Source organism: Peribacillus sp. RS7, from assembly GCF_041956845.1.
GTDB lineage: Bacteria > Bacillota > Bacilli > Bacillales > DSM-1321 > Peribacillus.
Window position 1 is genome coordinate 288,358 of the sequence record NZ_CP168135.1, and the last position, 57,671, is coordinate 346,028.

Annotated in this window: 51 protein-coding genes, 1 pseudogene and 2 riboswitches (1 of these 54 running past the window's edge); of the genes and pseudogenes, 17 read left to right on the top strand and 35 right to left on the bottom strand. The window is 35.3% G+C overall.

Annotation, left to right across the window (positions count from 1 at the left end; translation table 11 throughout):
• The first annotated feature begins 319 nt into the window (after positions 1-319).
• On the top strand, positions 320-1,291 hold the full coding sequence (locus ACDZ29_RS01585) for a nuclease-related domain-containing protein (RefSeq protein ID WP_375089590.1): 972 nt from the start codon (positions 320-322) through the stop codon (positions 1,289-1,291).
• Positions 1,292-1,529: 238 nt separating this feature from the next.
• Complete coding sequence (locus ACDZ29_RS01590; RefSeq protein WP_375089592.1) at positions 1,530-2,801, top strand: replication-associated recombination protein A; 1,272 nt, start codon at positions 1,530-1,532, stop codon at positions 2,799-2,801.
• 493 nt (positions 2,802-3,294) lie between these two features.
• Here ACDZ29_RS01590 and ACDZ29_RS01595 read toward each other — a convergent pair whose 3' ends face one another.
• The 4 genes from ACDZ29_RS01595 to ACDZ29_RS01610 form a co-directional block, all read right to left on the bottom strand.
• Positions 3,295-3,900, bottom strand: coding sequence for a hypothetical protein (locus tag ACDZ29_RS01595; RefSeq protein ID WP_375089594.1), 606 nt, complete (start codon positions 3,898-3,900; stop codon positions 3,295-3,297).
• A gap of 238 nt (positions 3,901-4,138) precedes the next feature.
• Positions 4,139-4,831, bottom strand: a complete 693-nt coding sequence (locus ACDZ29_RS01600; protein WP_375089596.1) for an ABC transporter ATP-binding protein — start codon at positions 4,829-4,831, stop codon at positions 4,139-4,141.
• Positions 4,828-5,205: a GntR family transcriptional regulator gene (locus ACDZ29_RS01605; protein WP_375089598.1), complete on the bottom strand. Its 378-nt coding sequence runs from the start codon at positions 5,203-5,205 to the stop codon at positions 4,828-4,830. Before ACDZ29_RS01605 ends, ACDZ29_RS01600 begins: the two co-directional genes overlap by 4 nt.
• 3 nt (positions 5,206-5,208) lie before the next feature.
• The gene (locus tag ACDZ29_RS01610; RefSeq protein WP_375089599.1) at positions 5,209-5,997 is read right to left on the bottom strand and encodes a hypothetical protein; all 789 of its coding nucleotides are present in this window, start codon (positions 5,995-5,997) and stop codon (positions 5,209-5,211) included.
• Between the two features lie 154 nt (positions 5,998-6,151).
• Here ACDZ29_RS01610 and ACDZ29_RS01615 point away from each other — a divergent pair, with 154 nt between their 5' ends.
• A complete protein-coding gene (locus tag ACDZ29_RS01615; RefSeq protein ID WP_289315569.1) occupies positions 6,152-7,081 on the top strand; it encodes a LytR family transcriptional regulator in 930 nt (309 codons plus the stop codon).
• Between the two features lie 467 nt (positions 7,082-7,548).
• Here ACDZ29_RS01615 and ACDZ29_RS01620 read toward each other — a convergent pair whose 3' ends face one another.
• The 6 genes and pseudogenes from ACDZ29_RS01620 to ACDZ29_RS01645 all read right to left on the bottom strand — a co-directional run.
• Positions 7,549-7,812: a hypothetical protein gene (locus tag ACDZ29_RS01620; RefSeq protein WP_375089601.1), complete on the bottom strand. Its 264-nt coding sequence runs from the start codon at positions 7,810-7,812 to the stop codon at positions 7,549-7,551.
• 190 nt (positions 7,813-8,002) lie between these two features.
• The gene (locus ACDZ29_RS01625; protein WP_375089602.1) at positions 8,003-8,485 is read right to left on the bottom strand and encodes a VanZ family protein; all 483 of its coding nucleotides are present in this window, start codon (positions 8,483-8,485) and stop codon (positions 8,003-8,005) included.
• Positions 8,482-8,613 (bottom strand): hypothetical protein, encoded by a 132-nt coding sequence (locus tag ACDZ29_RS01630; protein ID WP_286201242.1) that lies wholly within the window; start codon positions 8,611-8,613, stop codon positions 8,482-8,484. The genes ACDZ29_RS01625 and ACDZ29_RS01630 overlap by 4 nt, the downstream gene beginning before the upstream one ends.
• A gap of 268 nt (positions 8,614-8,881) precedes the next feature.
• Positions 8,882-9,019, bottom strand: a complete 138-nt coding sequence (locus ACDZ29_RS01635; protein WP_375089604.1) for a hypothetical protein — start codon at positions 9,017-9,019, stop codon at positions 8,882-8,884.
• A 536-nt stretch (positions 9,020-9,555) separates the two neighbouring features.
• Positions 9,556-9,660 (bottom strand): anti-repressor SinI family protein, encoded by a 105-nt coding sequence (locus ACDZ29_RS01640; protein ID WP_082162823.1) that lies wholly within the window; start codon positions 9,658-9,660, stop codon positions 9,556-9,558.
• An 18-nt stretch (positions 9,661-9,678) separates the two neighbouring features.
• Positions 9,679-9,762: riboswitch (cyclic di-GMP riboswitch) on the bottom strand.
• 432 nt (positions 9,763-10,194) lie between these two features.
• Positions 10,195-10,530, bottom strand: a pseudogene (locus ACDZ29_RS01645) (ATP-binding cassette domain-containing protein); the annotation flags it as partial.
• 783 nt (positions 10,531-11,313) lie between these two features.
• Here ACDZ29_RS01645 and purF point away from each other — a divergent pair.
• Entirely contained in the window at positions 11,314-12,684 is a 1,371-nt protein-coding gene (gene purF / locus ACDZ29_RS01650) for an amidophosphoribosyltransferase (protein WP_375089606.1), read from the top strand.
• A 172-nt stretch (positions 12,685-12,856) separates the two neighbouring features.
• Here the strand turns inward: purF and ACDZ29_RS01655 are convergent, their stop codons facing one another.
• Positions 12,857-12,949 carry a hypothetical protein gene (locus ACDZ29_RS01655; RefSeq protein ID WP_375089608.1) on the bottom strand — a complete coding sequence of 31 codons (93 nt, stop codon included), beginning with the start codon at positions 12,947-12,949 and terminating at the stop codon, positions 12,857-12,859.
• Between the two features lie 58 nt (positions 12,950-13,007).
• Positions 13,008-13,089, bottom strand: a riboswitch (cyclic di-GMP riboswitch).
• Between the two features lie 978 nt (positions 13,090-14,067).
• On the opposite strand from ACDZ29_RS01655, the gene ACDZ29_RS01660 reads away from it, so the two are divergent.
• The 10 genes from ACDZ29_RS01660 to ACDZ29_RS01705 all read left to right on the top strand — a co-directional run bounded on the left by ACDZ29_RS01660 (position 14,068) and on the right by ACDZ29_RS01705 (position 24,511).
• Positions 14,068-15,243: an acyltransferase family protein gene (locus tag ACDZ29_RS01660; RefSeq protein ID WP_375089609.1), complete on the top strand. Its 1,176-nt coding sequence runs from the start codon at positions 14,068-14,070 to the stop codon at positions 15,241-15,243.
• A 76-nt stretch (positions 15,244-15,319) separates the two neighbouring features.
• Complete coding sequence (locus ACDZ29_RS01665; RefSeq protein ID WP_375089610.1) at positions 15,320-16,063, top strand: YveK family protein; 744 nt, start codon at positions 15,320-15,322, stop codon at positions 16,061-16,063.
• A complete protein-coding gene (locus tag ACDZ29_RS01670; RefSeq protein ID WP_375089611.1) occupies positions 16,053-16,676 on the top strand; it encodes a CpsD/CapB family tyrosine-protein kinase in 624 nt (207 codons plus the stop codon). Before ACDZ29_RS01665 ends, ACDZ29_RS01670 begins: the two co-directional genes overlap by 11 nt.
• Positions 16,677-16,780: 104 nt before the next feature.
• Positions 16,781-17,332 (top strand): sugar transferase, encoded by a 552-nt coding sequence (locus ACDZ29_RS01675; protein ID WP_375089613.1) that lies wholly within the window; start codon positions 16,781-16,783, stop codon positions 17,330-17,332.
• Positions 17,333-17,354: 22 nt separating this feature from the next.
• On the top strand, positions 17,355-18,347 hold the full coding sequence (locus ACDZ29_RS01680) for an NAD-dependent epimerase/dehydratase family protein (protein WP_375089614.1): 993 nt from the start codon (positions 17,355-17,357) through the stop codon (positions 18,345-18,347).
• Positions 18,348-18,364: 17 nt separating this feature from the next.
• Positions 18,365-19,831, top strand: coding sequence for an oligosaccharide flippase family protein (locus tag ACDZ29_RS01685; protein WP_375089615.1), 1,467 nt, complete (start codon positions 18,365-18,367; stop codon positions 19,829-19,831).
• The gene (locus ACDZ29_RS01690; protein ID WP_375089616.1) at positions 19,812-21,032 is read left to right on the top strand and encodes an O-antigen ligase family protein; all 1,221 of its coding nucleotides are present in this window, start codon (positions 19,812-19,814) and stop codon (positions 21,030-21,032) included. Before ACDZ29_RS01685 ends, ACDZ29_RS01690 begins: the two co-directional genes overlap by 20 nt.
• Positions 21,010-21,813, top strand: coding sequence for a glycosyltransferase family 2 protein (locus ACDZ29_RS01695; protein ID WP_375089617.1), 804 nt, complete (start codon positions 21,010-21,012; stop codon positions 21,811-21,813). The genes ACDZ29_RS01690 and ACDZ29_RS01695 overlap by 23 nt, the downstream gene beginning before the upstream one ends.
• A 5-nt stretch (positions 21,814-21,818) precedes the next feature.
• Entirely contained in the window at positions 21,819-22,865 is a 1,047-nt protein-coding gene (locus ACDZ29_RS01700) for a glycosyltransferase family 4 protein (RefSeq protein ID WP_375089618.1), read from the top strand.
• Between the two features lie 104 nt (positions 22,866-22,969).
• A complete protein-coding gene (locus ACDZ29_RS01705; protein ID WP_375089619.1) occupies positions 22,970-24,511 on the top strand; it encodes a hypothetical protein in 1,542 nt (513 codons plus the stop codon).
• A gap of 192 nt (positions 24,512-24,703) precedes the next feature.
• Here ACDZ29_RS01705 and ACDZ29_RS01710 read toward each other — a convergent pair whose 3' ends face one another.
• The 16 genes from ACDZ29_RS01710 to ACDZ29_RS01785 all read right to left on the bottom strand — a co-directional run bounded on the left by ACDZ29_RS01710 (position 24,704) and on the right by ACDZ29_RS01785 (position 44,423).
• Complete coding sequence (locus tag ACDZ29_RS01710) at positions 24,704-25,627, bottom strand: hypothetical protein (protein WP_375089621.1); 924 nt, start codon at positions 25,625-25,627, stop codon at positions 24,704-24,706.
• Between the two features lie 335 nt (positions 25,628-25,962).
• On the bottom strand, positions 25,963-27,105 hold the full coding sequence (wecB, locus tag ACDZ29_RS01715) for a non-hydrolyzing UDP-N-acetylglucosamine 2-epimerase (RefSeq protein ID WP_375089622.1): 1,143 nt from the start codon (positions 27,103-27,105) through the stop codon (positions 25,963-25,965).
• A 528-nt stretch (positions 27,106-27,633) separates the two neighbouring features.
• Entirely contained in the window at positions 27,634-28,374 is a 741-nt protein-coding gene (locus ACDZ29_RS01720; protein WP_375089624.1) for a WecB/TagA/CpsF family glycosyltransferase, read from the bottom strand.
• Entirely contained in the window at positions 28,371-30,302 is a 1,932-nt protein-coding gene (locus tag ACDZ29_RS01725) for an alginate lyase family protein (RefSeq protein ID WP_375089625.1), read from the bottom strand. Before ACDZ29_RS01725 ends, ACDZ29_RS01720 begins: the two co-directional genes overlap by 4 nt.
• Positions 30,289-31,632, bottom strand: coding sequence for a phenylacetate--CoA ligase family protein (locus ACDZ29_RS01730; RefSeq protein WP_375089627.1), 1,344 nt, complete (start codon positions 31,630-31,632; stop codon positions 30,289-30,291). Before ACDZ29_RS01730 ends, ACDZ29_RS01725 begins: the two co-directional genes overlap by 14 nt.
• Positions 31,633-31,653: 21 nt before the next feature.
• The gene (locus tag ACDZ29_RS01735; RefSeq protein ID WP_375089628.1) at positions 31,654-32,712 is read right to left on the bottom strand and encodes a glycosyltransferase family 4 protein; all 1,059 of its coding nucleotides are present in this window, start codon (positions 32,710-32,712) and stop codon (positions 31,654-31,656) included.
• 308 nt (positions 32,713-33,020) lie between these two features.
• The gene (locus ACDZ29_RS01740; RefSeq protein WP_375089629.1) at positions 33,021-34,709 is read right to left on the bottom strand and encodes a glycosyl hydrolase family 28-related protein; all 1,689 of its coding nucleotides are present in this window, start codon (positions 34,707-34,709) and stop codon (positions 33,021-33,023) included.
• 213 nt (positions 34,710-34,922) lie between these two features.
• Positions 34,923-36,194 (bottom strand): lipopolysaccharide biosynthesis protein, encoded by a 1,272-nt coding sequence (locus ACDZ29_RS01745; RefSeq protein ID WP_375089630.1) that lies wholly within the window; start codon positions 36,192-36,194, stop codon positions 34,923-34,925.
• A gap of 151 nt (positions 36,195-36,345) precedes the next feature.
• Positions 36,346-36,777, bottom strand: coding sequence for a hypothetical protein (locus ACDZ29_RS01750; protein ID WP_375089631.1), 432 nt, complete (start codon positions 36,775-36,777; stop codon positions 36,346-36,348).
• A gap of 910 nt (positions 36,778-37,687) precedes the next feature.
• Complete coding sequence (locus tag ACDZ29_RS01755; protein WP_375089632.1) at positions 37,688-38,773, bottom strand: glycosyltransferase family 4 protein; 1,086 nt, start codon at positions 38,771-38,773, stop codon at positions 37,688-37,690.
• Positions 38,774-39,140: 367 nt separating this feature from the next.
• Positions 39,141-40,406, bottom strand: coding sequence for a UDP-N-acetyl-D-mannosamine dehydrogenase (gene wecC / locus ACDZ29_RS01760; RefSeq protein ID WP_375089633.1), 1,266 nt, complete (start codon positions 40,404-40,406; stop codon positions 39,141-39,143).
• Between the two features lie 20 nt (positions 40,407-40,426).
• Complete coding sequence (locus ACDZ29_RS01765; RefSeq protein ID WP_375089634.1) at positions 40,427-41,107, bottom strand: sugar transferase; 681 nt, start codon at positions 41,105-41,107, stop codon at positions 40,427-40,429.
• A 28-nt stretch (positions 41,108-41,135) separates the two neighbouring features.
• The gene (gene galU, locus ACDZ29_RS01770; RefSeq protein WP_375089635.1) at positions 41,136-42,011 is read right to left on the bottom strand and encodes a UTP--glucose-1-phosphate uridylyltransferase GalU; all 876 of its coding nucleotides are present in this window, start codon (positions 42,009-42,011) and stop codon (positions 41,136-41,138) included.
• Between the two features lie 108 nt (positions 42,012-42,119).
• Positions 42,120-42,884: a tyrosine-protein phosphatase gene (locus ACDZ29_RS01775; RefSeq protein ID WP_375089636.1), complete on the bottom strand. Its 765-nt coding sequence runs from the start codon at positions 42,882-42,884 to the stop codon at positions 42,120-42,122.
• A gap of 142 nt (positions 42,885-43,026) precedes the next feature.
• Positions 43,027-43,704, bottom strand: coding sequence for a CpsD/CapB family tyrosine-protein kinase (locus ACDZ29_RS01780; RefSeq protein ID WP_375089637.1), 678 nt, complete (start codon positions 43,702-43,704; stop codon positions 43,027-43,029).
• A 38-nt stretch (positions 43,705-43,742) separates the two neighbouring features.
• Positions 43,743-44,423 carry a YveK family protein gene (locus ACDZ29_RS01785; RefSeq protein ID WP_375089638.1) on the bottom strand — a complete coding sequence of 227 codons (681 nt, stop codon included), beginning with the start codon at positions 44,421-44,423 and terminating at the stop codon, positions 43,743-43,745.
• 478 nt (positions 44,424-44,901) lie between these two features.
• Between ACDZ29_RS01785 and ACDZ29_RS01790 the strand changes: the two genes are divergently transcribed.
• Positions 44,902-45,201, top strand: coding sequence for a helix-turn-helix domain-containing protein (locus ACDZ29_RS01790; protein ID WP_375089640.1), 300 nt, complete (start codon positions 44,902-44,904; stop codon positions 45,199-45,201).
• Between the two features lie 198 nt (positions 45,202-45,399).
• Here ACDZ29_RS01790 and ACDZ29_RS01795 read toward each other — a convergent pair whose 3' ends face one another.
• Positions 45,400-45,792: an SGNH/GDSL hydrolase family protein gene (locus tag ACDZ29_RS01795; protein WP_375089641.1), complete on the bottom strand. Its 393-nt coding sequence runs from the start codon at positions 45,790-45,792 to the stop codon at positions 45,400-45,402.
• Between the two features lie 486 nt (positions 45,793-46,278).
• On the opposite strand from ACDZ29_RS01795, the gene ACDZ29_RS01800 reads away from it, so the two are divergent.
• Positions 46,279-46,470 (top strand): hypothetical protein, encoded by a 192-nt coding sequence (locus ACDZ29_RS01800; protein WP_137023242.1) that lies wholly within the window; start codon positions 46,279-46,281, stop codon positions 46,468-46,470.
• A gap of 498 nt (positions 46,471-46,968) precedes the next feature.
• On the opposite strand, the gene ACDZ29_RS01805 is transcribed toward ACDZ29_RS01800, so the two are convergent.
• The 3 genes from ACDZ29_RS01805 to ACDZ29_RS01815 are packed head-to-tail and all read right to left on the bottom strand — an operon-like array spanning position 46,969 to position 51,667.
• On the bottom strand, positions 46,969-48,891 hold the full coding sequence (locus ACDZ29_RS01805) for a fructose-specific PTS transporter subunit EIIC (protein WP_375089643.1): 1,923 nt from the start codon (positions 48,889-48,891) through the stop codon (positions 46,969-46,971).
• 14 nt (positions 48,892-48,905) lie between these two features.
• A complete protein-coding gene (locus ACDZ29_RS01810; protein ID WP_375089645.1) occupies positions 48,906-49,784 on the bottom strand; it encodes a ketose-bisphosphate aldolase in 879 nt (292 codons plus the stop codon).
• Between the two features lie 17 nt (positions 49,785-49,801).
• Positions 49,802-51,667, bottom strand: a complete 1,866-nt coding sequence (locus ACDZ29_RS01815; protein ID WP_375089647.1) for a BglG family transcription antiterminator — start codon at positions 51,665-51,667, stop codon at positions 49,802-49,804.
• A gap of 851 nt (positions 51,668-52,518) precedes the next feature.
• Here ACDZ29_RS01815 and ACDZ29_RS01820 point away from each other — a divergent pair.
• Positions 52,519-52,905 (top strand): helix-turn-helix transcriptional regulator, encoded by a 387-nt coding sequence (locus ACDZ29_RS01820; protein WP_375089649.1) that lies wholly within the window; start codon positions 52,519-52,521, stop codon positions 52,903-52,905.
• Between the two features lie 137 nt (positions 52,906-53,042).
• On the opposite strand, the gene ACDZ29_RS01825 is transcribed toward ACDZ29_RS01820, so the two are convergent.
• The 4 genes from ACDZ29_RS01825 to ACDZ29_RS01840 all read right to left on the bottom strand — a co-directional run.
• The gene (locus tag ACDZ29_RS01825) at positions 53,043-54,926 is read right to left on the bottom strand and encodes a S8 family serine peptidase (RefSeq protein WP_375089651.1); all 1,884 of its coding nucleotides are present in this window, start codon (positions 54,924-54,926) and stop codon (positions 53,043-53,045) included.
• Between the two features lie 809 nt (positions 54,927-55,735).
• On the bottom strand, positions 55,736-56,443 hold the full coding sequence (locus tag ACDZ29_RS01830) for an ABC transporter ATP-binding protein (RefSeq protein ID WP_063232914.1): 708 nt from the start codon (positions 56,441-56,443) through the stop codon (positions 55,736-55,738).
• On the bottom strand, positions 56,443-57,222 hold the full coding sequence (locus tag ACDZ29_RS01835) for an ABC transporter ATP-binding protein (protein ID WP_289315529.1): 780 nt from the start codon (positions 57,220-57,222) through the stop codon (positions 56,443-56,445). Before ACDZ29_RS01835 ends, ACDZ29_RS01830 begins: the two co-directional genes overlap by 1 nt.
• On the bottom strand, positions 57,197-57,671 hold the end of the coding sequence (locus ACDZ29_RS01840; RefSeq protein WP_289315528.1) for a branched-chain amino acid ABC transporter permease. It continues 488 nt past the right edge of the window; the window shows 475 of its 963 coding nt (coding positions 489-963); the start codon falls outside the window, past its right edge — the gene reads right to left on this strand; its stop codon occupies positions 57,197-57,199. Before ACDZ29_RS01840 ends, ACDZ29_RS01835 begins: the two co-directional genes overlap by 26 nt.

The following is a 57,671-nucleotide window of genomic DNA, read 5'->3' on the forward strand; positions in this document are numbered from 1 at the left end:
GTCAGGACGGATTATTCGTACGTACGGACGGATTGTGGGGATAGATCGAATCTTTCGCTCGGACGGCCAGATTATTGTGAGGATAGGTCGAATCTTTCGCTCGGACGGCCGGATTATTGTGTGGATAGGTCGATTTTTTCGCTTGGACGGCTGGATTATTGGGCGCTAGGTCAAATTTTTCGCTTGAACGGCCGGATTATTGGGTGCTAGGTCGATTTATATAAAAGTTCGTTCCATGCCACATTTATTTTCACTAAAATACAGGAAATCACTTTATTAACCGAGAATACTTCACTTAAATCTATAAGGAGTGGTTATCATGATCATTAAAAACTGCAAGATGCCTTTAAAGATAGACATGCTCGAAGCCCTGATGAGACGCTTACCTCCTGGACATGCGAAGCAACCGGCAATAATTGCAGATATCAAGAAAATCAAGGCAGGATACAACGGTGAATACAGAGTCTTCCAATCTCTTAAAGCACTTCCTGAAAAGGAGTATCTACTCTTTCATGACCTCCGTCTAATCGGATCACCTTTTCCCTTCCAAATGGACATCCTCATTCTCACATCCTCTTTCCTTTTAATCCTTGAAGTCAAAAACATGGCTGGTGAAATCTTTTTCGACGATGCCTTCAATCAACTTATCCGTACTAATAAAGATGGAAATACCGAAGCTTTTGATGATCCCATATTGCAAGTGAGCCGGCAGCGCCAGCACTTGTTAGACTGGTTAAAAACAAAAAGAACAAACAACCTTCCAGTTGAAACCCTCGTTGTCAGTGCCAATACTTCAACGATCATTCGGGCCGTGAATAAGGATATTAATAGAAAAGTAATAAGAAAGGATCGTATTCTTCTTAAAATTGAAGAATTAAATTACAAGTATGGCGAAGCGGTCCTTTCTACTAGAGCAATGAAACGGTTATCGAATCTATTGCTCGATGGACACATCCCTTATATTCCTAAACCGCTAGAGAATTACAGAATTCCGATTACCGCCCTCCAAACCGGATTATTCTGCCACAAGTGTTCTGCATTTACCATGGAGCGGAAATCAAAAAAGTGGATTTGCCGTACCTGTTTGGATATTTCCCTTGATGCTCACATTTCGGCACTTTATGATTATCTATACCTCGTTAAACCTACCATTACAAACAGCGAATTTCGAAACTTCGTCCAACTCCAATCCCCATCCAGTGCAAAAAAACTATTACTTTCACTGAAACTGAATCATTCCGGCCATACTAGAGGCAGAGTTTATCTATTAGATTCTCTCTTAGAAGGATAGGCCGGATTATTCTGCTGGTAGGTCGCATTAATTCTTTTTAGGTCGGATTATTCCCCCGGTAGGTCGATATATCCCTTGGTAGGACGAATTAGCGTGCTCGTAGGTCGATTTATCGAACTATAGCACAAATTAAATCCCCAAACGGACTACTATATTAGGAATTCGCCCTCTTTTACAGCATAATCAGCGCATTTCCCCCATCAGTTGTGATACCTTATATAAAAAGGAGAGGTGCGCAATGAATATTAAACCGCTTGCTTTCCGGATGCGGCCTCGGTCGATTGATGAGATCATCGGGCAGGAGCATCTGGTCGGTGAAGGAAAAATTATCGCAAGGATGGTGAAAGCCAAGCAGCTTTCTTCCATGATTTTGTATGGTCCGCCGGGAATTGGCAAGACATCGATTGCAAGTGCGATTGCCGGAAGCACGAAGTTTGCTTTCCGGACGCTGAACGCGGTGACCAATAATAAAAAGGATATGGAAATCGTGGCAGCCGAGGCTAAGATGTCCGGGAAAGTGATTCTGCTGCTTGATGAGGTTCATCGACTCGATAAGGCGAAGCAGGATTTCCTATTGCCTTATCTTGAAAACGGGATGATCACCTTGATCGGTGCAACGACCAGCAATCCCTATCATGCAATCAATCCGGCCATCAGAAGCCGGTGCCAGATTTTCGAGCTCAAATCATTGGAAACCAATGATATAACCAAAGCTCTGGAACGGGCACTACATGATGAAGAACGGGGGCTTGGTGCGTATAAAACCGATGTCAGCCTTGATGCCCTTACCCATTTCGCGACTGCTTCCAACGGAGATGTCCGCAGTGCCCTTAACGCTCTTGAACTCGCCGTCATTTCCACCGAAACCGATGAGTCCGGAACGATTCATATAGATCTACAAATTGCCGAGGAATGCATGCAGAAAAAAAGCTTCTCACATGACAAGGACGGAGATGCCCATTATGATGTTCTGTCGGCTTTCCAAAAATCAATTCGCGGAAGTGATGTGAATGCAGCCCTTCATTATATGGGGCGATTGGTCGAAGCCGGTGATCTTGTCAGCATTGCCCGCCGCATGGTGGTCATTGCCTACGAAGACATAGGTCTTGCCAATCCCCAGGCTGGTCCCAGGGCACTCGCTGCCGTCGAAGCCGCTGAACGACTTGGGTTTCCTGAAGCCCGGATTCCACTTGCCAACTCAGTGGTCGAGTTATGCCTATCACCGAAATCAAATACGGCCATTGTCGCAATTGATGCAGCTCTGTCCGACATTCGCAGCGGCCATAGTGGAGATGTACCAGATCATCTCAAGGATGCCCATTACAAAGGCGCCACTGACCTCGGACGCGGTATCGGCTACCTTTATCCGCATGACTACGAGAATGGCTGGGTGAAGCAGCAATACTTACCGGACAAACTGCGCAGCAAAAAATATTACAAACCTAAAAAGAGTGGAAAATTTGAACAAGCCCTTGCCTCGGTCTATGAAAATATCGAGAAAAAGAAATAACTCCGGATCACTTCAGACCCGGAGTTTTTTTATTGTGGGTTATGAAAACTTTTAATATTCCTCAGATTGACAAAGACCGCCTCCCCATAAGCATTCATCAACCGTATTACTCATTCCAATATTCTGCGGATGCATAACTAAATTGAGCACGACCAGTTTATTGGTTTGTATGTACACCTGTCAGCCAAACGCTCCGGCTAGACTTCTTAGTTAGAAACCGGAACGCTTAGGCTAAATTCCCTTTGAATCGCCTTGCTTGGCCAATTTTCCCCGGAAATTAGTCCGCATCAAGGGCAAAAAACAACATTTCAATATTTGATTCCGATAACTTTTACAGCATTTAATCTTAGCTTATTGCAGACTGCAATCCGCGCACTTTTAGCCGCAGAAAAATTAGGTTTCCTCGTATCCAGTAATGTCAATTACGATTGCTAGCGGCATGTCCACTTTCATAAGAAGGCACAACAACTTTTTGGTTGCTGTACCTGTGTAGTCAATCTTCTTCTTTATAGATACCCTTCGATGCTTTAATCATATTTTCCAGCCACATTTTCTTAAATATATTCACACGACGGGGACTGCCATTCTCTTCACCCTCAGCTGAATTTTCTATAGAATCATTATCTTCTGCGGTGAGTTCATTTGTACCAATTTCGTCGGAAAGGATTTCGTCGGAAAGGATTTCATTCGAATTGCCTTCATCTGCTAAAATTTCCGTTGAGCTACTTTCATCTGATGACGAGCTTTCTGTTGAACTACTTTCATCTGATGATGAGCTTTCTGTTGAACTACTTTCATCTGATGATGAGCTTTCTGTTGAACTACTTTCATCTGATGAACTTTCCGTTGAACTACTTTCGTACGACGGGCTTTCCGTTGTACTATTTTCCTCTGTAGAGATCTCAATTGAATCACTCTCATACGATGAGCTTTCCGTTGAATCACTCTCGTACGATGAGCTCTCTGTTGAATCACTCTCGTATGATGAGCTTTCCGTTGAATCACTCTCGTACGATGAGCTTTCCGTTGAATCACTCTCGTACGATGAGCTTTCCGTTGAATTACTTTCATACGATGAACTTTCAGTTGAATATTCCATTTATTTTTTAACCTCCAATATTTATTTAATCTTTAGGGATATCCGTACTGCATATATATGCGCCTTCTTTCTAATAGGGACTTTGCTTATCACCCATTTTAAGGTAAAACTACATTCTCTTATAAATATTTGGCGATTCAATTTTACCTGGTCAATTTAATTAGATTCAAAGTTTTTTCTCCTTGCAAACAAAAAAATAGCCTCGGAATCGAAGCTACTTTACATTTTTCCCTTCATACTAGCTATGATGTCCCTTTAGCCAACCGACCACCGATTTCCCACTACTTTCGCGAAGCTCCTCGACATTTTCCTTGGAAATGATCTCGCCATCCTTAATCAGAATGACTTCATCAAGGATGTTCTCGATTTCCTCAATTTCATGAGTCGCCATAATTACCATTTGCCTTTCAAAATCGATAGAAGACAGCAAGCACCGTACAATCGACTCCCTGACCATAACGTCCAACCCTGAGAATGGTTCATCCAATAATACGACCGGTGCCTCACGAGAAAGGGCTAGCACTAATTTAAACCTTCCCCGATTACCTTTCGACATCGTACGGACCTTCTTCCGGTCATCCAATTTCATGAATGCCAGCATTTCAATTGCCTTATCCCGATTAAAATCAGCAAATTGCGATGCATGAAATTCAATATACTGACCTGCCGTAAAATTGGGATAGAAAAAATCAAGCTCTGTCAGATAAGAAACAACAGAAGCTGTCCTCCTGCTTACCGGCATCCCAGCGACCGTCACCTCACCATGATCCGGTTTCGCGAGACCCGCAATCAGTTTGAGCAATGTTGACTTACCGCTACCATTGGCTCCCAACACCCCATAAATCTTCCCCACTTCAAATGTGAGTGATACACCATCAAGGGCAGCAATGCTTCCATACATTTTCGTTACATCATGCAGCTCAACTGTCATTCCGCATCCCCCTGCTTCTTCAGAAATTGCTGTACCGCTGTCAGCATTTCTTCTCTCGACAAGCCAATTTCTTTCATGTTCTCAACGAATGTCTCAATAACTTCCGTTTGAATCCGGGTACGCAGTGAAGCAATCAGCGCCGGATCATTTTTAACGAATGTACCTTGCCCCCTTCTCGTCTCCACAATTCCATCCCTCTCAATCTCGCTATAAGTACGCTGTATCGTATTCGGATTGACACCCATTTCGACAGCCATTTCGCGGACCGATGGCAATTTATCCCCACTCTTTATTTCACCCCGTACAATTGAATAACAAATTCGATCCGAAACCTGTAAATAAATCGGCTTTGATGCATGAAAATCCTCTGACATCCTTTACACCTCAATCTTTCGGTCAAGCAGCCAACATGAAGCAAGGAACAATATCACTAATCCAATAACATCCAACCCGCTTGTCAAAAGTGAAATATTTCCCCCGCCTTCTATATAAAACTCCAACTTGGCTTGAGACAAGCTAAACGACGAACCGCTAAAAGCCGGTACAGCCCATATATCATCCAGGTTCCGATATACCATTGTATGACCAACCCAATTTTTCAACAAAACCATTCCTATAAACAGAAGAGACACTAACAGCCAACGAATATTTTTAATAAGTTGAATCCTTGCGAGTGCATGATACACTACCCATAAAAACATCATAAGCACAGCTATGACAATACTAACCGCCGTCATAGCCCCTCCTAACTGTAACAGGCTACCTAATTCCGTAATATTCCCCACCTGAAAGTCTTGCTGAAAATAACTAGTCGGAACCTTAAAAGCCACAAAAACTAAACAGCTGGCAAATAAAATGGAAACCACTTGAAACAGCACACTTGACACTAATTTACTTCCAAGCAAAATCGCTGCAGACTGGGGATTGTGAATCCACAATTGCGTCTTCCCCTCGTAATTCAAACATCCAAAAATCAAAGAGAACATAATAAATGGCTGTAAGAACAAGATCACCCATGTACACATATAAAAAAGACCTGCAACTTCCAAAAACTTGGATGCTAAAAAAGAAATGAACACAAAGCCAACTTGCGCAACCAACAACCACAGAAGCGTGGCTTTCCCGATCAACCACTCCTTTTGCACTAAACCTTTAAATGAAATCAACTTCCCAACCCCTTCAGAATTGTTCTAGTTACATAGTACACAGTTACACCAAAATATGTCAAAGGTATTATAAAATAGTAAAATATACTATTATTTTATATTGAAATTAAATATAATGGATGAAGTGGTTACAAATTGAGGAAGGAAGTAAAATATGAGACATGAAAAAAAGAAGAAAAAGAAACGGACATGGCTGAAGGTAGTTGGTATAATTGTCCTACTTTTTATATTAGCAGGCGGAGCCTTTGCCTACTCCGTATGGAATTCACTGACAAAAACCGTTGACACGATGCATACACCAATAGACCGTACCACGGATAAACGAACGAAAGACCTTGCACTATCAGATCAGGAGCCATTCTCGATGCTCATGCTCGGTGTCGATGAACGTGATGGCGACAAAGGCCGTTCAGATACTATGATCGTCTTGACAGTCAATCCACAAAAGAAATCGGTAAAAATGCTAAGCATTCCGCGTGATACACGGACAGAGATTGTCGGTCATGGGACACAGGATAAAATTAACCATGCATTTGCTTTCGGCGGCGCGAAAATGTCCATGGATACCGTTGAGAATTTCCTGGATATCCCGATCGACTATTATATGAAGATCAATATGGAAGGATTTAAGGATATCGTAGACGCAGTCGGCGGCGTAACTGTCCAAAACGATTTGGACTTCACCTATGAAGGCGTCCATTTTGCAAAGGGAAGCATTAATCTAAATGGGGAAGATGCACTTAAATATTCGCGAATGAGATATGAAGATCCGAATGGTGATTATGGCCGTCAATCCAGACAACGTTCCATCATCGAGGCTGTCATCAAGGAAGGCGCTAGCCTTTCATCATTGACGAAATACGATGATGTATTCGCTGCATTAAGTAAAAATATCCAGACGAATTTGACGTTTGATGACATGATGGACATCCAAAAGAACTACAGGGACGCAAGCAAAAGCATAACCCAAGCAACCATTCCAGGAAATGGAACGAAAATCGACGGAGTCTACTATAATATTGTGTCGGATGAACAAAAAGAAAAGGTTCAATCCGAATTAAAAGAACAATTATCCATCAAATAAGAAAAAATGAAAGAGCTGTCCGGACCCGCATCCTGACAGCTTTTTCATTTTCCCCGTCCAATATTCTGACAAAAAACGAACACCAATTGTAGAGATTTGTTGGAATTTTTGTTGTTTATTAGGCATGAAAAGACGGTATAATCTAATATGAGCTGAAAATTCCATCTTCCCCTTGCCCCTTTAAATCACTTGACCTATTATTCTATGGACCCGGAATTCCATCAACCACCATTCATCAACTATAATAAATAATCCTAAACAAAAGGAGCGGATTTACATGAAAATCAAAGCAGGCAGCTGGGCTATGCTAAGCACACAGGACAAAATGTTTATTCTTAAAGCCATCAGTGATCGTTCAAGAATGAAATATGTTTCATGAGAAGTAGATCTTATCATCGCTACACGAGAGCATCGCCTCTCCCTTTTCAATAAAACGAACTTGAGCCTGAAAAAGGAGAGGAATCTATTCAAACTGATGATCCCATAATAAACGCCATTCGCCTTATTCTTTCACGGCATGTAAACATCCCAAAGCGAGAATTGAAGACCTGTGTAACTGGAATTTCATAGGCCGTTTTATGCTGCCTCCCATCCTTATCCAGCCTCCAGTTCTTCACTTTCTTAAATTGGCCTACATCATACTGAAAGGTCTCCACTTCCATATGCTGGCGCTGGACCGATTTTGCATCTGCAGGTTCGGAAAACCGAAACTTCACTTCAAAACTTAACAAATCCCCGGACTTCAAAAAAAATGATACAAGCTCGCCGATACTCCTATTGGAATCTTACTTTGTCTCCTCACCCTCATCACCCTCACAGGTTATCATTCATTTATATATATATATAGGGGAAAACCATAAAAAAGAAGCATGTTGTTAGACATGCTCCTTAAGTATATGTATCTGAAATGATTTCTTAGATTCATTGACGCCTTCTCCATCGATAAAAGAAAAGAAAACAGAAGATTCCCAGCAAACCGCCAAACGTGTCCAGCATGACATCCTGCCACAAGGGAGTTCGGCCACCGGTTAGTTTTTGATGCAGTTCGTCTGCACTCGCATAAAAAAGGACACATAAAAGAGCGCCTGAAAACGAAAGAACAGGATTCTTTACAAAACGGCGCCAAACACGATACGTCAATAATCCAAACACAAAAAAGATAAAAAGATGGGCACCCTTCCGAAGGAAAAACTCCAGAAAGCCATTTACCCCAGCTGTTTGGGCACTCACCTCAACCCCACCATAAATGAATGAAATGCCACTTAGCTTATCATACCAATATGGCGTATTGAACTGCGCTAAAAAAGGGGTAATGCTTTGCTCCTCATACGTCTGCGAGGAAAAAAAGAAGATGACCATTGCCCATGAAATGAGCAAAATGGGGAATATGTATCTACGGATCATATACTATCAGGTTGTTCAATGATCCCGCTTAATTTCTCCTTAATCTCTTCCACAAGTTCATTTACAGAAACATCTTGTCCAGACTCACCCTTGGCAAAAGTGTCTTTTAAAATATCAAAAAAATCCATTAGAAATTTCCACTCCAATATATAATTGAGCCACCATTTCATACTGTTGTCCTAATCCTTTTTTCAAAAATAAGGAATATAGCTCATTTATTTGATAATCACATATATAGTAGGGATTGGCAAGCGGAATCTAATAAAATATCAGAAAAATAACTAAAAATTAACATTCCCTTAATATTCAAAGTAGGAAGGAATACTATTAGTCAATATGTGTGGATAAAAGAAAACAAAAAAAGGACCGATTCCTCAGCCCCTTCGATACCCCGAATTATGATCGTCCCATAAAATAAGTCATTAATGAAATTAAAACTAACGTAATGGTAATATAAGTCCCAATAAAAATTTTCTTGCTTCTCTGTTTCTTTTCATAAACTTCCTCGAACGTAATGAATTTGTTTTTTGTCATCAAATATCTCCTTTTACTTTGATAGCAGCTATCTGACATCGCCTACCGCGAAGTCCCTTAGCTTGATCTTTATAGTGTAGTATCGGCACATAACCAATGATATTTAGGTAATATTAACTATTTTTTTATAGGCTATATTTCTTAAATCTGTATAAGGTTAAGTCAACTTGAAAACACATTATGTACATTTAGTAAATTCAATGACCATTATGGTAAATCCTGCCTAGCCATTTAAATAATCTGAATTTATTAAGCGCTTACTTTATAAAATTCATTATTAATTTTATCCAACCGAAAAATGACAACCATAACGGTACACTGAATAAAGTTCCCCATATTAATCCCTTCATAAAAGCATTAAGTCCATCCATAATAAAAATCCCTCTCAATTAGGTTGCCTTTTTATTATTGTCCCCATGTTCTTTATTCTGGATACCTTTTAAGGTAATTTCCGAAAATGAAAATAAAAAAAGAAGACTGTATAACAGCCTTCCCTAACGTTAGTTTATAATCCCGTAATATCTACTTTTTCCAGTTCATTTTCCCTTGATGAACTCTCGCACATCTTCAATAGATAATCCTAGATTTTTAGCCTCTAAAATTAGATAAACCCATTCTTCCCGTTCATTGTTAGCTTCCATGATAAATCCCACCCAACTTGTGGTAACACAGCCGTCTTAGCATTTAGCCTTAGACCTGTAATTTTGCGTCCCTACTTTTCAATAGGTTTGCCTTTCTCAAAAAAATATTTCACATTAATTATTCTCAAAGATTAATAAATCTCTTGAATTCCCTGTTTCGATGGTGCTATATAAACCATCATGTCCTAAAAAAATTTCCCCTTAATTAAAACTATATTAATGTTAATTATACTTAAATAAGTAATAATAGCTCATAATACTATTCGTTTTTTTCTGTCATTTTTCAACATCTTTCATCAAAAAGTGACATTTCAATGTAAAAACGCTGGTATAATGCGCTTTCTTTACAATTCTTTATTAAAAATAGATTTATAATAACTATAATAAGCTCGAATTTACTATTCCACAAAAATAATATTTCGAAATAAGTGGGCTAAGTGATTCAGTTTTAATTTATTTTCCTTAAGAAAAAAAGCCAGCATTACAAACCATAATATGCCTGTAACCTGACTGTTCGTGAACTCTAGTAAATATTTACACACTTGATTCCCTTTGGATACCTAATAAATTGCTAAACATCCCTTTTTTTTCATTCGCCAACTGGTTATATTCACCGACCTGAATGATTTCTCCCTGATCCATGACCAACACTTGATCGGCATTGCGAATCGTCGATAATCGATGAGCTATGACGATCATTTTTCCTTTTAATCTTTCAATAGCGGTTTGAATCTTCGCTTCGTTCTCCGTATCCAAAGCACTTGTTGCTTCATCCAAAACCAGGATGGCCGGTTTGCGTAAAATCGCTCTGTCTAGTACCAGACGCTGCCTTTCTCCTCCCGATAGTCGGACACCTCGATCTCCGATAATTTCTTATCTTATAAAATTGATCTAACCGAGAAATAACAACCACAACGGAAAGCTTAAAAGCGTTCCCCACAGTATTCCCACAACAAGAACTTCTGAAAATAAAGATCTTCTTTGTAGTCTTAGGACTCTTAGCTCCTTTGACTACCCATTTAGACAAAAGGAGAGCTTCCTGCATACTTCCTCATTCACCTTCTTAACACAAAAAAAGGACTGATTTCTCAGCCCTTACATCCGTTATGATTTACCAAGAAAAAAAGTCAATAAAGAAATCAAAATTAAAATAATAGTAATATAAGACCCAATAAAAATTTTCTTACTTCTTTCTTTCTTTTCATAAGCTTCCTCGAACGTAATAAATTTGTTTTTTGTCATCAAATATTCTCCTTATATTTTGATGGCAGCTATCTGACAACGCTTTCAGCGAAGTCCCTTTGCTTGATCTTCATATTAAAGTATCGACCAAACGGCAAAAATATTAACTGTATTATTCACTATTTTATACTGAGCAAGATTTTATAAATTAATATCAGTTCTTTACTATATAGTTTACTATAAATCATACAAAATACATTAATTCAATATATTCCATTATACCCAAAAGTCTTTTATACCAAGATATTAATTCAATAATGCAAAGCAAATATCCCTAACTGTTGCATAGAACTATTTTTAGAGCTGCAATTTGATTAATCCCTATCCATTTACTGATTAGTAAATAAAAAGGATAGAAATTCACCTTTTGCCAAAAATAACAAAAAGGATATCAACGGGAGGAAGAGAAAAATGGATTCAGAAATGCAGGAGAAGTGCGGGGTATTTGGAGTGTTTAATCACTCCAAAGCAGCCGAATTAACTTATTATGGACTTCATGCACTTCAACACCGTGGTCAGGAGAGTGCAGGAATTGTGGCTAGTGATGGGAAATCATTCAGGAATCACAGGGGAATGGGATTAGTTACCCAAGTATTTTCACGGGACATCCTTGATGGATTAAGCGGAAATATGGCCATTGGTCATGTACGATATTCAACTTCTGGTGAAAGTTTATTGCAAAACGCACAACCTCTCGTTTTTAAATATAGCGAGGGGGACCTGGCTGTTGCTCATAATGGCAACCTCGTAAATGCAAGGATAGAACGGGATGTGTTACAACAGCAGGGAAGCATATTTCAAACAACAACTGATACTGAAATTATTGCTCACTTAATAGCTCGTTCAAGTAAAAAGCATTTCGCAGAAAGCGCACCTGATATTCTTAAACGTCTCGACGGTTCATTTGCCTTGATTATAATGACTGAAAAACAAATGCTAATTGCCCTGGATCGTCATGGGTTACGTCCGCTTAGCCTTGGAAAAATTGGTGAATCAATCATCGCCTCCTCAGAAACATGCGCTTTAAATGCGGTTGATGCTAAGTTCTGGCGGGAAGTTGAACCAGGTGAATGGCTTCTTATAGATGAAAATGGAATTCAAACTGGAAGATTTGCGGAAAAAGGTAAGGTTTCCCTTTGTTCCTTTGAATTTGTCTATTTTGCCCGTCCAGATAGCGTTATTCAAGGAAGAAGTGTCTTAACAATCCGGAAGGAATTAGGTGGAATTCTGTCAAGAGAACATCCGACACAAGCTGATGTTGTCGTTGCAGTTCCCGAATCAAGCGTCCCTGCCGCCATTGGTTTTTCTCAACAATCAGGAATTCCATATGAAATGGGGATTATTAAAAACCCTTATGCTGGTCGTTCATTTATTGAGCCCACGCAAGAATTGCGCGACTTAGCTGTTCGACTGAAATTAAGCGCTGTGCAAGAAATTTTGGAAGGAAAAAGGGTGGTATTAGTCGATGATTCGATTGTTAGGGGAACGACAAGCAAGCGCATTGTCCAATTGATTAGGCAAGCAGGTGCCAAGGAAGTCCATGTAAGAATTAGTTCACCTATGGTTAGAAACCCTTGTTTTTATGGAGTGGATATGCCAACTAAGGAAGAACTATTTGCCAACAAACACGAACACGAACGAGCTATGGGAAAGGTTATCGGGGCAGATTCATTAGCCTTTTTAAGCACCGATGGGTTATTAGAGGCAGTAGATGTAGATCTTGGAGAAACTAGCAACCGCTGTATAGCCTGTTTTAGTGGTGCTTACCCAACTAATATTTGAAATGATACAGCTTAAGTATGATAAAAATGGCAGGCATCACACAAATGAATAATTTTGTTGATAACATCGCTACATCCACAAGCTTTTAAGTTATAACAAAAGTGAACAGTAGAATCCAGTTCAAAAAAAAGCTGATTGACAGCCATCAAAAGTATATATATTTTTTGTTTTTCTAATTCTTGTGGAGCTGATTAATCAAGTTCTGTTCGTTCTGAATAAAATCTCTCACTTCTTGAATGGAAAAACCTAAACTTTTTGCTTCCAAAATTAAATTAACCCATTCTGCATCAATTTTTTCTGCATATCTTCTTTTTTACCCTATTTGTGGTAACACAGCCGTCTGAGCATAGCCTTAGACCTGTAATTTTGCGTCCCTACTTTTCAATAGGTTTGCGTTTCTCAAGAATATTTAAGATTATGATTTTCCAATTTAGTTTCATGGCACAAAATATGCGATTCTAACTTTTTATGAAGTCGACATACCCCACGACATTTTTTGCTAAGTATTTAATACTATATTCATGTTAATTATACTTAAAAATCTTTCGATTAATTAAAATACTTTTTGTTAATTTCCGTCATCATTCTACAATATTCTTCAAAAAAAAAAAAACAACTAATTATTAGGAAATAATTGATTACTTTAACTTTCTTCGACGTTTATTAAAAACTTTCATAAAAATACTTCCTTCTTCTGTTTTAAAAAACTTAACTCCAACTAATTTTAAAGGTGTCCATATTTCTCTCATTTGGTATAAAGGCATTAAAAATCATCCTTTCTTCTATAACTCATTAATTGAGCTTTTGCTTTTAATAGGTATATATATAAATAGTAGAATTTATTATTTTACATTTTTTGTACTTTATTTTATATCCTGCGATAGAATTTACAGGTTACTTCATAATCCTTAACGAACAAGCCGTTCTTTATAAAGAAAAATTAAATTGAACTTACCATCTCTACATTATTATGTCAATTGGCTTCATTATTAAAACTATTTGCATATCTAGTAATTTGTTTCCCTCATTACAGGAATAATAAACATCCCCTGTATGTCTAATCCTTAACTTGCTAGCTGATCCCCAAACTGCCATATCTAAAGTAAATTTAGGTTAGTAAGAATAGGTTTTATCCATTGGCCAAAGGCCTGAAATCTCTTATTCTAGGGCATGATGTGTTCCTACTTTCAACTATTCTCCTTTTTATTAATTGCCAGTAGCTTTTATTCGACCATTAAACATTTCAAAAACGAGCTTGAAAATTAGGATATGATGGCTAACTTAATATTTTTTTGTCTATTTCTGTTTGTTTTAAAGAACTAACTATACTTTATTGAGAACAAGTGCTATATTATAAAAAAAACGGTTTATATGGAGGAGGATATGACTAGATATGAGGAATTCGACTCATTAAGGGGTTTAGCCGCTCTCATTGTATTAATCGGGCATTATTTGATGGTATATCCTTCATATGCTAATTATCAGTATGATTCAAACAGCTCCTACTTGATTTATTTGTTCAAGGAAACTCCTCTACGCCTTTTTTTCAGTAGTGGAAATGAGTCTGTCATTCTATTCTTTGTATTGAGTGGTTTTGTTTTGTATTTATCAGTTAATAGTGCTAAATTCCACTATTCTACATACTTAATAAAACGAGTGTTTCGAATTTATATACCATACCTAGTAGCAATAAGCGTGGCTATATTGGCTAAAATGTTTTTAAGCCATATTGATTTGCCCTTTATCACCAACTGGTTTAGTAAATCTTGGACAGGCCTGGATACTCCTTCCTTATTAATAGAACATCTTTTGTTTATTGGGCAGTACAATACAGACGCCTATAACAATGTTATATGGTCCCTTGTACATGAGATGAGAATTTCGATTATATTTCCTGTACTGATTTTTTTGTTTGTACGAAAAAAGCTTAAATACTCTTTATTATGGCTTTTTGTTTTAATTTTTTCATCGACTTTTTGTTTATATTTAGTTGGTTCCAGTGTGGATATAACCAACATTCTTCTAAGTTTCCACTATAGTACTCTTTTTTTAATGGGAGCTATATTGGCGAAATATCGACATGAACTTTTTGCGTATACTTTGAAAATGAAAAAACCTGTAAAAATCGTATTGTTGTTGGGGGCAATTATCTGTTTTATGTACGAAGGCATCATTGGCGAGGTGGATTTTTTAAACAATTATATTTTCAGGGATTATGTGGTCTCGTGCGGTGTTTGCATGTTTATCATCATGAGCGTATGTTCTCAAAAGGTTTCAACCGTCTTAAGGTCTAGATTGCTGACTCTTCTCGGGAACATTTCATATAGCCTTTATTTGTATCATCTCATATCCTTATTCTCATTGATGCACTTATTCTATAACAAGCTGCCTACCGGTTTAATATTGATTTTTTCCTTTTTCTTTTCATTTTTACTCTCTACAGTATCCTATCAATTCGTGGAAAAACCATGCATGAGGCTCGGATCGTATTTCACGAGAAACAAACAAAAAACAGTAATAACCAAAGATCCGATAGCTCTAAAACGCAAAATAGGATAATTGCTTACTATTCTATAAAAATTCTCAGCAAGTTTAGAACATATTCTTACTATCTCTAAAAAAAGTGGTGAAATCGATGAATGAAAAGTTAAAAATAAAAGATTTTATACGAATCTTAAAGAAGCGAATATTTATCATTATTCTTTCTACACTTTGTATTACTGGTTTCATTATTTTTTCGTCCATGTACCTTATGAAACCAACTTATCAGTATTCCACTCAAGTTCTGGCAGGATCTTTAAGCATGGATGAAAAGGAAGCTTCCATAAACAAAGTTCAAGAAAACAGACAGCTTGCCCTTTCATATATGGACATCATTAAAAGTCCGCAGATCATGATAGGGGTTAAAGAGGAATTGAACCTTAAGGCTTCAAGCTATGACTTACTTAAGCAAGTTTCCATTACAAATAGAGATAATTCCCAAATCATCACGATTACCGTCAAGGATTCGAATCCTGAATCTGCTAAGGACATTGCCCAGACTGTCGCGAGGCATTCGATATCTAATTTTAAAGACCTTACAAACGTTAAACAGATTAGTATTCTCAATGATAATAAAATGGGACAAGCAGAACTTCTTTTCCCAAAACCGAAATTCATCATAGCCATTTCAATCGTAATAGGCTTTTTCGCTGGAATAGGCTTAGCCCTTCTTAGAGAACATTTTGATGATTCGACCTACTCCGATAGAGAGCTTGAACTTCTTGGAATTCCATTATTAGGAAGGCTGGATTTGAATACCAAAAGATTAAACAGAAAACGTAAAATAACTTATAAAACCTTACCTTCCACAAAACGGGGTGAATATAGTGAGCATTAAATTTTCAAGGAAACAATCCTTTTACCTAAATGAAATCAATAAAGAGCAATTTTATTCGATATGTAACAATATCGAGTCCAACCTACATAATGACGATTCAATATTAATGATTACATCCATATCACATTCACAGAATATTGCCAATGCTACCGCGTACTTAGCACTTGCCTTTTCTGAGCAGCGTAAACGAGTGCTGGTTGTGGATGCTAATCTGCGTCAACCTTCGCTTCATCAGGTGTTTAATATCGATAATTCATTCGGTTTGACCAATTTGCTTTTAAATGAGAAGCCCAATTTTAACGAACATGCTATACATATAAAGGGTCATCTATTCTGTATACCTACAAGCGAAGTCATTTATGAACCTGCAACATTATTAACATTAGAGACCCTTCCCACTCTGATTGAAGAGTGGAAAAAGAATTTTGACCTCATTTTATTTCATACATCAGACAGTTTAAATAAACCTGATGCAAATATCGTTGCTAAATATTGTGATGGCATAATTTTAGCGATACAAGAGGGAAGAGATAAGTTAGAGAAAATTGCAGGTGTGAAAATGCAATTTGAACGGGCAAATCTTGAAATTTCAGGATCAATGATCATTTCTTAATTCAGGGAGGATAACCAGTGGATTCGAAAGTCAGAGTCGATAGGCAGGAAGAAATCCTGACAAAACCACTATCGTCATCATCTAATTTTACTATAAAGCGCGCTATGGATTTAATCATCTCGTTTTTTATGCTGATACTTACAGCACCTATTTTACTATTATTCTGCATTCTTATCCCTATTGATTCAACTGGCTCCCCTTTTTTTTATCAACAAAGACTAGGCCTGGATGGGAAGCCTTTCAATATGATTAAACTGCGTTCCATGGGCATTGATGCTGAAAAAAGTGGTCCTCGATGGGCAAGTGAAAATGATTCTAGGGTGACCGGAATAGGAGCCTTTATGCGAAAAACACGCATTGATGAAATCCCTCAGCTTATTAATGTTTTAAAAGGAGATATGTCGCTCATCGGGCCAAGACCTGAAAGAGAATATTTCTATAAAGAATTCGAAAAGTTTATACCTGACTTTAAAAACCGTTTATATGTGAAACCTGGAATAACAGGTTGGGCACAAGTAAATGGGGGGTATGATTTAACACCAAAAGAAAAGCTGGATTTTGACCTATATTATATTCAACACCGCTCATTTGCTATGGAAATCAAGATTTTGTTCCGAACATTGACCATTGTCTTTACTGGTAGTGGAGCTAGATAATCTAATAAAGGGGTAGTGAAATATGAATAAAGTACTAGTAACTGGGGGCTTTGGATTTATTGGCTCTCATATTGTAGATACATTAAACCGTAATAATTATGAAGTGGCTATATATGATAACCTCTCTACCGGCTCTATCGGGAATGTCCAAGCCAAAGTCACTCCCTTCTTTGGAAATGTTGAAGATGAGGTCCAGCTTGAAAATGCGATAGAGACCTTTAGGCCTGACTATGTCATTCATCAAGCTGCCCAAGTTAGTGTACAACAATCCATTTCGGATATTACGAATGATGCACGGATCAATATCATGGGAACCATAAACATCGCTAAGCTTTCTCACAAATATGCCGTAAAAAAGATCGTGTTTGCCTCATCAGCAGCTGTATATGGAGATGCCGATGTAATGCCAATAACCTTATCACATCTTACTTCTCCATTATCACCATATGGTGCATCCAAAAAAACGGCCGAGGATTATCTAAAGCTTGCTAAAGAATTATACGACTTAAATTATGTGAACCTTCGATACAGTAATGTATATGGACCAAGACAGACAGCAAGCGGTGAAGGCGGTGTTATATCGATTTTCACTAATCTTGTGATTAATAATCAGCGGCCCGTTATTTATGGAGACGGCACTCAAACGAGAGATTTCATCTATGTAAAGGATGTAGCCGATGCCAATCTGAAAGCGTTGGAATCTGAAGGAAGCGGCACCTTCAATGTCTCATCAACCACCAGTACAAGCATCAATCAATTACTCTCGATTATTCAATCCTTTGGCAGCCATGATTTAGCTCCTATTTATCAGCCAGCTAAAAACGGGGACATCAAAGAAAGCTTGCTCTGTAATAAAACGACCATTCAAACATTGGGTTGGCACCCCGTTCATACACTTGAAAGCGGTCTTGCAAGCACATATGAATATTATTTAAATCAAAATCATCCTTCTTTAACCACAACGACACATCATTCACCTGCACCACTACTCAAGCCAACGACTTTATCGTCATAAAATCGGGAGCGAAAAAAGTGAATACAAAGAAGAACTCTATTTTAAAAAATATTGTCCATTTATTTTACAGTACAATTCTATCTAACGTTCTTAATGCGGCCACTCTCATTCTATTAGCTAATTATTTTAACTCAAAGAACTATGGGATTTTAAGTGTGGCACTAGCACTTGCCATGGTCATGAACTTTTTTACGGACCTTGGGGTAAGTAATACTTTTCTAAGGGAAGGAACGAAAAAGGAACACTTAGGGAGAACGTTTTCTTCTTATATAAAGATTCGGATTGTTTGCTCCCTTTTAACCTTTTTTGTTTTTTTTGCTGGCATACGCATTCTTTATCAAGAACAACAAATTCTTTATATGATATATAGCCTAATGATCCCGATGGTCATTGGCCTGGCGATGCAAAGTATTGGGATAACCTATTTTCAATTAATTGAAAGGATGCAATTCATCGCGTCGATAAAAATCTTCTCATCTTTTGCGTTAATACTTTCCACCACGGTGAGTATGGGCTTAAAAGTGGATGTTCATTTAGCAGCCTTTTTATATGGATTTTCTTATTTAGCCGGTGGATTTTACAGCCTTTTTTTACTGCTGAAAAAAGCGGAAATAAAATGGAAATCTCCTTTCGAAAAACAATTATTAACGAATCTCAGTCCGTTTTTAATCAGTGGGTTATTTATCATGTTAACCCCTCAATTGGGCCCATTGGTGCTAGAAAAAACACTGCCTTTAGCTCTGGTCGGTCTCTTTGCAGTAGCCTATCGGATTCCTTCTGCTTTATACCAAATACCAGGGGTCATCGCAGGCGCTTTTTTTCCGCTTTTATTTAAGCGATACAACCGAGGTGAGATTGCAGAACACACCAGATTGAATATCCTGCAAATGAAAATCATGTCCTATATCGGTATGTGCATGACTATAACCTTATTCTACTTGGCTACTTATCTCGTCACCATTTTATTCGGAGCCGAGTGGGAATCTGCGGTTCAGCCTTTAAAAATATTGGCCTTTATAATCGTTCTGCAAGGCTTTAACATTGCCATTGCTGACGGTCTCACGACAAGGGGATTACAGAACCGGCGTACAATTGTCCAGTTTATTACCATCACCATCGGATTGGTGTCCTTCTATTTTCTGAGCGTCAACTATGCAGTGGCTGGTTCAGCTTTTGCCGTCCTAACCATGGAAATTGTCTCATTCATTGGCTATGTCGCTGCCAACCCAGAAAAAAGAACGGTATTCTTCAAGGTCATCCTGCCGTATGGTACCTTCTTTTCCATTAGTTTCATCCTAATGCATAACTTATTATCCAAGTATCCTTTTATAGCGATGATTTCTACCATCATTTTCGTCACTGCTCTAATTTTGCTGCTCGATAAGAGCATCAAGCAATTAATCGTTGGCTTCATAAAAAAGAAAAATGACACCAAACATTTACAAGATAGGAGACAAAAAGAGAATGGAAAGATTGCTAATTAATAAAAACACCTCTATGTGGTCAGTCTTTCTCTTGTTATTTTTTATTACGCTCAGTAAATATAATATCTCCATCGGTTTTTCATTAAAAATTTACATGATTTTTCTAGCCATTTTCTTTTGCATTCATTTTCGGGATTTTTATTTCCATACCCTTTATCATTATGAAATTCTATTGCTTTTATTTTATTTTACCTATTGTCTGAGCGGCGCTTTTTCTCAATATCCTGAATCGAGCATTCGGGTCATCCTAGGAGTGATACTCGTACTTGGCTGTTATTTCATCATGAGATATGTACTGGAGCTAACAACGTTAAGTGTCATTGAGAATTCGATTGCAAATGTCGGGATCATCTTTAACGTTAGCAGCCTATTATTATATTTCATTGGGATACAGGTGACAGGAAGATTCCCGACTGGTGTCGAGATTACTTCATATGGATTATTATTGGACCGGGATTATCCAAGATTAATTGGTTTGCTTGATGACCCAAACATCTTCATTTTTTTCAACACATTATTTTTTTCCTTTTACTTAACCAATTTAAAGGGATTCAAGCATTCGATTGGATTCACCCTATGTATGATTACTTCCCTTCTTACTTTTTCAAGAGGCGGTATTTTAGCGCTCGTATTGGTGGTCTTTTTGTACATGCTGTTAGCTAATTTCTCTAAAAAAATCAAAATGATGACTGTTTCCTTATTATGTCTAACTGTAATCTATGTTGCTGGGTCTATTATCAAAATAGATTTCAATGAAATCATCACGAGCCGCATTACTGACTTTTCAACCGATGGGGGCAGCGGCAGGTTTGAATTATGGGGGCAAGCGATCAACTACTTTATGTCAAATCCCCTTTTTGGCATAGGTGCTTTTAACTTTTCCGATTATTACGCATTTGAGCATAATGAAAAACTATATGTTCACAATACGTATCTGGAGGTTTTAGTAGAGTCTGGAATCATTGGTTTCCTTTTTTACCTTTCCTTTTTATTGATGCTTTTCATCACCTTATTCAAGACTAAATTACATAAAGAAAAACCCTTCATTGTGCTTACTCTTTTTGCTTTCTTAATACAGATGATGTCCCTTTCCCTTATGATTAATGAAGCATTTTTTTCCTTTTTAGCACTAGCTTTAAAATATATTTCCGTATATGAAAGAAAAGAGGTGGAATGTAATGATCTACAGCAAAAAGGATGACAGACCTTTAGTTTCCGTAATAACTCCCTCGTATAACAGTTCGTCTTTTATTACAGAAACCATAAAAACTGTCCAAGATCAAACCTACTTTAACTGGGAGATGATCATTGTTGACGATCAATCAAAGGATGACTCGGTTTATGTCATTAAATCTTATGCAGATAAGGATTCAAGGATTAGACTTATCCCCTTATCTAAGAATGTCGGGGCTGCCCGTGCTAGGAATATAGCAATTAAAGAAGCACATGGAGATTATATTGCATTTCTTGATAGTGATGATCTATGGCTCCCAACTAAACTGGAAGAACAAGTCACATTTATGCAAAAGGGAAATCTTGCTTTCTCTTTCACCTCCTATTCTTTAATAGATGAAGAAGGAAAATCTCTTGATGTTGAAGTAAAGGCACCTAAAGCGGTGGATTATAAGCATCTGATTGGAAATACTAGGATTGGCTGTTTAACCGTGATGCTGGATAAGCTGCAAATCAAGCATATCGAAATGCCCGATATTCAGCCTGAGGATACTGCATTATGGCTGTTACTGTTACGACAAGGATATAAAGCGCATGGCTTACCGAAAGTCTTATCCAAATATCGTATTGTTAGTAACTCTACTTCAAGGAATAAATTTAAAGCTGCTTACCGATATTGGAAGCTGTTACGAAACCAGGAAAAGTTAAACTTTATTAAAGCTAACTTTTATTTTAGCAAATACGCCTATAACGCTTACAACAAAAACAGAGGTTCACAGCCTGCCTCTTTACTAAATGGAGGGAAATAAGAAATATGAACAATGTCCTGCTACTTACAGATAAACTCATAACAGGCGGAGCTGAGATGTATTTTTGCAAATTGGAAAACCATCTTCAGGATGAAAACATGACGTTTTACTCTGCTGCTGCGACGGGTGAATTGTACAAGCAAATCCATAACAAACAACAATTCATTCCTTTAAGCTTAAAAAATCACCTCGCCAATCTTAAAATACTAACTAAACAAGTTAGCTTAAAAAGCATTGATGTCATTCATGCCAATAGTTTACGAATGCTGCTATATTCGATAGCCATTAAGAAACTGACCAGAAGAAATATCAAACTGGTGTATACCAAGCATAATGTAACGATTCTAGAAAAAAAGGTGCCCTTTCTATTTAAAAGGGTGCTGAACAAGCATGTTGAGGAAATCATTGCTGTCAGTAATTTTGAAAGAGATAACTTACTTCAACTGGGTGTTAGGAAGAGGCTTATTAGGACGATTTACAATGGCGTGGATGTGGAGCACTTTTCTTTTAAACAACTAAGGCCTAAAGAAACATTCAATGTGGGAATTTTAGCCCGTTTATCAAAAGAAAAAAATCATGAACTTTTCTTGAAAATTGTAAATGAGTTAAAGGCTGTACCTAATGTGATGTTTTATATTGCAGGAGATGGACCGGAGCGAGAATTTGTAGAAAAAATGATTAAAGACTTAAAGTTACACCATAAAGTGAAGCTCCTAGGCAATGCCTCCAATCCGTATGAGTTTATATGCAATATGGACTTACTTCTATTAACATCACTTAGGGAAGTCTTTCCAATGGTCGTGCTGGAAGCAATGGCAGCAGGTACGCCAATTATGTCAGTGGATGTAGGCGGCATTAAAGAAGCCGTTGTGGACCATGAAACCGGGATTCTCATTTCACATCATTCAGAACAAGAATTTGCAAATCAAATTAAATCCCTTCAAGATAATGAGGATTTAAGACAACGCTTGGGCAGCAAAGCAAGACAAAAAGTAGAAGAATCCTTCTCCCTCTCGAATATGATTCATTCTACACTGAAAACCTATCAATGAACAAAAAACAAACGATGACCTCGTTTGTTTTTGTTTTTTATACCTATACATACTTTTTGGACAGGCATATGCTATATAACATCACCATAAAAGGAGTGTTATAAATGGCAGACCCACTCAACCTCCCTGAGGATTGCCAGAATAGGGATGTTGCTAATATTGATTGTTTTGGCGCTAATCCGAATCTAGCGGATAATTCACCAGCCATTCAAGCAGCGATTGATTATTGTGTAGATAATAACTACTCTAAAGTCATCATTACAGGGAAGAAACAATATACCCTCTCCTCCCCCATTGTCATTAAGCAAAATGTCCATCTTGAAATTGATCCGACGGTAACATTAATAGTTAAAGGTAATTTCCAGGTTTTTGAGCTACAAAAGGATGCTTCCCTCTCCGGTGGGACGATTGAAGTAGTCGATAATAGCTTCAATTCATCCGTCATTTTTCTTTCCGGGGCACAGCAAATAGAAATTCATAATCATACAGCTATATCCAATATCAACATTATTAACCGTACAACAACGTATCAAGGCATAGCCATCCATTTATACTGTAACAAAGCATGGGATTTCATCAGTTTCTTTAAGGCAAGCTCCCTCCAAATCACAAACTTCCATACAGCACTCTATTTAAAAACCGAAAAACTTTTAAATGTAGATACCCCATGTTGGATTAATGCCAACTCCTTCGAGTCCATTTTTATAGATGGCTGCCAGTACGGTATCGAGATTGTGGGAAACAGTGATTTGCCTTACGAAATTTCCGGCAACACCTTTACTGGAATTCAAGTTCAAAGCCGAGAACAAACGAAAAAAGTCATTCGATGCTCAGGTGCTTATAATATATTTGAAGGCATCATATGGGATACCTACCGTATGGATGATCCCCCGCTCGTCGTTGAATTCTCTTCGACTTCCCATCACAACTACCTAAGCTCGAATCAGGTATCCACGTCCATCCTTGATCGCGGCCAATACAATCGATGCACATCTCCTCATGAAGAATCGCTCCAAGTATATCCACCTCTTGCCTTAGGAAAAGCCCACCTGGTCGGGAATCAAGACGATATCTTAGTAAATGCAAACGTCCGCTACGCTGTACGTCAGCTTTCCGGAAAGGCTCCTTATGGAGGAAATATCAATAACTGTTTCAATTTACTCGATGAGCAAAGTGTAAATTACCTCGATGTTCCCAGTTCCCAACCGGTTGTGATTGAATTGGATTTTACCAAACAGCCTATTAAAATGCTAAATTGCTTTGGTATTTATTTTGGATGGAATGAAAGTCCCAGTCGCGTATTGATTGAATATCAACAAAGCTTAAATGGACCTTGGACAGTTGCAAAAAACCTCCCATTTAATGCCGGTAACACTGTTATCTCAGAAGCAAGAGCAGAAACGCTGTATAAAATTAAACTGACGTTAAGCGGGTATACACAAGAGCACAAACGATTCCGAATTAATCGGATCTTCGCAAGATCATCCTTACAGCAAGGTGCAGCTTGGTTGCCGACTACAGGCGGAACATTATATGGGGATTTAGAACTTCAAAAAGGGAAAGCTGTGACAATGGCTTCACCAAACGGAACAAGGTGGAAAGTGAGTATTAATGATCAAGGGCAAATTATTACTTCAAAGCTATGACTATTAAATACTAAAAAAACTGGCATATATACTCGATATCCAAAGCGGAAAGGATAATTCCCCATAGATAAGGATCAATAGTACCAGTTAATTAATAGTCAGTAATGTTATCTCCAATTTACATTACAGGGTGAGTGCATATCTATTAGCTAATCACCCTTTTATAATTAATTTAAACCCTTTCGCTTTTATTTATTGATTCAAGATATTAACCTGACCTCTGTCAGTGATTCGACTCATAGGCAAGGATGGAATATCAATGGTGGTACCCAGGCTATTATCCTTAAGTTCAATAACATCGTTTTGAAGTGTGATTTTATCCAAATCCCAAACCATACCCTCAAACTTATTGTATTGCCCAGTTACCTTCAAAATGCTCTTTGTTTTGCCTGAGGGCTGTATCTGTAAATTGGTAAATTGATTACCACTAACCTCATTCGGTATGGTAGAGTTACTATCTATGTAAATCATATTCACACAATCTTCTAAAGATAGATTCAAAAAACGATTAGCATTGATCCAGGCCTTACCAGAAGATGGTTCTTCAGCTATTAGCTTTACGCCAGTCTTCATTCCTGCAACCTTGACATTTTCAAAGTTCACGAAAGAAATCTCATGTTCTTTACCCCCAGCATATAAAGATATCCCTGTACCCTGGTTACTCTCAGACCAGTTAATAATATTGACATCCTTCACTTGCGTTTTGTTCCAGGTATTATAATATTTATATTTACCATCTAAGTAAATGACCTCTGAATTAAATTCAGCATCATTTATCGCTACATAAGCACCTTCAATGGAAGCATTCTGCTCAAGCTCAAGCACCCTGAAGTTCCCCTCAACAATGAACTTCGTTCCGTATCCGAATTGCAGCTTAACACCTTTCCTAACGATGATCGGTGATGAAATCGTATATTCCCTATTATCAAGCATAACCGTTTTTAATTTATTGGTTTTTGCTTTATCAATCGCAGCCTGAATCTTCGCAGAATCATTAGCCCCTTTAAAATCTTCAACGTATATCTTTTCTTTATGGTTCGATAGAGAATGTATCTGCTGAAAAATGAAGAAAACAATAAGCACTATGCATATAGATAAACCGATTATTTTTTTCATGAAACACATCCCTTTTTTCATTTTTTATTTAGTGTTGTTCAGAATACTAATTGATGGTGCTGTCAATGAGTTCAGTTACGGGAGACTAAGTTTCCTTCTGAGTATATTATACTCTTGTTGCCGTTCTGCCTTTAAAAGGGACAGCTAAATTTTGTTTAAATTTTATCAAATTATGACTGAAATGTTTGTGGATTTCAATATAGTAGGAAGTGTAGGTTATCACGAGGTATATATAATAATGTAAGAATCCCCTAATCCAAGTTAAAAAAAGACAAAGAGCTTTCCAAAACTCTCTGTCTCTATAATTAGTAAGTTCCTATATATAAAATCAATCATTACTGAAATTCAGATGGAGCTTTATCGACTTTACCAAAACGATATAAGATTTCTTGAACAATTCGAGTAGAAGCCTTTCCATCTCCATAAGGGTTTGCTGCTTTAGCCATGGCATTATATTGTTCTTCATTATTTAATAACTCATGTGCTGTATGAAAAATAATATCTTCATCAGTTCCTACCAGTCTTAAGGTTCCTGCTTTTACTCCCTCTGGTCTTTCCGTTGTATCTCTAAGTACAAGGACTGGAACCCCCAAAGACGGTGCCTCCTCTTGAACACCACCAGAATCTGTTAAAATAAGATGGGAACGTGACGCAAAGTTATGGAAATCGATAACCCCTAATGGTTCTATAAGATGGATTCTATCATCGTTACCTAGTATTTCATCAGCAATTTCTCTAACAGCTGGGTTAAGATGAACAGGATAAACGACCTGTATATCACTATTTTCTGCTAAAAGTCGTTGTATTGCCTTAAACATATTTCTCATAGGCTCTCCAAGATTTTCTCGCCTGTGAGCAGTCAACAATATCATTTTGTCAGAGCCTATTTTATCTATAAGATCATGATTATAGGAATCTGTTACGGTCGTTTTTAAAGCATCAATAGCTGTATTACCTGTTATAACAATTGATTCTTGCTTTTTATTTTCTTGTATAAGATTTTCTTTGGATTGAACTGTTGGGGAAAAATGCAAATCCGCTATAACTCCAGTTAATTGCCTATTTACTTCTTCAGGGAATGGAGAGTACTTATTCCATGTTCTTAACCCTGCCTCAACATGTCCTACTGAAATTTGATTATAAAAGGCAGAAAGGCTTGCAACAAATGTTGTGGAAGTATCACCGTGAACTAGAACTAAATCTGGTTGTACTTCTTTCATAATATTATCTAACCCTGATAATGCATTTATAGTAACTCCTGTCAAAGACTGACGGTCTTTCATAATATCCAAGTCATAATCCGGATTAATTTGAAAAACCTCTAAAACCTGATCTAACATTTCTCTATGTTGAGCTGTAACAGTAACTATAGAATCAATCAAATCTGGATGTTTTTCTAACTCTAAAACTAAGGGTGCCATTTTAATTGCTTCGGGTCTAGTGCCAAAAATCGTCATTATTTTTATTTTTTTATTCATACCATTAACTCCTCTTAATATGATTAGGTCTCTTATTTTAAAAACATGGACTTTATAAAATGGGGTTTGGTGACTCCATTTTTCTTTAATTTGTAAAATTTAAAAGAGGAAGTCGTTGCTAAACAAACTTATCTTTTCATTTCCATAAAAAACCAACAGAATCTTAATCTGAGAAATTTCTAGTATAGATGCATGAATACCAGGCAAATCTTATGTAAATTTATTATAAAAAAACTAACTAACTTTTCTTCACGTCTATCTTTTAACTATTGCATAATGAATTATATTCAAAAATGTTTCTTTAGATTGACTCACCGCAATTTGATAAATTTATGAGCATTACATTAAGAGTTAATAAAGTCCAAAAACACATAATTTTTATCTTTCATATGAATACATTGAATATGATCAGCTATTACCAATACACCACATATCCCAACATGAAAGATAAGGATTTTGATTGAAGATATGAGTTAAAGTATTTTTTAAAAAAACCGAAGAAAATTCGGTTAGTTTTTCGATTACTGTTTAATTGACCTTTTTAAATTTCTCTTTAAGTACAATATATATAAATTTTGAATTTCCTACTAAGTATCTTTTCCACATTCTTTTTGGCTCTTGAATAAATCGATAAAACCATTCTAAGCCAATTTTCTGCATATATTTAGGTGCTCTTGATGTAACTCCTGCAACTACGTCAAAGCTACCTCCAACACCCATCTGAAAAGGGACACCAAGCTCCTTGAAATATTTTGATAAAAAGTACTCTTTTTGAGGTGAGCTAAATGCTACAAATAGAATATCAGCATGTGCCTCTCTAATATTATTTACTATTTCTATTTCTTCTTTTTGATTAAAATAACCATTTCTAAATCCTGCAATCTTTACATCAGGATATAAGGATTCATAATGCCTAACAACCTTTTTTACTACCTCTTCTTTTGCTCCTAAAAAGTATATACTATAGCCTTTTTTATTAGATAATTTTATTAACTCTTCCATTAAATCAATTCCAGCAACTCGTTCAGGTAACGGCTTTTTTAAGAAACGAGATGCCCATACAATTGACTGCCCATCTGCGTTAATAATTGGACATTCACTAACTATTTTTTTTAGATTAATATTTTCATCCATTAAAACAACTTTTCCAGCGTTAATCACAACATGTTGTACTGGTTTTCTTTTTTTGATAATTTTGTTTACCTCTACAACAGTTTCATCGATCGTCAAGGACGCCACTTCACAATCAAAAATATTTACAGTTTTCAATTTTTTTCACTCCGTATTTTCTTATAACCATCATAAGTATATTTTTTATTTTTCAGAATGAACGAATTACCATTTATTGAAAGAGTTTCAGGAGAGATAACTGTATATACTATCGAATTTTCACTAAATTCAAAAGGAATCTTTATACCTTCCCCTTTATTTTTTTTCATAAATCCTTTAGAAATCCATTTTTCTGTTTTCTCATATGGTTGAGAGCTATAGATATATATGCCAAGCGGATCCTTTAAATAAATACTATTTTCATCAATAAAATTCACATCAAGGTTTAAATCAAAAATATAATTCAAATCACTTTTTCCGTTAAATGAATCAGCTATTATTATTATTCCTTCTTTTTTTATATACGTTATCGCACGGCTATGTATATATGGGGAATAACCATCATGTTCTCCAATCATATATATTAATTTCTCTGTCTCACCTGAATCCACTAATTTCACCTTAGCTTTTTTTGACCACAAAAATGGCCCACTCATTTCCGATTGATCCTTATTGTCATATGTTAATGTATTATGTAAAGCCGTCTTTCTAAAATAATTCCTCCAGGATGCCTCAGTATTATAAATGTACGTGCCAGGGTCGATAAAAATTGGTTGCTGTTTGTATTTATATACTATAGATAAAGCATCAGCATGGCCATGCGCTGCAATTGAACCAAAACCTAAAGGTCCGCTATCAAAAACAAGGTGATGTTGATTATGATTAAAAGTATAATATCCACCCTGATTAAAACCATAAAATGTTTTAAAATTGTACTTTACTAAATTCGTTAATGATAATTCCTTGAACATTAATACTTCTGGGTATGTCTGTTTAAAATCTTCAAACTCAACACTATAATATCCAGAAGCTAATTGTAATACATATTTATAATAATTTTTTTTATTACCATCGACATTTAATATCTTTGCATCATCACTATCTCCGAATTCAATAATTTCTCCACCTTGTTTAAGATAAGCAATAAACTCTGACATCTTAAATATATAATCTTCATGTATTGTTTTATGTCCAATACTTTTTATAAAAAGGTTATACTGCAGTAGCATTTCCAATACGAATGCATGATAATGAACTGCTTGCTCTTTATTTACTCCATCTGAATGTACCTGTAGGGGGATTTGTTCATTTAAAACAGCATACCCTTCCTCATACCAAGTTTGTTGAAAAATAGGTTTAAGAAAATAACCTATAATTGAAGAAATCGCTACTTCTAAAATCAAATGATTATTAGCCGAAGAATATAAAGAAAGGTTTTCTCTTACATACTGGATTGAATTCTTAACACCAATTAACAAATCATAGAGAAATTCTTTATCTTCTATACTATTTAAAATTTGATAAGCTAGAAGCCATTGATAAGCACGAATTGCAATCTCCATTGATGACGACCAGTTAACACCTTTTAAGAATGGATTCTCTTCTACCCAATTATAAAAGTGATACTTAATTGCTTCTAAGCTTTTCTTATCCTTATTATGTTTATACTGTAATGCGAGATTTACGAAAAATAGATGTCTATTTATTTCCCATGTATATCTAATATCACCAATTTCATCTTGATTTCTAAAAGTGATATCAAAACTACTAATATCTTTTGGCCATACTCCAATTGTACATTCATGCCAATTTATTTTTTCCTTTATATTAACTTTCTTAATAAAATTATCAACACTGGAAGAATAAGATATATCACTTAACTGATCAATATCTATAAATTTCTCAATTGAAGTATTCAATTTCGAAATATTCCCAATATCAATTTCTCTATTAAAACTTATTATAGATTGATTATTTTTATATTTATTTTTATATCTTTGTTTTTTATATTTTTCTTTAAACCTATATGGTATTTCCTTTAAAGACATAGATTTTAAACGGTAGTAATACCACTTAACTTCCCTCATTAGTATATTCACCATCCACATGTGAAATAATCCATCTAAATTTCCCATTTTTAGTTCTTGGAATATCTTCCACTAAATTTATTGTAATGCAGCTTGAGTTACCAAATCTTTCTTTAAGACCTTCTAAGAGCTTTAACTTTTCATCTTTAGAAAATCCCACCTCTGGTACTAAAAGAACTTCAAATTTATCATAATCATGTTGAACAACTTGGGATTTACTAACATTGACTATGGCTTTAAATGCATGAGTAATAATTGATGGACTAATCCATCTCCCATCTTTTGTTATAATCATATCTTCTTCTTTTGTTTCTATAGGATAAATCAATCTATGTTGCATACCACAAGTGCACAGATTTTCTTGTAATTTTCCATAGTCATTCGTCACATATCTTATTAAAGGCATCCCAAAGTTTTGTAAACTTGTACCTACCATTATACCTTCCTTAGGAGATATTACATTATTAGATATAAATTCAGTAATTCCATACTCTTCATTTATATGTAGACCATTATGAGCAGAACATTCGGTAGCACTTATTACTCTTTCTGCCATCCCATAATAATCCCATATTTTACAACCAAATGCTTTCTCTATTAATTCTCTCTGATAGGAGTATATTGGTTCTGAGGAAGTAAACACTGATTTCAAATTAATTTGTTCATTTAATTTATCCAATTTTTTGGCTAAGATATATGCAGTAGATGGATAAGCTTGTAAGGCTTCAGGTGAATACTCTTTTATTTTATTAATGTAATGTTTTAAATTCTCTTCTGACATATGAAAAGAAGAAAATTCAATATGCTTTTGTATTTTGTCAATTTTCCAAAAGGGTGGTAATAGTTGATTGTTCGGGATTATATTATTTCCTCTTATTATGGCTATTTTTGATTGCCTTTTAATACCAGAGGATAGCCATTGCCTCCAAACAATAGCATTCTCAAAATTAATTGAGTATAAATCTCTATAAAATTGTGCTGGCGTTCCAGTAGTCCCACTAGTTTTACCTATATTCATAAATAATTTAGGGATATTCTTTGCTTTCAGATCATTAAAATTTTTTTTCACATCATTTTTTGTCAAGACAGGGATTTTCCATAAATCTTCTTTTGATTTTATATCTTCTGGTTTAAGATTGATACTGTTAAATACCCTATTATAATAGGGTACATTTTTATAGGAATGTTCAATAATTATTTTAAGACGTTCGTTTTGATAATTTTCTAATTCATTAAATGAATAGTATTTACTATCATTTAAAAAAGACAACATTTTTTTGAAATATTGTCCTTCCCTAAGACATTTCTTTATAATTCCATCTACTATCATTTTGTCCTCCAAATATCTATACTAATAAAGTAGAGAATAAATTTTAATAATATTTTTATTAATAATTTGAATATCAAAATTATTCCTACAAATTTCCAAGCTCTCTTTTCCTAATCTCTCTCTTAATGGTTTATCCTCAATTAACTTAATCAAATACATTTTCATATCTTTTATATTACCTGGTGTAAATAAATAACCATTTTCACCTTGAGAAACAGCCTCAGGTATACCACCAATTTTAGTAGATATTATAGGTAAGGAGCCAGCCATAGCTTCTAAAATAGATATAGGCAACCCTTCATTATAAGAAGGTAAAATATAAATATCGCTTTTTTGAATATACTTAATCTTCTCTTCATTATTTATCCACCCTGGTATAAATACATTATTGGATAAATTTTTCTTTTCTATTATTTCTTTTACTTTATTTATTTCTCCATCCCCGCATAAGTATAGCTTAACAAATGGGTAACTTATTATTATTTCTTCTATCGCTTGTAATAAATCATAAACACCTTTCCTCTTACCTAATCTTCCCATAAATAATATATTTACTTCATTAGAAGGATTATACTTAGCTTTAAAATTTTTTATATTGACGGGATTATGCACCACTTCAACATTCGAGGAAGGGGCTATTTTTAACAAATTATTTTTCCAAGTATTTGATAAAGCAATTACTTTGTCGACATTTTCCAAAACTCTAATAATTTTCTTTTTTTCAAATAAACTGGCTTCAGCATAATAAATTGCAAATTCAGCACCATGTATATGGTAGATAATTTTTTTATTAAAAGCTCTCGCTAATAAATAGTAAAAATACTTTCTCCTAAAACTCCCCCTTGAAGCAGAATGAATATGGATTATTCTGGGGTTAAAAAACAATAACAGGAACAACATTTGAAACAATCCTTTTATTGCAACAAATAATTTTAAAAAAATTGATCCATCAACATATGAAGCAATATATTTTATTACATAGTCCTCCGCACTCCTGTTTGAATTTAGCAAGGTTTTATTAACCGCTGAAATGCCACCCTTCATGTTAATATCTGGGCCAACCATTATTATTTTTCTCATAAGTTACACTCACCTAAATAATTTTTATTTATCAAAGAAGATAAATTCTTCGTTTAAACAATCTGAGCTAAGTAAAATGAATTTAATTAATAAATGTTATTATTATGATGTTTTTGAAAATTAATCCACATAAGAATCCTACTATCGATTTACACATTTGTTAATTTCATCCCTTATATGAGACGAATAGCATTTAACACTGTTAAGAATCGTACTGATTTAGAAATGAGCATTCGACTACCTATATTCCAAGTTTGGGAGATTTTCACTAATTATCTGAGTTTCAAAATAACAAAACTGTTCATAAATTAGGACAAAGAAGTTAATGTTTGTCCATTGTTTTCAATAGTACCTTCTATAAAATTGCCAATTGTGTATGTTATCCCCGTAGAACCATTATCATGTCTTATGGCAGTTACAGGCGCTTTAATATTGTTATTTCTAACAAATGATTCCTTTGAGGAAAGATTAACAGCTATACCATTTGAAGAAGTAAAATCATTTTCCCTTAAAGTCAAACGAAGAGCATAAGAAATTATTAAGCAATAGCTATAACACTTCACGTTATTGGATTCAATAAAAAAGTTATATTTATTTGGTTTAGTTGTACATAAGAAAAGTGAATTTGTGATATCCGAAAATCCTTTATTATTATCAACATAAACATCTACATAATTTGTACTATTATTATTTTGAATATTAACAGCAAATGTTTTAAAATCATCTATTATATTATTTCTTATTATAATTTTCCCATTATCTTCTTCGTAATCACAAGAAATAAGTATATTATCACCCGAAACTGATTTTATAAGGTTTTGTGAAATATCTATATTCTCCATTTTGTTTCCACTAAAGTTTATTCCAAATCCGGAACAGTTTTTTATTGTATTACTTGTTATTTTCACACTAAAGATTCCTATTTTTTTTGCTATACTTTTATTACTAATTCTAACACCCGAAACAGAAGCATTTGTAATAATATTATTATTTATATTAATCGTTTCAATATTTGTTGGATAACTCGAAGCTTGTTGATTTATATAAAAATTTATACCATAATCAACGTTATTAATAATATTGCCTTCTATTTCTAAATTCATGTAATTAGCAACTTCTATACCTGTACTACCATTTCCGACACCACTTATAATATTATTCAATATTTTTATATTATTAGATAAGGAATTGCGTGAAGCAAATTTTAAAGAACCAAATAAGTCCTTAACAACATTATTTTCAAAAAAATAATTTTTTGCTCCAGCAGGAGTTGTCGATGTCTGCCATACGTTTTCAAAGTAATTGTTTAACACCCAAATATTATTGCTAGTTTGGATATTCTGCAGATCACGATTTGTTTTGGCCCCTACACCAAAACAGGAATCTGCAAAATTTTTAAAGATACAATTAATAATTTTTATATTATTACCACTTTGAATTTTTAAACCATAATCACCCTTAACCAGATTTTCTATTTTATTCCTGAAACCAATAAAGGATATATTTTCAACTATTAAGTTTTCAGTCTTATAAATGTATAACAAGCTATATTCTCTTCCTGTTTCTTTCTTTTTTATAATTGCACCTGAAGAACCCAATAACCGGATATTACTTATTTTATCAATAAATATGGTATTAGAAACAAGATAGGTTCCTTTTGGAAAAAATAGTGTATCTCCATCACTTAATGTTGAAATAGCAGTAATTATAGATGCAGTATCGTCTTCTTTGGCATCTCCTTTTGCACCAAACCACTTTATGTTTATACCCCTGTCAGTGAATTCATTTGTTGCTTTTTCGGTAATAGAATTACCCCTTGCCTTAAATTCGGATAAATCGCCAATTTCTTCTGCAACTGTCCTCCTATATTTGCCTCTTACCATAGATGTATCGATTCGTTGTAATGTCATATTAGTGCCATCCTTTTTGATTGTATAACCAAAAAAGAAAGCTAATATCATAAGAAAAAAGTTAAGAATGAAATTTCTCCGTTTCAAAGTATAATCCTCCCTCTTTTGAATCAGTGAAAGAACTACTCGAACCAATACTTATTCAATAATAATTAGCATGTTATGTAGGTTCATTAGAAGTTGGTTTGAAACTTCAATAAAGTTAAACTTAGTGAATTTTTTCCAAACCCTAAATTATTCAGACTGAATTTTCCCTTGTGTGTTCATTGATAAAGTATACAAGTAGTCTTAAACCATACTTTATTTTCCTTTCATTTTTAGAATAATATTTTTTTTATACTGCAAATAAAACTTAATTAAAATGCTGCCATAAATTATTCTTGCAATTAATACACTAATCGCAGCCCATATTAGTCCAAAAAACGGAACAGTGAAAATGATAACGAAAACGATCGCAACAATCTGCACATACTTTCCTATTGTAATAAATACTGGTTTCCCCAAGGAATAAACTGCCTGTTCTATTGGAACAAGTACAACCGAAATCAAAGAAGAAATAATCATTACTTGAAGAATCTCAACCGAATCTATATATTTTTCTCCTAAGAGTATTGGAACTAAAAAATGTACAATGGGAACTAAACAAGACATTCCGATTGTTAAGATGAGTACTGACTTAGTTATTTTATTTGTACTTTCAAGAATTTCTAGTTGGCTTAGTTCAGACATTTTGGGTAATAGTACCTTCCCAAATGCAAATGGAATAAATGATATTATTGCGGACAACTGGAAAGCAATATTATAAATTCCAATTTGTTGATAGGAAACCCAGAAAGAGATAAGGAAAAAGTCAATTCTCCCCAAAGTATTATTGGATATGGAAATCAAAAACATCCACTTTCCGTATTGATAAATATCCCTCGTTATTTTTTTGGATAATTTAAAAGAAAAAAAGGATTTTAAAAACATATAATATTTAAATGTAAAAAACAAAGATACAAGTAACGGTAGAAAGTATATATAAAAAACATACTTTAGTAACAGCAGTTCATTTAACTTCAATATAATAATTCCAACTACCAAAATTAAATATCTTAAAATATTAATCATCGCTCTTAGTTTGAATTTTTGGATTGCTTGTAAGAATGTATCATTAACGAAAAATAAAGATTCCCCTAAAAAGCCAATGATTAAAAATGGAATAAATTGCTCTATTTCTGATTTACCTATCAAAAAAAATATTTGATCCCCAAAGACCCACAAAACCATAATAATAAAAGTAGTAATTATTATTTTTATTAAGAGATATAAACCAAAAATTTCATTTCGGTACTCTTTATCTCTAACAGAGTATCTAACTGCTGTATTTTCCATTCCAAAATCAAAGAATGCGCTTAAAAATGCAACAGCCACAAAAATAAAAGAATATTTACCATAATCTTCAGGACCTAATGATTTAGATAAAATCAATATACTAAAAAAACTCAAGGCCTTTGTTACAATGCTTTCACAAAATACAATACTTAAATTTCTAAATAGGATATTATTGTAATAATTTTTAAAAACTTTCATAAAGGTAACCTACATTTTTTATTTATTTTTTGTATTACTTTAAAAAGATAATTAAATCCTAATTTAAGGTTAAGTCTTTTGTTACTTTTTTCTCATCCAAAAATAATCTAATTAAATTTAATTTCCCCACTTACCTCTAACAATCACTATTTTATTCTGGGTCTTGCATTATATAACGTTCTTTTCTTCGCAAATCTTTAGATAGATTAATTAAAAACATTGAAAAAAAGGTTAATATTTGAACAATCCCCATGCTGGTTGCTAAGCCATTATAAGAATTCGCAAATAAGAAGATCATTGTATAAAGAAACAACATATACCAATGCTTGTTTTTAATAAAAATTACAACTGGAATTAAATATAGAATTATATATATAAGAATAGTGATAAAAATTCCGTAGTCATACATATACATAACTGCAGGAACCTCAATATTATCGAGATCACTGATAGATTGTAATAAATAATCAGATGCGCCAATCCCTTTACCAAGAAAGAAAAATGGTAATGATACATCATTCTGAATCAATGAACCAATAGCTGAAAATCTACCGTTACTTACATCACCTTCTTCAAAAGCCATGAAGAATCTATTCAAAACATTATTTCTTAGGGAACTGTTGAAAAGAACTATAATACAACCAATTAATATATATAATAATTTTTTACCTTTATTACTACCAGTTAAAATAGCTGATAGAAGGATTAACAAAATAATTAGTATACCAAATTTACTGTTACACAAAAATGAGCCAACTATAGTTGTTAGAAAAATTATTGCTGTATTAAAATTAATATTATCTTTGTAATAGTGGTGATATAACAAATTGATTCCAATAAAGATTATAAGAAGTAATGTATTGGTAAGGGGATGACCTAATAACGAAAAAAGCCTATAAACATCAGTATTTAAATCGGCCTGAATACTTCTAGAAATACTTGAAAAGAGTAAGAAATCAGCAAGTAAGAATTGTAATTTTTTATGTAATACATAATCAATTAGCCCATAAAAAACATTGATAATTATTATCCAGTTATAGATTTTAATAAATCGTTTAAAAATCATCTTTGATTCCTGTAGTTTAATACCTACTACTAAAAGGGGAATTAACAACGAAACAATAAATCTGTACACCCCTGAAAAAGGAATATTAAAGTATACAATGCTAACAATATTAATAGAAAAAATAAAAATAACCAAATATAAAACAAAGAGATTTATAAATTTAGTAAAAACCAAATAGTACAAAAGAATTACCAGGCAAGGTACTATTGAGTACATAAGATTTATATGTGTAATCTCACCCAAAATTAAACGAATTATAACCGTATAACAAAATGTATAATAAAACAGTATGAAAATTAATATATTTTCGACTTTGTAACTTTTTCCATTTAAGATAATTTGATTTGATTTCAATCCGTTATTAACCAAATAATCCACCACTTAACCTTTTATAATATAATAATGAAGCTGAATATTCATTATTTAGTTAGACCTCAATATAAACTTCATTATAACTATTCACCATTTTTTCTAATGAATATTCACTTTCTATATATTCTAGTGTTTTTTTATTGTTTGTATATCGACGTCGATATTCATCATCACTTATAAGTCGATCTAATTTTCCAGCCAAATCTTCATAACTTTCTTTTTCAAAATATAAACCATATTCCTGATTTTCTTTCACGATTTCTAAAGGGCCTTCAAGTTTACTTACAATAACGCTACAGCCTGCAGCTAGAGCTTCCACTACCACTAAACCAAAGCCTTCATATCTAGACGGTAACACTAGAATATCTGTATTAGCATATAGATTTTCTATTTTTTCTACATTACCTATAAAGTTAATATTACTTTCTAAACCAAATTTCTTAGTTAGTTCATATAAACAATCCATTGATTGTTGTTCATTTGACGCCCCTGCAAAAGTACATATAAAATTATCATTATTATACTGGTTCTTTAATATATTTAACGCCTTTATTAAAATATCTTGTCCTTTTATTTCGGGCATAATTCTAGCTACACAAGCAATGTTAAAACTATTACTTTTCTTAACCGAAAGCTCAGATGAATTATCAAACCTTTTAAGATCTACACCATTATAAATTAATCTAATCTTGTCTTCAGAAACATATTTTTTTATAATGTCAAAAACTGAAGTGGAAATAGCAATATATTTATCGACCGGATATTTATTTAAATTGGCATTATATACAGCCGTACTATGAACTGTAAAAATAACTTTTACCTTTAAGATCTTTTTTAGCAAATAAGCTACTTTCAATGAAAATATGTTATGGCAGTGTATCGTATCTATATTATTTTTTTTAATGAACTTATAAATTTTATAAACATGTTTTATATTTTTTATTGGATTTTTTGTTCCTTCTTTTCTATTACATAAAAGGATATTCTTTTCTTCAAATTGTTGTATATACTCTTTACTCCATCTATTATTTATTACACATAAATAATTAGATACCTTTATGTTTGTGGTCATTAAATCCACGATAATTCTTTCAAGTCCCCCACCTAGCACCAATGAAGAATTTAAATGTAAAACCTTCATTATTTCCCTCCCTTTATCTAACTCCTAAGACTAACTGATACAATAAAGCTAAGATTCCAAAAAGCACATTAATAACCCAAATTATGGTTTAAAAACTGCTAAATCTATTTCGTTTTAATCCGATGTCTCCAGTAACAAAATGTTCTACTATTGACATAGATGGATGAGCATCACAGAAAAAGGAAAAAATTCATTGTTGAATTGCCTTTTTTGAATATAGTAATAAATGGGGTTGTATTCATAACGAAAGTGCAATTTACAACAAGTAAATATTCTTCCTTCACTATAGTCTTAACGTTTTTAATCCCAGATCTACTGTAATACAAATTCTACTTGCTAATTATTTGAATCTAGAGTAGTTCCAACCCTAGATTGAAATTAAGTTCTTATCATAATCATTAGAATAAAAAATCCCTCTAGTATCTATTAATTTTTTCATTAAAAATAAATCAGTATCTAATTCCTTAAAATAATCATGATCTACTAGTAAAACTATTATATCAGCCTTTTTAATAGCAGCCACCGTGTCAGTCAACTCAATTTTAAAATCTTTTAATGCTTTGGGAAGTTCCTTAATATGTGGTTCAGCTACAAACATGTTTTGCTCAAAAATACTTGCTAATTCTTTCACAATCTCTACAGCAGGACTCTCCCTTAGATCATCAATATTCGCCTTAAATGCTAACCCTAAACAAGCGATGGTTGGATTTGGGATATTTTTTGCAATTTCTACTACTTTTTCAATTATATAATGGGGCTTTGAGTCATTGACTTTCCGTGCAGTATGAATTAGCTTTGAGTTCTCAGGTGCAGCATCTACAATAAACCATGGATCTACTGCAATACAATGACCACCAACACCTGGACCAGGCTTAAGTATATTTACTCTCGGATGATGGTTAGCTAAACTAATTAACTCCCAAACATCAATATTCAAGTCATCACAAATCATTGATAATTCATTAGCATATGCAATATTTACATCTCGAAATGAATTTTCTGTTAACTTCGAAAGTTCAGCAGTTCTTGCATTTGTTTGTAGTACTTTCCCCTCAACAAACTTATTATAAAATTCTGCTGTTTTAATAGTTGATTTTTTATTTATTCCTCCTACTATACGATCATTCTCAATTAATTCTTTTAATATCTTACCTGGTAGTACTCGTTCCGGACAATGTGAAATGTATATTTGATTTGGACTATTTTCATCAATATTCAAATCTGGTCTTTCATGTAAAATCCAATCCGTAATTTTTTCTGTTGTACCAACGGGACTAGTAGATTCTAATATTATAATATTACCAGGTTCAATATAAGGAATAATTGCTTTTGTAGCTGACTCAACAAATGCTAAATCAGGTTTATGATTGTCTTTAAATGGAGTGGGAACTGAGAGAATAAAGACATCTGCATTATCAGGAATTAAATCAGCAGAAAAGTTTCCTTCTGACACAACTCTTTTTACAATATCCTCTAAATCGGGCTCATAAATATGAACTTGTCCATTATTTATTAAATTAATTGCCTTCTCGTTTACATCTACACCATGAACAAAAAACCCTTTATTTGCTAATACGGCTGCAGTCGGCAATCCAATATACCCTAAACCCACTACGCAAACTTTTTTATTCAAAATAATCATCTCCAATTTTCTTAATAAGCGCCGTTCGTGTTAATCATACATTTTACAGTTTTTATAATTATTTTAATATCCAGAAATATATCTCGGTTAACAATATAAGTAATATCTAAATCAACCATTTCATTGAAACCAATACCATTTCTGCCACTAACCTGCCATAATCCCGTACACCCCGGAGTTACAAGTAGTCTTTGTTTATCATATAAAGAATATTCTACAACTTCACGAATAAGTGGTGGCCGCGGTCCAACTAAACTCATTTCACCTTTAAGTACATTCCACAGCTGCGGTAATTCATCAATACTAGTTTTCCTAATGAATTTACCAATTTTCGTAATCCTTGGATCATTTTTCATTTTAAACATAGAACCAGTAACTTCATTTAAAACTAGTAAATCCTTAAGCCTATCTTCTGCATCGGTGACCATTGATCTGAATTTATACATATGAAATTCAGTCTCGTCTTTCCCGACTCGAACCTGCTTGAAAAAAACAGGACCTTTTGGGTCTTCTATTTTTATCAAAATAGCTACAATCAAAAAAATGGGTGATAGTAAGATAAGTCCAGTAAATGATCCAATAATATCTACAAACCTTTTCATTCTTATATAGCTTGAGTTAGCATTTACTTGATCTGCCGTTAATAAGTGGTCAGATGATGCCACTCTCTGCTCAACTGCTACAGCTTTCAAATTGGCTCCTCCCTTACTCTTATTATTCTTATATCTTTTGTTTTTCTAGTAGGTTCTCTATAAACTCTAAAACTTCATCTTTTAGAGTTATATCATTCAAAGCAAACTCAATTGTCGTTTGGATAAACCCTAGTTTCTCCCCCACGTCAAATCGTTTTCCCTCAAAATCATAAGCAAATACTCGTTGAATTTCATTTAATTTTTGAATCGCATCAGTCAGCTGAATTTCTCCGCCTGCTCCTAGTTCTTGTTTTTCCAAGAACATAAATATTTCAGGTGTAAAAATGTATCGGCCCATGATTGCCAAGTTGGAAGGGGCAGTACCCTTTGCAGGCTTTTCGACAAAGTTAGTTACTTCATAGCGTCGCCCATTTTGGTTACTTGGATCGACAATTCCATATCGATGAGTTTCTTCTTTGGGGACTGTTTGAACACCAATGACGGAAGATAAGGTTTTATCATATTCATTCATTAACTGTTTTAAACAAGGTGTTTCAGCTTGGACGATATCATCGCCTAATAAAACTGCGAATGGTTCATTACCAATGAATTTTCTTGCACACCAAACTGCGTGGCCTAAACCTTTTGGTTCCTTTTGTCTTATGTAATGAATGTCCACTTTGGAAGGAGCTTGAACCTTTTCTAGTAATTCGAATTTATTTTTTTCCATTAAATTATTTTCAAGTTCAAATGCATTATCGAAATGATCTTCAATTGCACGCTTACCTTTACCGGTTACAATAATAATATCCTCAATTCCAGATGCTACAGCCTCTTCAATAATATATTGAATCGTCGGTTTATCTACTATAGGAAGCATTTCCTTTGGCATAGCTTTTGTAGCTGGTAAGAATCTTGTTCCTAACCCTGCTGCTGGGATTATCGCCTTACGTACTTTTTTCATAGATATCAGCCCTTTCTAGCTCTTTTATTCAAAAAAAAAATATATATAGTTTTTCATAAGCAAAAATTATATTATAATGATGAAAGCGTTTCCTGATTATTTATCATTCTAAAAGATTCCTAAAATTTTCTTTTTGAAAGGTACTGGCTTTTCAACTGAAGGACTTTGCCCCTTAATTAGCTGTTCAGCATTTTCTTTGAAATAAAATGTACATTCGATCCCATATGATTTTGTAATTGTTTCATAGGCTTGTTGTAACGTGAATCCTCTAGTGCCTATATTATGAGCATCTGTTGAAATAAAATGAGCAAGATTATGTTCGATTATTTTTTTTGAAAATGATTTAACATTTTTTCCAAATTGACCGATAATACTACCAGAGGTAAGTTGAGTTAAGGCACCCTCTTGAACCAACTCAAATAATAGTTTATGATTCTCGATCAATTCCTTATTTCTTTCCGGGTGTACGATAATAGGTTTTATTCCTTTAAGCTGCAGCTCGTAAATCACTTCTTGGGTGTATGTAGGGACGCTTCCCGACGGAAGCTCTAGTAGCAAATACCTTCCGTTATCGTCTAGCGTTAGGATTTCTTCCTTTTCAAGTGAAATAAATATGTCACGGTGTATCCTTACTTCTTGTCCGAGATGAATGGTAAGAGGAATATTTTCTTGTTGTAAACTCTCATTTAACCTCCCTGCACGGTCAATGATGTCACTCTTAACATTTACATATTTCTCATTTAAGTGATGTGGCGTGGCAAATAAATGGGTGATTCCTGCTTCTACCGCTTTCTTTGCCATGTTGAGACTTTCCTTCAAGTCAGCAGATCCATCATCAACTCCTGGGAGAATGTGACAATGTATATCAATCAAATTTCACACACTTCCTTTTAACAAAACGGGATAATAGGCTTAATCTCTAAGAAATCAGATAGGAATTAATACCCTGATTAATAGTAGCATATAAAACTACCATTAAACAGAGTGTTATTTTGTCGAATTTTGTTTTATTTTCTTAAGATTGATAGTAATAATAATTGCTGTTATCCGCTTCAGCGCCATTTAAAACGACTCCAAGCAAAGCTGTATTAGCTTTCACTAAAAGCTCCTTTGCTTTTACTGCACTTTGTTTGTTTGTCTTGCCGCTTGCCACTACCATGATCACGCCATCACATTTATTGGCTACAATCTGGGAATCCGGCACTACCAGTACGGGCGGTGTATCAAAAATGATATAATCATAGATTTTTTTTAGTTCATCAATGGCTGTTTCTATCGCTTTGGAATTTAATAACTCTGAAGGATTAGGTGGTATCGGCCCACTTGTTAAAATGTCTAAATTTGAAACATTTGAATTCAAGATAGTTTTTCTTAAGTCCATTTTCTTTGTCAATACGCTAGTAAGTCCATGTATATTACTAAGGTTAAAAGCATAATGAACCGATGGTTTCCTTAAGTCCGCATCCACAACTAATACTTTTTTCTCTTCTTGAGCAAGTACAATCGCTAGGTTGGCAGCTGTAGTCGATTTCCCATCATTAGGCTCCGCGGAAGTAACCACAATGGTTTTGATTTCTTTATCTACTGAAGAGAATTGTATGTTTGTCCTAATTAATCGATATTGTTCAGCAATAGGCGATTTAGGATTAGTCTGCGCAATTAAATTTACTTGTTTTTCATCTTTACTTCTCAAAAATCCCACTTCCTTTCTTAATGTCACTGAATGGTTCTTTATTTATGTTGCGATATTTTTTGAATAGATCCAAGTAATGGCAATTCAAGGATTGTCTCAATATCCTTCTCGTCTCTTATCGTATTATCCATACACTCTAGTAGGAATGCCAAGCCTATTCCTGCCATTAACCCAACTACCACTGCAATAGCGATATTTAATAATGGAGAAGGTTTTACAGGAGTAGGATTTTCCTTTACTTCTGCCTTCGCAAGTATGCTAACATTGTCGACTTTCATAATATCCTTAATTTCCTTTTGGAAAGTTGAAGAAACCGTGTTGGCAATTTCTACTGCCTGAGAAGGATTACTATCTTGAACTGTTAAAGAGAAAACCTGCGAATTTTCTTGGCTGTTGATCGTGATTTTTTCACTAAGTTGATCAACACTTTGGTCAAGGTCAAGCTCATCAATGACTTTTCCCAAAATCGCAGGGCTCTTAATGATCACACTATATGTATTGATCATGTCGATATTAGATTTGATTTGAATCGAGTCCAATTGGTTCTCCGACTGTTTCTGATTAACCAGAATCTGTGTTGAAGATTGGTAAACTGGTGTTAATAAGAAATAAGAAATCGTTCCACTAATCAAAGCGGCAATTAATGTCAGCAGCATGATTAGCTTCCAACGTTTCTTTAATGTTTTATAAATATCTTTAATACTAATAGTTTCTTCCATTTCATCCTCCTGATATGTTAAAAATGACCTATTGCATTATACCATATATATTACCTATATTTATGTATTTTCAAGGAAATTTACATGAAACTTACAATGAAAGAATACTTTTCAAATCCCTTAGTAATTTTACAAAAAAAAAAATGGCAATACAAAGGAAATAATTCCTAAATTTGAAATATTGCATTGAACATATATATATAACCCATTTACCAGAATATTTTCGACTTAAATTTTCAATAACCCTAAGTATACACCCATTCCCAATTTTTGTTAGATCATTGTCGTACTTTACAATATTTACTAAAAATAAACCTAACTAAATGCCTACCTAAACAGAAAAATCTGTTTATACATATAATTGTGTCAAGTATTTTAGTGCCTAGTTATCATTAAAAATGATAGGAAAATGTGTAAACTGAAAGTGATAGTTTAAATCAGTATATAATTTTCATATTAATGGTTAGGTGTGGTCAAAATGATAGGTTACCGAGTTAAGTCGCTTAGGGAAGAAAGGAAAATGTCAATTAGTGAACTCTCCACAAAATCCGGCGTTGCCAAATCTTATATAAGCTCACTGGAAAGAAACCTTCAAACAAACCCTACTATATTAGTTTTGGAAAAAATCGCTGGAATTCTTTGTATTAAGGTCGATTCTCTGTTGAATGAGCAAGCAGACAAGGGCATGGATGAAGAGTGGATGGAAATCATGCAGGATGTTATGGGGTCTGGAATATCGAAAGAGGAAATGCGCGAATTTATTCAAGATAGAAAGTGATGTCTTTAAGGATTGAGAAATTATGATAACGCTTTCTTTTAGGTGCAAAGAGAACTTTAAAAGGGGGAAAAGTGGATATAGCCACTTTTCCCCCTTTTACTACTTCTTCAACATAAAATATTCCTCCATAACCTCGAACCATATGTAATGCCCTTGATCATTGGGATGTATGTTATCATTATTCAGGATATCAGCTAATCACATATTCTTTTTCTTTAGCTTCTTTTCTATCTCTTCTTTACTATTCATATATGCCCATTTATTCGTTTTGATGACCTGCTCGGAAGCTTGAATATAATCCAAATAATTCAACCCTAAACTATTCTCCCTTTTACCATTTGCGACTGGGTTTGTTGAAATGATTAGTATTTTTGCATTCGGCAGCTTTTTTTGTAGCTTTGACATGATGCTTTCCAAATCTTTCTCCGTCTGTTCCAAGCTAAGTGATTGATAATGATTGTTAATTAGCGAATTTTCAAAAATAATTAGATCGGGATTATCTTTTATGACTGCTTCAATTTTCTTACCTTTTAGCAAATCCTCTGTTGAATACCCCTCATGTCCATGATTAATGAAATTTAGTGTTTCCAAATCATCACTATCAACGGGAAACTCTTTTCAAAGCGCCCTGCATAATATAGTAGAAATGCATCAAATGCCTTATATACAAAGAAAGCGCTTTCATTTATAATTATCACAAGAAAACCAAGCCGAGAGGTGTGTTCAATATGGTAGGTGAAAATGAAGGGAATTTCTTAAAAGGACTTTTGTTTGGTACATCTTTGAGCATACCGTTATGGATTTCTTTTATTGGATGGATAAAATTAATTCTTAATAGTTTATTTTAGAGCCCTAGGGCTCTTTTTATTTTGTTTTGGTCGAGAAAACTTGCGATAACTTTCTTATTCACCATGAAACTCTACTTTTCTAATATTCTAAAAATGCTTCCATAACCAGTCAATTTTTTAACCCCATGTAAAGTATGTTATGGTTTTATTTGTTTTAAGTAATGTTATTGTATTCCTTGTTTCCTTCACACTTTTTCGTTGTATGATAGAAAAAAAAGGAGTTTTGGGAATGATTATTCTGCAGTATATTGGAAAAGTTTTTTCATTCATGCAAAAGGATATACCGGAAACTCATGTTAAATGCCATGTTTGTGCAGGTACAGGTGCCTACGATATTTATACTGATTGTCTTACCTGTAATGCAAAAGGGTTAATAAGTAAAGTTGAGTATAATAGGAGGCTTGAAGAGGGTGAAATTTAAAGAATTTCTTGAGGTCGATATATGTAATCAAAGAAGCAGTATTGGCTATTGCTTCTTTTTTTGTCCAAAACGGTACCGTTTGCCCCTCACCTTAAAGGGTATTTTATTATCAGGAGGGGATACATATGACAGCAATTACTCACATTGTATTGGCTGTACCTGATTTGGATGTTGGATTAAGTGGTATGAGCAGGTGTTACCGTGGCTATTTCTTTAGCCCCTATTGATAACGACTCTCATTATATTCTTCAATAACTCGATCAACTTCTTCCTTCACATCCGTTAAATTAGTACATGGGAAGCCTTGGTCAGCATGCAGGATTGCACTCGGATGGAACTCGTGATTCAGAGCCTGCCTTAGCTTAGTTAAATTACATAAACGATATTCATATCTAATGGCAGAATCCCTTGGGAATTCCCAAGGGATCTACCTTTAGTTTTGTGTAAAGACTTTTCCTTAGTTTTGTACAGTACCAATGTCATTTTCACTCGTATAAATTATACTGCTTTGATTGCTACTGTTTTATTTCCTGACTTCTCACTAGTATTATCTTGTGTTCTGTAAACAGGTTTTTTTAATACTCCAATTATACAAGCTGTAATAATTGAACCAATTAAAATACATGCAATGTATAACAATGGACTGCTTGCAGCAATAGGAATTACAAAGATTCCACCATGAGGAGCCTGTAAAGAAATCCCTAATGCCATACAAATCCCACCACCAATTGCTGAACCAACAATATTTGCTGGAATTATTCTTAATGGATCACTTGCAGCAAACGGAATGGCTGCCTCAGTAATAAAAGATGCCCCCATAATATAAGCAGCTTTTCCTGCGTTGCGATCTTCAAGTGAGAATTTATTTTTAAATAGTGTTGTTGCTAATGCAATCCCTAATGGAGGAACCATTCCTCCAACCATTAGTGCAGCAGATGGTTCGTAAATATGATTTGCAAACATCGCTAAGCCAAATGCTGATGCTGTTTTATTGATAGGGCCGCCCATATCAGATGCCATCATTCCTGCCAAAAGCGCTCCTAATAAAATTGCATTCGAACCAGTTAAGCCATTTAACCAACCTTGTAACGACTCATTAATCCACGCCATCGGACTATTTATTACAAAGTGCATAATAAAGGCTGTTACAAACGTAGCCAATAAAGGAAGTATAAGTACCGGTGAAAGACTTTGTAATGAATCTGGGATGCCTTTTAATAATTTTTTCAATCCTAAGATTGTATAACCAGCAATAAAACCTGCTATCATACCACCTAAAAATCCTGAACCACCAAGGGTTGCCATCATACCACCAATCATACCTGGTGCTAACCCTGGACGATCCGCAATACTATACGCAATATATCCTGCTAGTACTGGAACCATTAGTGCGAAGGCTGCGCTACCACCTGCTGTACCTAGAAAAGCAGCGAATGCATTATATTCTGAACTGGTCGGGTCTGAAGCGTGAATGCCAAACATAAAGGAGATTGCGATTAATATCCCGCCAGCAACAACAAATGGAATCATAAAAGATACCCCATTCATTATATGGCTGTATATTTTAGGTTGTTTTAATCGTGTTTTTTCTTTTGCTTCCTTTAACTTGTTGTTCCCCTGATTTAAAACCGTACCTTTTCCAGAAACAGCATCTTCAATTAAATCCTTAGCATGATGTATCCCATTTTTAACAGACGTTTTAATAACCTTGCGATCACCGAAGATATTCATGTCCACTTTAACATCTGCAGCAACAATTATGCCATCTGCTTCATCAATATCTTCTTGGGTTAATCTGTTCTGTATTCCCGTCGATCCATTGGTTTGAACTTTTATTTGAACGCCAAGCTCCTCAGCAGCATTTTTTAATGCTTCTGCAGCCATAAATGTATGTGCTATTCCAGTAGGGCATCCAGTAACCCCGACCAATTTCTTACCAAAATACTTCTTATCATTCGTATCTACTTGTAGCATTTTTTCTTCAGCATTTGCAAATAGCTGGACAACTTCATGACTATCTTTGGCAAGAATAAGCTTAGCTCTAAAGGTTTCATCCATTAGAAAAGTGGAGATTTTAGATAAAGTATTTAAGTGCTCAGTTGAAGAATCTTTGCCGGCTGCTATCATGAAAAATAAATTACATTTTTCTGAACTATACTTAATTCCACTTAAAGATCTTCCCATAATGATAGCGGGCGATTTAACTCCAGCAGATTTTGCATGTGGAATAGCAATACCAAACCCTACTTCTGTTGGAACCTGATCTTCTCGTGCCCAAATATCCTGTTTAAATTGTTCAAGATCATTTAAATAGCCGTTTGAATTTAATTTTTCTGCAAGCTCATTAATTAAGTCCTCTTTCGTTTCAGCAACTAAATCTAATATTATGTTTTCTGGCCTTAAGACACTAGAAGTCATCATATATATCCCTCCTCTTAAATTTCTCCTAATTTATAGAGTGATGCTTTTCCAGTTGAACCAAATAGATCCATTTTCTTCTTTACTAATTCAATAGCTGCCTTCGTTGCTTCAGGCATTAATATATCTGGTTCGTAAGCATTTGGATTATCATCCAGCGTAGCTCTTAATTGGTTATAAAACGCTCTCTTCATATCTGTTGATAAATTAATTTTGGCAATACCATGTTTCACAGCTTGTCTTATTTCTTCATCTGGGTTGTCTGATCCACCGTGGAGAACTAAAGGAATGTTTACTTTTTCATGAATCTTCATTAATCGATCAATTTTAATAGAGTGATCTTTCGTTTCTGGGTATAAGCCATGTGAAGTTCCAACAGCAACAGCAAGCGTATCAATTCCTGTTGTTTCAACAAAAATGGCTGCTTCATCAGGATTCGTATATAAAATCTCATCTGCTCCGCCTTCTGAACTACCCTCATTACTTCCAATAGTACCTAGTTCACCCTCTACAGACACACCTACCATATGAGCAAGTTCTACTGCTTTTTTTGTTAATGCCATATTTTCTTCAAATGGTAAATGTGACGCATCCATCATCACAGACGTATAGCCATTTCTAATAGATCGAGTAATATCTTCAATTGTTGCCCCGTGGTCTAAATGAATAACAAAAGGAACTTTAGACTTTGACGCAGCCTCTCGTACATATGCCACAAATTCATCAGTCACTAAATTAATTTCATTCGGGTGAATTTGAAGTATAGCGGGAGATTTCCGCTCCTCTGCAGCACTCACTACAACTTTGACAAATTCGCTATTTGCTACATTAAATGACCCAACTGCAAATTTATTCTCATAAGCTACTAAAAGTAAATCTTTCATATTCATTAACATTTCTATTCCTCCTAATATTATTTGGAAGACCAAACTTCCAAAAACTCATCATAATTGGTTACATTTAATAATTTTTCTGTCATGTTTGTTTGCTTAAACACATCATGAATCTCTTCAAAAAACTTTGTATTATTTACCTTTTGATTTTTTGGAGGGATAAATAGAAAGATAATTTGAGCCATTTTGTCTCCCCACAAAATTTTTTGTTTATTTATTGCTACTAACACTCGTAATTTTTTGTTATTTCCACAATCAAATGGATGCGGCATGGCAACTAAATTACCAATATTAGTACTCGACATCTTTTCTCTTTCATTAATGCTTGTATACAGATGTTGAATATCTCCAAACTGCGTGAGGCTTTTTAATACATCTATTTGATTCTCTTCATCTAAGAAATAAAGATCATTCGGAGATAAATAGTACTTTAGTAAGCCACGATTCAATTGAATAGAAATAGTCTTCATATCTTCATTTGTAATCATTTCACTAACACGAATATAATTTTTCACATTTAGGTGTTGCTCCTCAAGGATTAAACTAGTAGTTACTATAGTTTCTATCTCTTCAGGAAGTAAATGGATTTCATGATTTGCAAATAAACCATCAATTTTAATATTTGGGAAGTATAAATTTATTTTTCTTTCTATTAGCTTACCTACTAACGGATTTTTCCCATAAATAATTGCAATTCTTTTCCTTGTTTCTTGGGAATTTTCAATAATATTCATAATATGAAGTGTCAAGTAACCGATTTCATTTTCTGGAATCTTTATATTTAAGCAAAATTGTAATTCTTTCGCTAAAACTACTGCAATATTATAAGCATTCATATATTCCGACTTTATTTGAGAAATAAATGGATTCTCTAAAGGAAAGGAATATTTTAATGGATATAATGACTTTGTAATATGTACCAATAGGCGATTAAATAACTTTTCATTCTTTCGACTTGAAAAACCATATCGATCCCCAACATTTTTTATAACCGCTTTTACTTTTTCCTCTATTTCATCTGAGTGTTCATGCACAGTTACTTCATTTTCCTTCGGTAATATTTGTAAAGAAATTAACAGGTAGCATAAATACTGATATTCATATTCGTCAAACTGTACATTCATTTCCTTAGCTAAACGACTAAGGATTAACTTTGCTATTTTTAATTCTTCAAAGCAGGTATTATCTAACCTCATGTCTTTTTCAGCAATTTTTTGATGAAGGCCCACTCGTTTTAAACTAATAATTATGTTCACACATATTGCGAATAGTTCTTCCGAGCTTAGTAACAAATTGTACTTAGTGACTTCTTCTTCAATACAAGAATATACTAATTGAATGGAGGACTGACTAAACCAATCACCAAAATAGTATTGCAGCGCTTCATCAAGCGACATTCTCTTTAAACAATTTGTTGTTACTAATTTTTTTAGTAATAGACGTTTCTCTACTTCACTTCCCTTAAGCCTTACTCCTTGGAAGATAATTGCTTGAACTTCAATGTTCCATTTTTCGGCTTGGATTATTTGAAATAATCTTTGTACGTCTTTCCTAATTGTTTGAGTAGAAAAATAAAGTTTTTTTGCCAGTTCATCATAAGTTATAAAATCAGTTTCAGATAAAAGTGTTTTTATTATATGAAAAGCTCGTTCTTCGTAATCATCTTCATTTTGCTGAATATTTGATAAATCCCCAACTAATTTATATCCTTTTTGAGTATTACCAGTAATTATGACTTTATCTAAAAAAGTTTCATTTATTTCCTTAATGTCATTTCTAATAGTTCTTGTCGTTACATTAAATAGATTAGCAAGCTCGCTTCCACTTACATAGTCATTACCATATTGTTCTAAATATTCTAATAACTTAATGTAACGTTTTTTCATTAGTATTTCCTCCTCACACTTATATTAATGTAAGCGTTTTACCTATACCAAGCCTATACATTTTCCTAATAGTTAGGAAGTTTTTAATATTAAGGTGATTTTATAATAGACCAAAGAAGGTAAGATGGTCGATGAACTCTATCCAATTTGGAAATAAAACGATCCCGTATACACTTACGAGAAGCCAATGTCGCAAAACTTTATAGATTAGCATTGCGTGTCTGTCATATCTCCTTCTGATATAGATGTAGAAAGATTTTTACATAAAAAAGCCGTTTGGACCGTAAAACAACTATCTGATTTCAATGATATACAAACCAATGTTCATAAACGTTCCTTTTTGTCTGGAGAAAAGCTACTTTGTCTCAGCCAACTTCGCCCATGATCGTATAAAACGTTTTATCCTAAAATTTCAGCAAGAACCAAAATTTTTCATGGAAGTCCATTTACAATCAATTTACTATATCCTGATTGCTTTATTGATAGGGGGATCGCCATCACCTATATATACGAATTAGCCCGGGGTTCTTCCAATGACTAAAGCTATGTAATTCATCCTTCTTGATGTTATATAGGGAATATAGACAATTCAGAATAATTGTTTATTCCTTTTTTTAATTAATTGCTGATATAAATAAATATAGTAGAGATACAAAAGAATTTTTAATTTATACAATTAATAATTAAGCCCCTCTCTATTTAGAGAAGGGCTTTAACAATGGAGAAGTACCTTCGGGGTAGCACAATAATAGAAAAGTGATTAGTGAAAAGCGCTTAAGCCTATCACATATCAGATTGGCTACTTATAGATTTTGTTAGTTTAACAAATGATAAGTCAAGGAGTGTTATATTTGAAAGTGGAAGGTGTATATACTTATTTATGTGAAAATTGTCAAACACTGTTTGGCGTAGTATCTCGTCTTTCTGTTATGGAAGATAGAATTGATACTCTGACGTGTCCTATGTGTTCTAAGAAAGAAGCAGTATGCATTGGAGAAGGGCATATAAATTACGTAACTCATGAAAGAAGGGAAAAAATAATAACGAACGAAATGGATGAGATATCACAACTACCAGAATTATTAACTGTAGAGCATTTGGCAGATTATTTAAATGTTAGTGAAAGAACTGCTGATGAATACATGGGAAATCCCGATTTTCCTTTAATTCGTTTAAAAAGGTCCAAGAGGGTTTTCAGGGATGACTTTATAGACTGGTTACATTCAAAGAAAAAATAAAACAAGAAGAAGTCGTTTAGAAATTGTAAAGCTGGGGTGCTACGTAATGGCAGCACCTTATTTGTGTTTTTAAAATAAAACGAAGATAGCAGCAAGTACAGCCCCCACATCGAATATTGGGGGCCGCCGTTTTTTTATCACTTTTTAACCGTGACTTTCCTCGATTCACTTACGTTTTTCGCTTTGTCTTTTGCATAGGTATATAGGTTCTTCCCGGCTTTTTGCTTGGGGATTTTAACCGAGAATGTGCCTTTAGTCGTTGCTGTAGCAGAACCGATCACTTTTCCTGATGCTTTGATGGATACAGTGGAGTTGGCTTCTGCTTTGCCTGTTACTTTTGTCGTTTTTGTTGTCACTGTGTTGACCGTCGGTTTAGTTGGTGCTGTTTTGTCTGTGACGGTCACTGTTTTGATCGAGCTTATATTACCTGCTTTATCCGTTGCTGTAACGGATAGGATTTTTCCGGCTTTTTGTTTTTTTGATATCGTTACGGTAAAGTTCCCAGCACTATTGGAAGTTGCTTTACCGAGAATCGTGCTACTATTTTTGACAGTGACGGTAGTGCTCGCTTCCGCTTTTCCAGTAACTTTTACGGTATTGTCACCTACCGAATTTACTGAAGGTCTTGCTGGAGCCGTTTTATCAACCACTTTAAATGAAACGGGTATGCTTTTATTTCCCGATTTATCAATGACCCTAGTAGAGATGGTCGTGCCTGCTGGTTGTTTTCCGATCGTCGCTGTAAACGTCTTTTCGCCGTTGATCTTCACTGTGGCGAGTTGTTTTTTATCGGTATAAATGGAGACGGTCCCCGTTTTGAAATCGGTTGGGATTTTTCCATTGATCTTGGTGTCCTTATCGGAAATCGCGGGCACGGCCGGTATGGTCAGCGTCTTCATTTCCAGTGCTTTCTTGGCATTGACCCGCCCGTTTCCATAGTATATGTCTTTCCCTTTCGCACCGAGATCCACGGCTGAATCATAGAGGCGGTATTCGACCTCCAATTTGTTGAGTTTGGGCTCATGGGACCAAATCAGTGCCGCTACACCCGCCACCATTGGCGTGGCCATCGATGTTCCACTCATCCAGCCGTATTTTTCACCTGGTAAGGTTGAAAGGATATCATCCCCAGGTGCTGCAATATCGACTGTTGAATGGTAGTTGGAATAACTGGGACGCTTGTCCTTTGAGTCAGTGGCGGCAACGGAAATGACATGGCTGAATGCAGCTGGGTAGACACGCTGTACATTTTTCCCCATATCTCCTTCATTACCGGCAGCCGCAACGATCAGTATGCCTTTTTTATAGGCTTCCTGGACGGCCTTGTTCAATGCCTCCGAATAATTGGTGTCTCCTAAACTCATATTGATGATGTTTGCCTTTTGCTCAACGGCATAATGTATGGCGTCTATGATATCGGCAGTATCGGCATACTCCCCATCAAAAACGTTGATCGGCATTAGTTTAATGTTCGGTGCAACACCCGTTCCACCTATGCCGTTATTGGCAGAACCGGCAATGATGCCTGCGATATGCGTTCCATGTTCACCTTTTGGTATGATATTCTTCCGATTGCTTACAGTATCATAGGCCTTGACGACCTTCCCTTTTAAGTCATCGTGGTTGCGATCGATACCGTCGTCAATGATGGCCACGATCAATTCCTTGGAACCCATGGATTTTGTCCATGCTGCATTCGTACCAAGCTTTTTATGATGCCACTGGTCATTGTAGGCTGGATCGTTCGGGCTTTCCATCTTCTTGAAAAGATAGTTTGGCTCTGCATATTCCACATTCTTCCGTTCTTCAAGTTCCTTGATCAGGTTGTCGGTCGTTTCCCCTGTAGGAACCTCCACCTTTTCTATCAAGTCGTTGATCGGCTCATCGTTCGTCTCTTTATATTTGACGATGACACCATCTGATTGCGGGGTCTCTTCTGCAGATGCAGCATCCGGCTGGCAGATTGGCAGAATCATAAACAGCAATAATACCGGCAGTAAGGCCTGAATATGTTTGTGCATGAAATCACTCCAAAAAAATAATATTAACAATAGCTACGGATGAGGTTTGATCATGAACCCATTCTACTATTATCCCTAACTAGATTGTATACCGCGTGATTTGGTTTTACTAACCTTTTTAACTAGTTAAAATAACTTATTTAAAAAACAAAAAAACCGCTATAAAACGGTCTCGGTTTGTCGACAAAATGAGTTCTATCTAAATATTAAACAAAGTTTGATTGGAACGGAAGGCGCGAGACTCCTGCGGGAAAAGCGAGTCCAATGGAGACCCCGCAGGCGCAAGCCGAGGAGGCTCCCGGACCGCCCGCGGAAAGCGAGTGCTTGGAGTGGAAATCAACGTTCGAGTTTTACAAACAAAAAAAACTGCAGGCAACATGGAGTTCTATCTAAATATTAATACAAAGTTTGATTGGAACGGAAGGCGCGAGACTCCTGCGGGAAAAGCGAGTCTAAGGGAGACCCCGCAGGCGCGAAGCGTCGAGGAGGCTCCCGGACCGCCCGCGGAAAGCGAGTGCCTGGAGTGGAAATCAACGTTCGAGTTTTACAAACAAAAAAAACTGCAGGCAACATGGAGTTCTATCTAAATATTAATACAAAGTTTGATTGGAACGGAAGGCGCGAGACTCCTGCGGGAAAAGCGAGTCCAATGGAGACCCCGCAGGCGCAAGCCGAGGAGGCTCCCGGACCGCCCGCGGAAAGCGAGTGCTTGGAGTGGAAATCAACGTTCGAGTTTTACAAACAAAAAAACTGCAGGCAAACTCGCTTTTCTTCGAGTTTGTCTACAGTCCGAAACCGCCATATGCGGTTTAATGTCCTCCTAAATAGGCATTCTTGATTTCTTCGCTTGCGGTCAGTTCCTCTGATTTGCCTGATAGGACAATTCGGCCGGTTTCGACAACATAGGCTCTGTCCGCGATGGATAGGGCTAAGTTGGCATTTTGTTCGACCAGCAGAATGGTTGTACCGGTTTTATTGATTTCTTCGATGATATGAAAGATTTGCTTCACCAATAATGGGGCGAGTCCCATGGATGGCTCGTCCAATAATAGAAGCCGGGGCTTGGCCATGAGTGCCCTGCCCATTGCGAGCATTTGCTGTTCCCCGCCGGAAAGGGTTCCGGATTGCTGTTTCAGGCGCTCAAGCAAACGCGGGAATAATTCATAGACTTTCTCCATATCCTGCTTGATGCCTGCCTTATCTTTGCGTAAATAAGCACCAAGCTGAAGGTTTTCTTCAACCGTCATGTTAGCGAAGACCCGCCGTCCTTCAGGCACATGGGAAATGCCCATTTTCACGATGGATTGTGCTGCCTTTCCACCGATGGATTGCCCTTCGTATATGATTTTCCCTTGTTTTGGTTTTAATAGGCCGGAAATGGTTTTCAGCATCGTGCTTTTTCCGGCTCCGTTCGCCCCGATCAGGGTTACGATTTCGCCTTCGTTAATAGAAAGCGAGATTCCTTTCAAGGCTTGAATGTTTCCGTAATAGACGTTGATGTCCTCTATTTTTAACATTATGAAACCTCCTCGCCCAGATAGGCCTCGATGACTTTTGGATTGTTACGGATTTCCTCTGGCTTTCCTTGAGCGATCAGTTGTCCGTGATCGAGTACATATATGCGTTCGCAAACACCCATGACCAGCGGCATATCATGTTCGATCAATAATACGGTCAAATCAAATTTCTCACGGATGAGGGCAATCAGGTTCATGAGCTCGTGCGTCTCCTGGGGGTTCATTCCCGCTGCCGGTTCATCCAGCAAAAGCAGTTTCGGATTGGCTGCAAGTGCACGGGCGATTTCCAAACGTCTTTGTTTACCATATGGTAGGTTCTTCGCCTTTTCATCCTTATATTGATCCAGGTTGAAAATCTTCAGGAACTCAATTGCCTTTTCATCCATTTCCTTTTCGCCTTTAAAATGGATTGGCATCCGGAAGATCGAACTTAAAATGCTATGCTTCGAAAGGGAATGATAGGCCACCTTAACATTATCGATCACGGATAGTTCGCTGAATAAGCGGATGTTCTGGAATGTCCGGCTGATTCCTTTTTGCGTAATTTTATATGGAGGCTTTTTTCTCAAGTCCTCCCCTTCTAAAGAAATCGTTCCCTCCGTCGGGACGTAAACCCCTGTCAGCAAGTTGAAAAAAGTGGTTTTCCCGGCACCGTTCGGACCAATCAAGCCAACCAATTCCCCAGGGTACAGCTCGACGTTAACATCGGAAACGGCTTTAAGCCCTCCGAACTGGATGCCGACCGAATCGACTTTAAGCAGCGGTGTTTTTATTTTCATGGCTGCTGCCTCCTTTACGTTTGAACATGGAAGTTATTTCTTTTGTCCCCATTAAACCTTGTGGACGATAAATCATCATGACGATAAGCACTAGGCTGTAGATGATCATACGCGTTTCGGGATAATCCTGGAGGAATGTCGTGACCACAGTCAGTAATATGGCAGCCAATACGGCTCCTGACAGACTTCCAAGGCCTCCCAGTACGACTAAGATCAGGATATCGAATGACTTCAGGAATCCAAAGTTCGATGGCTGGATGATGTAGAAGTTATGAGCGTATAGCCCTCCAGCAATTCCGGCGAAAAAAGCACCGATCGCAAACGCGACAACTTTGTAATAGGTCGTATTGATCCCCATCGAATCGGCAGCCGTCTCGTCCTCACGGATCGATATGCACGCTCTTCCATGGGTAGAACTTGTGAAGTTCCTGATGACGATGATCGTAACG

What these genes read in the sequence shown, in the direction of transcription:
- ACDZ29_RS01615 (WP_289315569.1), top strand. Translation starts at nt 6,152, where the DNA reads ATGAGACATGAAAAAAAGAAGAAAAAGAAACGGACATGGCTGAAGGTA.
- ACDZ29_RS01680 (WP_375089614.1), top strand. Translation starts at nt 17,355, where the DNA reads ATGAATAAAGTACTAGTAACTGGGGGCTTTGGATTTATTGGCTCTCAT.
- ACDZ29_RS01665 (WP_375089610.1), top strand. Translation starts at nt 15,320, where the DNA reads ATGAATGAAAAGTTAAAAATAAAAGATTTTATACGAATCTTAAAGAAG.
- ACDZ29_RS01700 (WP_375089618.1), top strand. Translation starts at nt 21,819, where the DNA reads ATGAACAATGTCCTGCTACTTACAGATAAACTCATAACAGGCGGAGCT.
- ACDZ29_RS01675 (WP_375089613.1), top strand. Translation starts at nt 16,781, where the DNA reads ATGGATTTAATCATCTCGTTTTTTATGCTGATACTTACAGCACCTATT.
- ACDZ29_RS01815 (WP_375089647.1), bottom strand. Translation starts at nt 51,667, where the DNA reads ATGAAAAAACGTTACATTAAGTTATTAGAATATTTAGAACAATATGGT.
- ACDZ29_RS01625 (WP_375089602.1), bottom strand. Translation starts at nt 8,485, where the DNA reads ATGATCCGTAGATACATATTCCCCATTTTGCTCATTTCATGGGCAATG.
- ACDZ29_RS01710 (WP_375089621.1), bottom strand. Translation starts at nt 25,627, where the DNA reads ATGAAAAAAATAATCGGTTTATCTATATGCATAGTGCTTATTGTTTTC.
- ACDZ29_RS01630 (WP_286201242.1), bottom strand. Translation starts at nt 8,613, where the DNA reads ATGGATTTTTTTGATATTTTAAAAGACACTTTTGCCAAGGGTGAGTCT.
- ACDZ29_RS01595 (WP_375089594.1), bottom strand. Translation starts at nt 3,900, where the DNA reads ATGGAATATTCAACTGAAAGTTCATCGTATGAAAGTAATTCAACGGAA.
- ACDZ29_RS01725 (WP_375089625.1), bottom strand. Translation starts at nt 30,302, where the DNA reads ATGAGGGAAGTTAAGTGGTATTACTACCGTTTAAAATCTATGTCTTTA.
- ACDZ29_RS01755 (WP_375089632.1), bottom strand. Translation starts at nt 38,773, where the DNA reads ATGAAGGTTTTACATTTAAATTCTTCATTGGTGCTAGGTGGGGGACTT.
- purF (WP_375089606.1), top strand. Translation starts at nt 11,314, where the DNA reads ATGGATTCAGAAATGCAGGAGAAGTGCGGGGTATTTGGAGTGTTTAAT.
- ACDZ29_RS01800 (WP_137023242.1), top strand. Translation starts at nt 46,279, where the DNA reads ATGATTATTCTGCAGTATATTGGAAAAGTTTTTTCATTCATGCAAAAG.
- wecB (WP_375089622.1), bottom strand. Translation starts at nt 27,105, where the DNA reads ATGAATAAAAAAATAAAAATAATGACGATTTTTGGCACTAGACCCGAA.
- ACDZ29_RS01810 (WP_375089645.1), bottom strand. Translation starts at nt 49,784, where the DNA reads ATGTTAATGAATATGAAAGATTTACTTTTAGTAGCTTATGAGAATAAA.
- ACDZ29_RS01785 (WP_375089638.1), bottom strand. Translation starts at nt 44,423, where the DNA reads ATGGAAGAAACTATTAGTATTAAAGATATTTATAAAACATTAAAGAAA.
- galU (WP_375089635.1), bottom strand. Translation starts at nt 42,011, where the DNA reads ATGAAAAAAGTACGTAAGGCGATAATCCCAGCAGCAGGGTTAGGAACA.
- ACDZ29_RS01660 (WP_375089609.1), top strand. Translation starts at nt 14,068, where the DNA reads ATGACTAGATATGAGGAATTCGACTCATTAAGGGGTTTAGCCGCTCTC.
- ACDZ29_RS01745 (WP_375089630.1), bottom strand. Translation starts at nt 36,194, where the DNA reads ATGAAAGTTTTTAAAAATTATTACAATAATATCCTATTTAGAAATTTA.
- ACDZ29_RS01735 (WP_375089628.1), bottom strand. Translation starts at nt 32,712, where the DNA reads ATGAGAAAAATAATAATGGTTGGCCCAGATATTAACATGAAGGGTGGC.
- ACDZ29_RS01590 (WP_375089592.1), top strand. Translation starts at nt 1,530, where the DNA reads ATGAATATTAAACCGCTTGCTTTCCGGATGCGGCCTCGGTCGATTGAT.
- ACDZ29_RS01790 (WP_375089640.1), top strand. Translation starts at nt 44,902, where the DNA reads ATGATAGGTTACCGAGTTAAGTCGCTTAGGGAAGAAAGGAAAATGTCA.
- ACDZ29_RS01635 (WP_375089604.1), bottom strand. Translation starts at nt 9,019, where the DNA reads ATGACAAAAAACAAATTCATTACGTTCGAGGAAGTTTATGAAAAGAAA.
- ACDZ29_RS01830 (WP_063232914.1), bottom strand. Translation starts at nt 56,443, where the DNA reads ATGTTAAAAATAGAGGACATCAACGTCTATTACGGAAACATTCAAGCC.
- ACDZ29_RS01825 (WP_375089651.1), bottom strand. Translation starts at nt 54,926, where the DNA reads ATGCACAAACATATTCAGGCCTTACTGCCGGTATTATTGCTGTTTATG.
- ACDZ29_RS01730 (WP_375089627.1), bottom strand. Translation starts at nt 31,632, where the DNA reads ATGATAGTAGATGGAATTATAAAGAAATGTCTTAGGGAAGGACAATAT.
- ACDZ29_RS01585 (WP_375089590.1), top strand. Translation starts at nt 320, where the DNA reads ATGATCATTAAAAACTGCAAGATGCCTTTAAAGATAGACATGCTCGAA.
- ACDZ29_RS01805 (WP_375089643.1), bottom strand. Translation starts at nt 48,891, where the DNA reads ATGATGACTTCTAGTGTCTTAAGGCCAGAAAACATAATATTAGATTTA.
- ACDZ29_RS01640 (WP_082162823.1), bottom strand. Translation starts at nt 9,660, where the DNA reads ATGGAAGCTAACAATGAACGGGAAGAATGGGTTTATCTAATTTTAGAG.
- ACDZ29_RS01835 (WP_289315529.1), bottom strand. Translation starts at nt 57,222, where the DNA reads ATGAAAATAAAAACACCGCTGCTTAAAGTCGATTCGGTCGGCATCCAG.
- ACDZ29_RS01705 (WP_375089619.1), top strand. Translation starts at nt 22,970, where the DNA reads ATGGCAGACCCACTCAACCTCCCTGAGGATTGCCAGAATAGGGATGTT.
- ACDZ29_RS01600 (WP_375089596.1), bottom strand. Translation starts at nt 4,831, where the DNA reads ATGACAGTTGAGCTGCATGATGTAACGAAAATGTATGGAAGCATTGCT.
- ACDZ29_RS01695 (WP_375089617.1), top strand. Translation starts at nt 21,010, where the DNA reads ATGATCTACAGCAAAAAGGATGACAGACCTTTAGTTTCCGTAATAACT.
- ACDZ29_RS01690 (WP_375089616.1), top strand. Translation starts at nt 19,812, where the DNA reads ATGGAAAGATTGCTAATTAATAAAAACACCTCTATGTGGTCAGTCTTT.
- ACDZ29_RS01605 (WP_375089598.1), bottom strand. Translation starts at nt 5,205, where the DNA reads ATGTCAGAGGATTTTCATGCATCAAAGCCGATTTATTTACAGGTTTCG.
- ACDZ29_RS01750 (WP_375089631.1), bottom strand. Translation starts at nt 36,777, where the DNA reads ATGGCTTTTGAAGAAGGTGATGTAAGTAACGGTAGATTTTCAGCTATT.